Origin of the sequence: Halomonas maura, from assembly GCF_030409305.1 — a bacterium.
Taxonomy (GTDB): domain Bacteria; phylum Pseudomonadota; class Gammaproteobacteria; order Pseudomonadales; family Halomonadaceae; genus Halomonas; species Halomonas maura.
In genome coordinates, this window is sequence record NZ_JAUFPQ010000021.1 from 1 (window position 1) to 56119 (window position 56119).

Here is a 56119-nt window from a genome sequence, read left to right on the forward strand (position 1 = left end):
CAACGTTGCCCGTCGCCGGCAGCGGATGCGTACTTTACGGATTATCCCGGACCCACGCAAGCCCTGCGGGGAAAAAGTTTCAGGGGCGTGTCGCGGCCATGACGCCACGATGACACTCACCCCGCCCGCCAGACTATCCACAACCCGTTTCGCCAGGCACCCGCTGTGGATATGTGGTCGCTGCCGCCACAGACACGAACGCCCGCACGGGGCGGGCGTCGCGGATCTCGGCGAAGCGTCTGCTCAGGGTGTCTTGCGCAACTTGCGCAACGCCGCCAGCACCGGCCCGGAGGCCACGTAGGTACCGAACAACAACAGCAGCATGACCGAGGGCTCGATGGAGATGACCACGAAGCCGAGCACGATGGCCAGCAGCATGACGAAGGGGACCGGCCCCTTGAGGTCGACGTCCTTGAAGCTGTAGTAGCGGATGTTGCTGACCATCAGGATGCCCGCGGCCCCCACCACGAACAGCATCAGCAACTTGAAGCCGAAGGCCTCGGCATCGAAGCTGTGGAAGGTCCAGACGCTGGCGGCCACCACCGCCGCCGCCGAGGGGCTGGGCAGGCCGATGAACCACTTCTTGTCGACGCTGCCCAGCTGGACGTTGAAGCGGGCCAGGCGCAGGGCGGCACAGGCCACGTACAGGAAGGCCACCACCCAGCCGGTCTTGCCGACATCCTGGAGGATCCAGGTGAAGGCCACGAGCCCCGGCGCCACGCCGAAGGACAACATGTCGGAGAGGCTGTCGTACTCGGCGCCGAAGGCACTCTGGGTGTTGGTCAGGCGGGCCACGCGACCGTCCAGGCCATCGAGCACCATGGCGATGAAGATGGCGATCGAGGCGGCGGTGAAGTCGCCGTTGATGGCGGCAACCACGGCGAAGAACCCGGAGAACAGCGCCGAGGTCGTGAACAGGTTGGGCAACAGGTAGATGCCCTTGCGACGCACCTTCTTGCCGTCCTCCAGGGCCTCCTCGACCACCTCCGATTCGCGGACGAACGTCGCGGCCAGGTCGTCGTCACTTGCCTTGGGCGTCTCGTGCTCGCTATTGCGGGGGTCCTGGCTCATCGGTCACATCCGTTGCGGCTTGGGGGTCTCCCCATTCTACACACTCGGGCGGCGATGGCTCATCGGCCATCGCGCTGGCCGAACGCAACGAGGGCGCGGATTGCCGCGCCCTCGTCGGTGCTACCTGTCAGTCGATCAGTTCTTGGACTTGTCGACCAGCTGGTTGGCGGCGATCCACGGCATCATGCCGCGGAGCTTCTCGCCGACCTGCTCGATGGGATGCTCGGCATTGAGGCGGCGACGCGCGGTCATCGACGGGTAATTGCTGTTGCCCTCGTTGATGAACATCTTGGCGTATTCGCCGGTCTGGATGCGCTTGAGCGCGTTGCGCATGGCCTCGCGGGACTGGTCGTTGATGACCTCGCCACCGGTCACGTACTCGCCATACTCCGCGTTGTTGGAGATGGAGTAGTTCATGTTGGCGATGCCGCCCTCGTACATCAGGTCGACGATCAGCTTGAGCTCGTGCAGGCACTCGAAGTAGGCCATCTCCGGCTCATAGCCGGCCTCGGTCAGGGTCTCGAAGCCGGCCTTGACCAGCTCGACCGCACCACCGCACAGCACCGCCTGCTCGCCGAACAGGTCGGTCTCGGTCTCGTCCTTGAAGGTGGTCTCGATGATGCCGCTGCGACCACCGCCGATGGCGGCCGCGTAGGACAGGGCCAGCTCCTTGGCACCGCCGGAAGCGTCCTGGTGGATGGCGATCAGGTCCGGGATGCCGCCGCCACGCACGAACTCGGAGCGCACGGTGTGGCCCGGCGCCTTGGGGGCGATCATGATCACGTCCAGGTCGGCACGCGGCTCGACCTGGTTGTAGTGGATGTTGAAGCCGTGGGCGAAGGCCAGGGTGGCACCCTGCTTCAGGTTCGGCGCGATCTGCTGCTCGTAGATGGCCTTCTGATTCTCGTCCGGCGCCAGCAGCATCAGCACGTCGGCCGCCTTGGCGGCGTCTTCCACGGAGGCGACCTTGAGGCCGGCGGCCTCGGCCTTGGCCGCGGAGGAGGAGCCCGGGCGCAGCGCGACGGTGACGTCGACGCCGGATTCCTTCAGGTTGTTGGCATGGGCGTGGCCCTGGGAGCCATAGCCCACGATGGCCACCTGCTTGCCCTGGATGAGGGAGAGATCGCAGTCCTTATCATAGTAAACGCGCATGAGGGGTGCTCCTGTAGAGAAAAGGGAAGATCGGTGTCAGCGTCGATGGCCACCCGCGCCGTCTGTCGCGGCGCTGGGCGTCTGCCTCGGGTGTGTCTCACCCGGCGATGACTCGACTCTACGCCAGGCCCCGCATTGCGTAAAACGCTATATTTGCAACACCACATCCCGACATGTGAAATAATCCCGCCATGGACATGCGCCCCCTCAAGCACTTCCTGACCCTGGCCGACACCCTGCACTTCGGCCGTGCCAGCGAGGCCTGCCACGTCAGCCCCTCGACCCTCTCCCGCTCGATCCGCCAGTTGGAAGAGAGCCTCGGCGTGCGGCTCTTCGAGCGCGACAACCGGCATGTGCTGCTGACCCGCCAGGGGCAGAGCTTTCACGCCTATGCCCGGGACGCCCTGGAGCAGTGGGAGCAGATGCGCCAGTCGTTGATGAGCGAGGCGCTGACCCTCACCGGCGAGATCAGCATCTACTGCTCGGTCACCGCCAGCTACAGCTTCCTCTATGACCTGCTCAGCGAGTTCCGCACCCGCTACCCCGGCATCGAGCTCAAGCTGCACACCGGCGACCCGGCCCAGTCGATGCCCCGGGTACTGGGCGGCGAGGAGGACATGGCGATCACCTCCCGCCCCCGCCAGCTGCCCGAGGCCCTGGCCTTCAAGTCGCTGACCCGCTCGCCGCTGGTGTTCATCGCCCCGCGGGACGGCGCCCCCTGGGTGCCGCCCGACCCGCGGAGTCCCAGCGCCGACCAGTGGCGGGACGTGCCCATGGTGCTCTCCGAGGCGGGGCTCTCCCGGGAGGTCAGCGACACCTGGTTCAAGGCCCTCGGGGTGACGCCACGGATCTATGCCCAGGTCGCCGGGCACGAGGCCATCGTCAGCATGGTGGGCCTGGGGTTCGGGGTCGGCGTGGTGCCGCGCCTCGTGCTGGAAGCGAGCCCGCTCGTGGAGCGCGTGCGCATCCTGCCGGTCAAGCCCGAGCTGCCCCACTACGACGTGGGCCTGTGCGTGCTCAACCGTCGCCTGAAGAGCCCGCTGATCAGCGCGCTGTGGGACGAGGTCGAGGAGCGCGGCTGAGCGGCCACGAAAAAGCCGCCCCGTAGGGCGGCTTGGGCATCAACGAACCAGGTATCGGCTCAGAGGGACAACACCTTGTCCCCCCGGGCGATCCCCGACACCCCGGTCCGCGCCACTTCCAGGATGCCCACCGGCGCCATGGCCTGGAGGAAGGCATCGAGCTTCTCGGCATCGCCGGTGATCTGCACCGTGTAGAGGCTCGGCGTCACGTCGACGACCTGCGCGCGGAAGATGTCCACCGTGCGCTTGACCTCGTCGCGGGCCGCGCCCAGGGCCTTGACCTTCACCAGCATCAGTTCGCGCTCGATGTGGCTGCCCTCGGTGAGGTCCACCAGCTTGACCACGTCGATCAGCTTGTTGAGGTGCTTGGTGATCTGCTCGATCACCCGGTCGTCGCCCACGGTGGTCACGGTCAGCCGCGACAGCGTCTCGTCCTCGGTGGGCGCCACGTTGAGGGTTTCGATATTGAAGTTGCGCTGGGAAAACAGCCCCACCACGCGTGACAGAGCGCCCGGTTCGTTTTCCATCAGAATCGAGATGATATGGCGCATCAGGTCCGCTCCGTCTTGGAAAGCAGCATGTCACGCATGGAGCCCAGGGGCACCTGCATCGGATAGACGTGCTCGTGCGGGTCCACGGCGACGTCGAGGAACACCAGCTCGTCCTTGTCGGCAAAGGTGCGTTCCAGTGCCGGCTCGAGCTCCTCCATCGTCTGCACCCTCAGCGCGGTGAAGCCATACGACTCGATGAGTTTCTGGAAGTCGGGCAGCGACTCCATGTAGGAATGCGCATGCCGCGACTTGTAGTTGAGGTCCTGCCACTGGCGCACCATGCCCAGCGAGGCGTTGTTCAGGTTGACGATCTTCACACCGCCGCCGAACTGCTTACAGGTCGACAGCTCCTGCATCATCATCTGGAAGCTGCCCTCGCCGGTCACGCAGACCACCTGCTCGTCCGGGAAGTTCTGCTTGATGCCCATGGCCGCCGGGAAGCCGAAGCCCATGGTGCCGAGGCCGCCGGAGGTGATGAAGCGGTTGGGCTTGTCGAACTTGTAGTACTGGGCCGCGAACATCTGGTGCTGACCCACGTCGGTGGTCACGTAGGCCTCGCCGCGGGTCTGGCGGCAGATCGCCTCGATGACTTCCTGGGGCTTGATCGTCTCGCCGGACTTCGATGGTTCGTAGAGCTTGCCGCGGCGCTCCTCGCGCCAGCCCTCGATGGTCTGCCACCACTCCTCGAGCGCGTCGGGATTGGCGATCTCCTTGCCCTGCAGCAGGCTGATCATCTCGTTGATCACGCTCTGGGCGGGACCGACGATGGGCACGTCGGCGCGCACGGTCTTGGAGACCGAGCTGGGATCGATGTCGACGTGGATGATCTTGGCCGTGGGGCAGAACTTGGAGGTGTTGTTGGTCACCCGGTCGTCGAAGCGCGCGCCGATGGCGATGATCAGGTCGGCATGGTGCATCGCCATGTTCGACTCGTAGGAGCCGTGCATGCCGAGCCAGCCGAGGCACTGCCGGTCGCTCTGCGGATAGGCGCCGATGCCCATCAGGGTGGTGGTGATCGGGTAGCCCAGGCGCTTGACCATATCGGTCAGCCCCTCGCAGGCCCGCCCGGTCACCACGCCACCGCCGGTATAGAACACCGGACGCCGAGCCTTGAGCATCAGCTCCACGGCCTTCTTGATCTGACCGGTATGGCCGCGGGCAACCGGGTTGTAGGAGCGCAGCCTGACCTTCTTCGGATAGACGTACTCGTAGCGCTCGGTGGGCGCGGTCATGTCCTTGGGAATGTCCACCACCACCGGGCCCGGACGCCCGGTCGAGGCCAGGTAGTAGGCCTTCTTGAGGACTTCCGGAATCTCGGTCGGGTGCCGGATCGAGAAGCTGTGCTTCACGATGGGGCGGGTCACGCCGATGATGTCGGTTTCCTGGAAGGCATCGTCGCCGATCAGGTGGCTCATCACCTGGCCACACAGCACCACCATGGGAATCGAGTCCATGTAGGCGGTGGCGATACCGGTGACGGCATTGGTGGCCCCGGGACCGGAGGTCACCAGCACCGTGCCGGGCTTGCCGGAGGCCCGGGCGTAGCCGTCGGCCGCGTGGGTGGCCGCCTGTTCGTGGCGCACCAGGATGTGCTTGACCTTGTCCTGACGGAACAGGGCGTCATAGATGTGCAGCGCCGCCCCGCCTGGATAGCCATAGATGTATTCGACGCCCTCATCCTGAAGGAAGCGGGCGATCATGTCCGCGCCAGAAAGCAATTCCACAGATGTTTCTCCCCTGGAGGTCTCGAGTGCGATCCGCATCCCCTCTCGGGACACGGGGTCGAGTGCGGCGGTATGCCGCTGCCGGTCTCGCCGGCACCTGATGCCAAACCCTGGCGTTTTGAGGCCCGGTTAGGGCCAGCACTCTCGTCGGGAACGCCGATTCACTGCTGCGCTCGATAGCGTGACCGCCGGCGGTACACGCAGCCTCGTTCACGGACTCGTAAACTCCGGCTGCTGCGTTCCGGCGACGCTCAATCCCTCGTCACTCGCGACATGAACCCGCGGTTCCCTCTCACGGCGGATCACCGCGTCGGGGCGTTGGCCAGGCCGGGCGGTTGGCCCGGACCCGGAAGTCCTACGGCGGGTAGAGGCTCACGGCCTACCCTTCGCGCGGTATTGGGGGATCGCCCGCTTGCGTCCGCGCCCGTCAGTCAGGAAACGTCAAGATTCCAATAGCCCCCGAAGAGTGTCAACCACCCCCCACCTCGAGACGCCGATTTGCCGGGGGGCATGGCCGTCCCGCCCCGCTGACCACGACCAAAGTCTACCATCCTCGGCTCGCGGCCTGGACGCGATGCTGCTTTAATGTCGCCAGGTGACACGATTCAGCCTGCTGGTGATATCCCTTGTGGGGCCGAACTCGCCGATCAGGCCCAAGCGGCGATCTCTTTCGACCACAGGGTGAATCGATTCACTTCCAATAACCAGACAACGCCTCACCGGAGGAGACGCACCATGTCACGCATCGTGCAATGGTCCATCACCGTGGCCCTGGCCGGCTTCCTGTTCGGCTTCGATACCGCGGTCATCTCGGGCGCCGACAAGCCCATCCAGACGCTGTGGGGACTGAGCGATCTGCAGCATGGCCTGCTGATCATGTCCATGGCCCTGTGGGGCACCGTGATCGGCGCGATCTTCGGCAACTGGCCGACAGACCGACTCGGCCGGCGCGCCACCCTGCTGATGATCGGCGTGCTCTACCTGGTCTCCGCCGTCGGCTCGGCGCTGGTCACCGACCCCACGCTGTTCGCCCTCTTCCGCCTGATCGGCGGCATCGGCGTGGGCATCTCCTCGGTCGCCGCCCCCACCTACATCTCCGAGATCGCCCCGCCCCGCTATCGCGGCCTGCTGGTCGCCATGTACCAGTTCAACATCGTCTTCGGCATCCTGATGGCGTTCGTATCGAACTACCTCATCGACAGCCTCATCCTCGACGAGACCGCCTGGCGCTGGATGCTCGGCATCGAGGCCGTGCCGGCGTTGCTCTACACCCTGATGATCACCCGGGTGCCCCGCAGCCCGCGCTGGCTGATCCTCAAGCGCAATGACATCGCGGAGGCCAGCCGGGTGCTGCGACTGATCAAGCCCGACGCCGACATCGACGCCGAAATCGCCACCATCCGCGCCGCCGAGGACGAGGAGCGCAATGCCCACGCGCCCTTCTTCTCGCGCCGCTACCGCCTGCCGATCCTGCTGGCCTTCCTGATCGCCTTCTTCAACCAGCTCTCCGGCATCAACTTCATCATCTACTACGCGCCACGCGTGCTCGAGGCCGCCGAGCTCGGCAGCCAGGTGGCGCTGCTCTCCACCGCCGGCATCGGGGTGGTCAACCTGATATTCACCATGCTCGGCATGGCGCTGATCGATCGTCTGGGCCGCCGCACCCTGCTGTACATCGGCTCGGCCGGCTACCTGGTGTCGCTGGTGCTGATCTCGCGGGCCTTCTTCCATGGCGAGCTCGGTGGGCTCGAGGTGCCGCTGCTGCTGGGGCTGTTCATCGCCGCCCACGCGATCAGCCAGGGCGCGGTGATCTGGGTGTTCATCGCCGAGGTGTTCCCCAACCACGTGCGCGCCCGCGGCCAGTCCTTCGGCAGCTCGATCCACTGGATCTGCGCCGCGCTGATCACCCTGGTGATGCCCTGGGTGCTGGGGACCTTCAGCGGCGGCCCGGTGTTCGCCTTCTTCGCGGTGATGATGCTGCTGCAGCTGGTCTTCGTGATGTTCCTGATGCCCGAGACCAAGGGCGTCTCCCTCGAGGACCTGCAGCACCATCTGGTCGGGGACAAGGTCAGCCTGCGTCGGGTCCACCTGTCGCGGGTTCGCGCCCGGGGCTGACCGGCCGACACGAAAAGGCCCGCCGGGAGGCTCCCGGCGGGCCAGGGCCATCACCGGCCCGGTTCACCTCGCCCGCGCCGCGCTCCTGCCGGCGCGGGCGAGTGGTTTCAGCTGCGGAAGATCAGGTGGTCCTCCTCGACCTCGACGCGGATGACGTCGCCGGGCGAGAAGCGGCCGGCCAGCAGGTCCTGGGCCAGCGGGTTCTCGAGGCGGCTCTGGATCGCCCGCTTGAGCGGCCGGGCGCCGAACACCGGATCGAAGCCCACCACCGCCAGCTGGGCCATGGCCTCGCTGGAGACCTCGAGGCCCAGGTCGTGCTCGGCCAGGCGACCGCGCAGGCGATCGAGCTGGATATCGGCGATGGCCTGGATCTGCTCCTGTCCCAGGGCGTGGAACACCACCACCTCGTCGATGCGGTTGATCAGCTCGGGGCGGAAGTGGCTGCCCACCACCTCCATCACCATGTCCTTCATCTGCTGATAGTCGCTGTCGTCGCCGCCCATGCGCTGGATGATGTCCGAGCCCATGTTGGAGGTCATCACGATGACGGTGTTGCGGAAGTCGACCGTGCGTCCCTGGCCGTCGGTGAGGCGACCGTCCTCGAGCACCTGCAGCAGGATGTTGAAGACATCGTGGTGAGCCTTCTCCACCTCGTCGAGCAGCAGCACCGAGTAGGGCTTGCGGCGCACGGCCTCGGTCAGGTAGCCGCCCTCCTCGTAGCCGACATAGCCGGGGGGCGCCCCGATCAACCGGGCCACCGAGTGCTTCTCCATGAACTCGGACATGTCGATGCGCACCATGGCCTCTTCGGTGTCGAACAGGAAGTTGGCCAGCGACTTGCAGAGCTCGGTCTTGCCCACCCCGGTCGGGCCGAGGAACAGGAAGGAGCCGTTGGGCCGGTGGGGGTCGGCGAGCCCGGCCCGGGAGCGGCGCACGGCGTTCGACACGGCGGTGACCGCCTCGTCCTGGCCGATCACCCGCTCGTGCAGGGCCTCCTCCATGCGCAGCAGCTTGTCGCGCTCGCCCTCGAGCATCTTGGAGACCGGGATGCCGGTCCAGCGCGACACCACCTCGGCGATCTCCTCCTCGGTGACGTTGGAACGCAGCAGCTTGTGGCTGGCGGTATCGGCCTCGGCCTCGCTCGACTCGGCGATCTTCTTCTCCAGCGCCGGGATCACCCCGTACTGCAGCTCGGACATGCGTCCCAGGTCGCCCTGCCGGCGCGCCTGCTCGAGGTCGATCCGCGCCTTGTCGAGTTCGTCCTTGAACTGGGCCGCCCCCTGGATGCTGGCCTTCTCGGCCTTCCAGATCTCGTCGAGGTCGGCGTACTCCCGCTCGAGCTCGCCGATCTGTTCCTCGAGGCTCTCCAGGCGCTTGCGGGAGGCCTCGTCGGTCTCCTTCTTGAGGTGCTCACGCTCCATCTTCAGCTGGATCAGCCGGCGGTCGAGGCGATCCATCTCCTCCGGCTTGGAGTCCAGCTCCATGCGGATCCGCGAGCAGGCCTCGTCGATCAGGTCGATGGCCTTGTCGGGCAGCTGGCGGTCGGTGATGTAGCGGGTCGACAGCTTGGCGGCGGCGATGATCGCCCCGTCGGTGATATCGACGCCGTGGTGCACCTCGTAGCGCTCCTTGAGGCCGCGCAGGATGGCCACGGTGTCCTCCTCGCTCGGCTCGTCGACCAGCACTTTCTGGAAGCGGCGCTCGAGGGCCGCGTCCTTCTCGATGTACTTGCGGTATTCGTCCAGGGTGGTGGCGCCCACGCAGTGCAACTCGCCGCGGGCCAGGGCCGGCTTGAGCATGTTGCCGGCGTCCATGGCGCCCTCGGCCTTGCCAGCGCCGACCATGGTGTGCAGCTCGTCGATGAACAGGATGACCCGCCCCTCTTCCTGAGACAGCTCCTTGAGCACCGCCTTGAGGCGCTCCTCGAACTCGCCGCGGAACTTGGCCCCGGCCAGCAGCGCGCCCATGTCGAGCGACAGCACGCGCTTGTCCTTCAGCCCCTCCGGCACCTCGCCGTCGACGATGCGCTGGGCCAGGCCCTCGACGATGGCGGTCTTGCCCACGCCGGGCTCGCCGATCAGCACCGGGTTGTTCTTGGTGCGCCGCTGCAGCACCTGGATGGTGCGGCGGATCTCGTCGTCGCGGCCGATCACCGGGTCGAGCTTGCCGCTGGTGGCCCGCTCGGTGAGGTCCAGAGTGTACTTGTCCAGCGCCTCGCGCTGCTCCTCGGCGTTAGGGTCATCGACCTTCTCGCCGCCACGCACGCTGTCGATGGTGGTCTCCAGGGCCTGGCGCGTCAGTCCGGCCTGGCCGAGCAGCTTGCTCACCGCATGGCGCATCTCCTGCGCGGCCAGCAGTACCAGTTCGCTGGCGATGAACTGGTCGCCGCGCTTCTGGGCCTCGCGGTCGGTGAGGTTGAACAGCATCACGAGGTCGCGGGAGGGCTGCACCTCGCCGTCGAAGTCGGCCACCCTGGGCAGCTCGTCCAGGTGGCCCACCAGGGCATCACGCAGCCTGGCCGCGTCACCGCCCGCCTTCTGCACCAGCGCCTTGACGCCGGTATCGGTGGCATCCAGCAACGCCAGCAGCAGGTGGCCGGGCTCGAGCTGGTTGTGTCCGTGCCCCACCGCCAGGGACTGGGCATCGGCCACGGCGTTCTGCAGCTTGGCGGTGAACTTGTCGAATCGCATGCGCTTTCCTCCGTCGGGGTAGCGGCGCGTTCGGACGCACCGCCTGGCCCGGTGTCATGGGTCTTGACATCTTAGGTGGCGTCAGGATGGCCGGCTTTCAAGTCATGGGCCATCGGAAAGCGAAGGGGATTGATGTGGGTCAAGCGACAGCGGAAAGCTGGAAGCTGGAAGCTGGAAGCTGGAAGCTGGAAGCTGGAAGCTGGAAGCTGGAAGCTGGAAGCTGGAAGCTGGAAGCTGGAAGCTGGAAGCTGGAAGCTGGAAGCTGGAAGCTGGAAGCTGGAAGGCAGCCTGTTGCCTCCAAAATCCGGGGCAAGGGTTTTTCTTCAAGCTTCTTAGGCGCGAAGCGCCGCTCTTCCCTCTTCAAGCGGCCCCGCCGCGTCTTATCTGAGCCAGATCATGCTGGCCATGCGGCCGGTCACGCCATCGTCGCGGCGGTGCGAGTAGAAGCGCGGCTCGCAGGCGGTGCAGAAGTGGCCGCCGCTGATATGCGCCAGGCCGAGTCGCTCGAGACGCAGGCGCGCCAGCTTGTAGAGGTCGGCCATGTAGTGACCGAGCCGGTAGGGACTGGGGTCGAAGGCCTCCAGGGCCTCGGGGTGCACGGCCACGAAGGCCTGGCGCACCTCCGGGCCCACCTCGAACTGGGCATTGGAGATGGCCGGTCCGAGCCAGGCCATCTGGGCCTCGGCCGGGACGCCCATGGCCGCCACCGTGGCCTCGAGCACCCCGCCGGCGAGGCCGCGCCAGCCGGCATGGGCCAGCCCGACGCGCTGGCCGGCCCGGTCGCAGAAGAACACCGGCAGGCAGTCGGCGGTCAGCACCACGCAGGCGTGGCCGCGGTCCAGGGCCACCGAGGCATCGGCCTCGGGCAGCTCCCCCGAATAGACCTGCTGGACCCGGGCGCCATGCACCTGGTCGAGCCACACCAGCGGGCGGTCGTCGCCGACCTCCTTGTGCAGCTGGCGCCGACACAGCGCCACATGGGCCGGGTTGTCCCCCACGTGCAGGGCCGGATTGAAGGCGGCGAAGTCGCCCTGGCTGGGGCCGGTCTCCCGCGTGGTGACGAAGGCCGCCACCGAGGGCGGCGCCGGCCAGTCGGGGCGGATCAGTGTCGGGCGCAGGTCGAGGGCATCGCTCATCGCATCGTCTCGCAGTCGTCGCGCAGGAAATCCAGCAGCATCAGCAGGTCATCGGGCAGGGGCGCGCGGAAGGTCAGGGTCTCGCCACTGCCGGGGTGCACGAAGGCCAGCTTGCGGGCGTGCAGCGCCTGGCGGGGAAACTCGCGCAGCACCTCCTTGAGGGTCTCCCCCGCCCCGGCGGGCAGCTTCAGGCGACCACCGTAGACCGGGTCGCCGATCAGCGGATAGCGCAGGTGTGCCAGGTGCACGCGGATCTGGTGGGTGCGACCGGTCTCCAGGCGGCAACGCACATGGCTATGGGCGCGGAAACGCTCGACCACCCGGTAGTGGGTCACCGCCGGCTTGCCGGAGGCGTTCACCGCCTGGCGCTTGCGGTCCCGGGGGTGGCGGCCGATGGGCGCATCCACGGTGCCGCCGGCGGTCATCACCCCGACCACCACGGCGTCGTACTCCCGGGACACGGTGCGCGCCTGCAGCTGCTCCACCAGCGCGGTCTGGGCGGGCAGCGTCTTGGCCACCACCATCAGGCCGCTGGTGTCCTTGTCCAGGCGGTGGACAATGCCGGCCCGGGGGATGGCCGCCAGCTCGGGACAGTGGTGCAGCAAGCCGTTGAGCAGCGTGCCGTCGGGGTTGCCAGCGGCCGGATGCACCACCAGGCCGGGCGGCTTGTTGACCACCAGCACCTGGTCGTCCTCGAAGACCACCTCCAGGGGGATCTCCTCGGGCTCGAAGCGGGCGTCGTCCTCGATCTCGGCGGCGAGCGCCAGAGCCTCGCCCCCGTAGACCTTGTCCTTGGGCTTGGCGGGATTGCCGTCGACGGTCAAGGCACCGTCCTTGATCCATCCCTTGAGACGTTCCCGGGAGAAGTCGGCGAAGAGTTCGGCGGCGGCCTGGTCGAGGCGCAGGCCTGCCATGCGCTCGGGAACGCGGTGCTGGGCTTCGAGGGTCTGGGACATGGGCTCGTCGATGGGTCCGTCTGGAGGGTGGCGACGCCCCTGAGCGCTCTGTCATCACGGCCGGCGCGATGACTGCGTTTTACCGCAAGGTGCTTTATAGTGGGCGATTCCTGGCCGATTCTAGCACGGCCGCCCAGGGTTGTTTGACACGAGGATCACGATGCGCGTTATCACGACCGGGACTCGCCTGGCCGCCATGCTGCTGGCGACCACCCTGCTGGCCGGCTGTGCCAGCACCGGTGACGAGGAGGCCCCCGACCTGCAGGAGCGACAGCTCTACGAGGAAGGCCGCGCCGCGCTGGAAAGCGGCCGCTATACCACTGCCATCAACCGGCTCGAGGCCATCGACACCCGCTTCCCCTTCGGCGACACCGCGGAGCAGGCCCAGCTGGAACTGATCTACGCCTACTACGAGACCGATGACTGGGAGAGCGCGCGGGCCGCGGCCAGCCGCTTCATTCGCCTGCATCCGGACCACCCCCAGGTCGACTATGCCTACTACATGCGTGGCCTGGCGGCCTGGCAGGCCGGTCGCTTCAGTCTCGAGGCCCTGCGCCTGATCGATATCTCCAAGCGCGACCTGGGCGCGAGCCGCGACGCCTATTCCGACTTCCGCGAGCTGGTCCAGCGCTTCCCCGACAGCCAGTATGCCGCGGATGCCCGCCAGCGCATCGTCTACCTGCGCAACCTGCTGGCCCGCCACGAGCTGCAGGTCGCCGACTTCTACCTGCGCAAGGGCGCCTACCTGGCCGCCGTCGAGCGCGGCCGCTGGGTCATCGAGAACTACCCGCAGGCCGACAGCACCCGGGACGCCCTGGCGGTGATGGTCGAGGGCTACCTGGGCCTGAAGATGACCGACCGCGCCCGGGAGACCCTGAAGGTTCTGATCGAGAACGCACCGGACCACGAGCGGCTGAACGGCCGCAGCTTCGATCCCCGCTACGTGGACGCACCGGCCCTCTCGGCCTGACCCGCGCCAAGCGCCAGGTCTCCGGAAAAGCGGGGCAATCACCAACACCGAACACCCCATCAGCGTCGCTGATGGGGTGTGTTCTTATGGCTTGCGGCGTGCTATTCCCCCGGCTGCCAGCCATTGACGATGGGATAGCGGCGGTCGCGGCCGAAGCCGCGCCGGGTGACCCGCACGCCCACCGGGGCCTGGCGGCGCTTGTACTCGCAGCGATCGACCAGCCGTACCACCTTGTAGACGTCGTCGCGGTCGAAGCCCGCGGCGATGATCGCCTCGGCGCTCATGTCGCCCTCGATGTAGCGCACCAGGATGGCATCCAGGGTGTCATAGTCGGGCAGCGAGTCGCTGTCCTGCTGGTCCGGGGCCAGCTCGGCGGAGGGCGGCCGCTCGATCACCCGCTCGGGGATCGCCGGCGACTGGGTGTTGCGCCACCGGGCCAGGCGATAGACCCAGGTCTTGTAGACGTCCTTGATGGCGTTGTAGCCGCCCACCATGTCGCCATAGAGCGTGGCGTAGCCGACCGCCATCTCGCTCTTGTTGCCGGTGGTCAGCACCATCAGGCCCTTCTTGTTGGAGATCGCCATCAGCAGCACCCCGCGACAGCGCGACTGCAGGTTCTCCTCGGTGGTATCGCGCTCGGTGCCGGCGAAGCTGTCGGCCAGGGTCTCCATGAAGGCCTCGACCATCGTCTCGATGGGCATCACCTCGTAGCCGACGCCCAGCAGCCTGGCCTGTTCGGCGGCATCCTGCCGGGAGATGTCGGCGGTGTAGTGATAGGGCATCATCACCGCATGGACGCGCTGCGGACCCAGGGCGTCCACGGCGATGGCCAGCGACAGGGCCGAATCGATGCCCCCGGACAGCCCCAGCACCACACCCTCGAAGCCGCTCTTGTTGACGTAGTCGCGAAGCCCGGTCACCAGCGCGCAATAGAGGTTCTCCTCCGGCGCCACCTCGGGGTCGGTCTCCCCGGCCTGGGGAATCCAGAGGCCCTGCTCGCGGACGAACTGCACCGGCATCAGGCCCACTGCCCAGTGAGGCGCCTGCACCCGCAGTTCGCCCCGGGCGTCGACACAGGCCGAGCCGCCGTCGAACACCAGTTCGTCCTGACCCCCGATCTGGTTGACGTAGACGATCGGCCGCGCCACCTCGGAGGCCCGCTGCTTGAGCAGCGCCAGGCGCTCGGCCGGCTTGTCCTGGTGAAAGGGTGAGGCATTGAGGGTGACGAGGATCTCGGCACCGGCCTCCCGGGCCTGACGCACCGGGGCCTCGGCCCAGATGTCCTCGCAGATCAGGACGCCCAGCCTGGCCCCCTTGTGCTCGACCACCAGCGGCTCGCTGCCGACGGCGAAGTAGCGCTGCTCGTCGAAGACCTCATAGTTGGGCAAGGCCTGCTTGGCGTACTCGTCGAGCCACTCGCCATTGTAGAGCACCCCGGCGAGGTTCCAGTTGCGTCCCTCGCGACGCCCCGGGTAGCCGACGATCACCATGACGTCGCGCACCATCTTCTCGGCCATGCGGGCACGAGCTTGGCGCAGGCGGGTCTCCATGGAGGGACGCAGCAGCAGGTCCTCCGGCGGGTAGCCGGTGAGGAAGAGCTCCGGCAGCACCACGATGTCGGCACCATGCTCGATGCGCGCCTCGCGTACCGTCTCGATGGCTCGGTCGGTGTTGCCGGGAATATCCCCGACCAGCGGGTCCAGCTGAGCCATCACCAGCGTCAGGTCTTGCATGGGCGTAGAAATCTCTCGAGAATCCGTTGATACGTGCATTGTCCCGCAAGGGCGGTCGAGTGGCAAAGGCGGCCGGCCCCACCCAGGGAGTCACCGAAGGATGAACCTGTTGCTGATCCGCCTGATCATCTTCGCCGTGCTGTTCTTCGCCGGCCTCAAGCTGTATCGCATGTATCGCGAGTGGAAGCTCGACCGCGAGGAGGCCGCGCAAGGCAGCCTCCAGGGGAACCAGATGGTGCGCTGCGCCTGGTGCCAGGTGCACCTCCCGGAGGACGAGGCCCTGCGCGAGAAGGGCGAGTGGTTCTGCTCTCCCGACCACCGCAACAAGTACCTCGAAGAGCAGCATCACGGGGATTGAGCCCCACCTTCCCCCGCCGGAGTGTCAGGCTGCGAGTCGCCCCGCCAGCCGGTAGGGCGCCGGATCGACGATCGGCTCGCGTCCCAGCAGCTCGTCGACCAGCAGATGCGTCGAGGCCGGTGCCAGCACCAGGCCGTTACGATAGTGGCCGGCATTGACGTAGAGCCCCTCCACGCCGGGCACCGCGCCGATGAACGGCACGCCATCCGGCGAGCCCGGACGCAGTCCCGCCCAGTGGTGCTCCACCTCGCAGTCGGCCAGCGCCGGGACGATCCGCGTCGCCGAGTGCCAGAGGGACTCTCGGGCCTCAGCGGAAACGGACGTGTCGAACCCCGCCTCCTCCAGGGTCGAGCCGGCCAGCACCCGGCCGTCGGCCCGGGGTATCACGTAGCGCCCGTCCATCAGCACCACCCGGCTGACCAGCCCCGGCGGCGCCTTGAAGAGGATCATCTGCCCCTTCACCGGCCGCACCGGCAGCGACACGCCCAGCGGCGCCAGCAGGCCGGCCGCCCAGGCACCGCCGCAGACGATGACCTGCTCCCCGCCGACGGTCCCCTCCGTGGTCGCCACCCCCGAGACGCGTCCCGCCGCGAGGCGCAGCCCCGTGACTTCACGGCCTTCCCGCAGCGACACGCGGTCCATCTCGACCAGGCGGCGGCGCAGCGCCCGGGTCAGCCGTGGATTGCGGATGCTGCCCAGGGTCGGCATCCACAGCGCCTCGCGGCAGCCGGGCGCCGCCTCGGGCTCCTTGGCATAGAGGAAGTCGGCGGAGACCCGCTCCAGGGGCTTGCCGACCTCGCGGGCCCAGTGCATGGCCCGCGCCTCGTCGTCGACCCTCAGGTAGAGCAAGCCCTTCTGGCGATATTCGGGGTCGATGCCGGTTTCCTCCAGCAGCCGCAGGGCCAGCTCCGGATAGAAGCCCTCCGACCAGGTGGAGAGGCGCGAGATGGGCGCGCTGTGGCGCCAGGGATAGAGCGGCGAGACGATGCCGCCGCCGGCCCAGGAGGCCTCGCGGCCGCACTGGCCGCGCTCGAGAAGGGTCACCGAATGGCCGGCATCGGCCAGTTGCAGCGTCGTCATCATGCCGATGACGCCACCGCCCACAACGAGAAAATCACTCACGAGGCGTGTCCGCTATCGCTTACGGAGAGGGCGCGGCACCTGTCTAGCTTGAAGGAACACCCACGACAAGGGGCACTCCAGGGAGACTCGGCATGGGACAGGACACCGCCGAAGGCCATCAGCTTACCGGCAGGCCACCGGGCCTGGCAAAGCCAGCCCAGCGGGGCCTGACCCTGATCGAGTTGCTGGTGGCGCTGGCCGTGATGATCCTCATGGCCACCTGGGGCGTCCCCAGCTTCCAGCAGTTCGCCGCCCGCAACGAGGTGACGACGGATGTCCAGCGAGTCGTGAGAGCCCTATCCTTGGCGAGGAATACAGCCATCATGACGCGGAACACCATCTCGGTGTGTTCGAGTCAAGGGCCCATCTATACCAATTGTAATTTCAATGACTGGTCGCTAGATTGGGTCATTATTGAGGGAGAAGCGGCGGGCGGCAGCTTGACTGGACACCCCATCCTCAAGGTGCTTGAGCCTTTAAATGGTGTCTCTGTCACATTCAATCGAGATGACCGGCCGATTCGCTTTTCGGCGATCGGCTGGTCTCAAGGATATAACGGCACTTTCGTTCTCTGTGGGCGCAATGGCGAAAGCGCAACGGCCATTCTGGGAAACAACGGGCGTGTGCGCACGGAGTCCTCATCCAACGATGACTGCTGAACTGCAGGCTCATGGTTTATTAGACAGCTGACCGGGCTCAAAGAATTTCTTGCCAACTTGTGACTTCAGTTTCCGCATAGGTGCTTACGTTAGTGGACATCCACTCCTGCTGTAGCGACTCTGGCAAGAGATTGAAGGCCGCCGTCAAAGCATCTGCGTCATAGGAGTAGGTGGCGTTGCCGCCACCATTGGTCACGACATCGGTATACGAGTACTCTGCCTGTGTATTACCGTCCGCATCCGTAGTCGTAACAAGCGGCATCGGGGCCATAACCAAGGCTCCATTCATGCCGCCATGCCCCCCCCCGGATATGCCAAAGGTTCCACCTTGAATGATAATCAAGCCATCAAACTGTGGGGTCCCCGAGGTACCATAGTCACCCTCAACGATCAGGATTCCCGAGCCACTGGCGCTACCACTAAGGACCAGATCCCCCTCCACGACTGTAATCTTATTATCAAGGTCTGTCTTGTCGTTTCCGTTAGTATCAATCTCGGAGATTACCTGGCCATGTTGGCTGGATTGAGCGTAAGCCTTAATGTCGGCCACGAACTGAGCGAACGCGGCAGGATTGGTCAGCAGGCTCTCACTGACTTCAGTGGAGATCCCGCCCTCATAGTTATCCTCTCGACCCACCCCATTGATTGCATTCACGATAGTATCATAATCGGAATCAGTGGAGTTACTGGGATCATCATCAGGAGAGTGGGTAGAGATCGCGGGGCGCTGGCCGCCACTGACACTTTCATCAACAGCTCCCTCGACGATGAAAGAACCAGAGTTCGGGGCATCGAAGGAATTAATGTGACCTGGAAAAGTTATAGCGGAAAGCCCAAGGAAGGTGGAGTCCGCTTGAGTGTAACCCACCTGTATGGTGCGACTCATCTGTCCAGCCTCACCCTGGACTGTGATCCGAATGGCATCCACCCCGGAGCGACAGGTCTCCACTTTATAGCCAGCTGAGGTATCCTGGCTATTTGATACTGTCTGCAGGCTACCAAAAGATGGTGTCCCGACACAGTCTGAAAAGTCTGAGGGCCCCTGCCCCGTACTTTTCAGAGTATCCAGTTGCTCAGAAGCCCCATACTCCGCAGCCATCAAGGCACTGGCACTGGCTCGACTATTTCCGGTCGAGACCTCTCCAAGCTGAGCGGTCTGCATGCCTCCAACCGCCACCACCAGGGCACCCACAAGAAGGACTAAGCTGACCGTCAAGGCAATTCCCTGTTGTTTATCTCTCATGAGACCTCCCATGAACCCAGGCAATTAGTCAAAAATAGAGACTGAATGACTCACCAGCCGCAACTTTAATGTATTTTTTGCCTCCGTCGCACTCGAGAAGGTGTTGTCAGAATTGGAAAGCGTCAAGGAGACATCGACAAAGCGATCATTTGCACTACGTTCAAACACCAACCCATTGACTCCAGACAAAACTCGTTGAGCACCTATATTCCCACTCACAGAGCAGAATGGCACAACGACCAGGAAGCTTTCCCCGAGCCCTGCATCGGTCTCAGTATAATACTCCAACGCTTCGAGAGCTTCCGTCCCCGGGCAATACAGGTCACTGAAAGGCGGATCTGCAGCATCACCCGTAAAGTTAATCTGCAGATTACCTGCGCTATCCGTCGCGCCCCCGCCACTGACCGGGTAAGCAGTTAAAGAGGCTCTTACCTCGTTACCCACCACATGGCTGAAATAACTGACCACCTCCTGCCTAGCCGCTACATCGGTAATCGCACGGGAAGACTGCAGTGTCGACAAATAAATCTGTGACACACCCAGAACGACCAGGAGGCCGAGGACCAAGGCGACCATAAGTTCCACCAAGGTGAAGCCCCGCTGCGACTTCGGACGATCAGATTTCATGGAGCCACCCCTCCTGGCAGCTTCGCCCGGTAGACGAGTCTCGCTGTGTCCGTCTCATCAGAGAACCGCCCCTCGCTCCACTGCACGATAACCTGATAAAGACACGGATTAGAGGCGGCATCAGGCTGCTCAATTACAGAACCACTATCTTCCATGTCTTCAAGGATGTCGTTCCAGGCGGCGTACCAGTCACCAGTAACATCGGATGGAGCAGGGCAAATTGTGTTATCGCTCCAGAGTTCAGCCCACAGTCGTTCCACACCATCCTGAGCGGCGGCCGTCGCCAAGGTGCGCTGGTAAGCTACACCTGAGGATTGCAATCCCTTCAGTTCCATGGCAGCCAAGCCCAGCACTCCCACGGCCACTACCAATACGGCGATCAACACCTCGATGAGGGTGAACCCAAGCTGCGGTAGCTTGCAGAAAGATTTACGCACAACTACGCCCCACTACGTTTCCCGAGATTTCGACACAGACTTGCTGTGTATCGCTATCATGGGTGATATCCATCTGGATGCTTGCCCCGGCCGTCAGCCTTCCCAGAGCATTGTATGTCACGCTCGAGTTGGTGATGGACAAGGCCGGCAAGGAGTCGTCATGATCACGAACCATTAGGCAATTTGCATCTGCAGTACTGGTACAGTCGATAGCTCCCAGATTTGTTCCATCATCCAGCTTGACTTCGAGCCTCCATCCTGCACCATCATCATCAGGGGTAATGATGGCCGTCACTGGCTCTCTTCGTTTCAAGGCCTCAGTACGAGCATAGCGTAAGCCCCCCAGAACCTGGTAATAGTCTGCCTCTAGCCGATTTTGTGCGATCAGGCTTTGAAAGTTTGGCACAGCAACAGTAGCCAGCACTACCACAACAGCGATAGCTACCAGCAACTCGATTAATGTGAACCCTCGGCTTATTTTATTCCCAGCATTCATCAGGCTCTCTTTCACCCAAGTTATTTAGTGTCATACTATTACAGCCAGTATCGGAAGCTTGAGACTTCCCACTCTGAGGTGTCGCGGTCAAGGTATAGCTTGCTGTGGAGGCTGAAATATTAATAGAATAATACGCCTCTTCAGAATCAACACTCGTTCCACTTGGACAATTTGCCGCTTGATAGTCACTACTCACTGTGTAACATCTCTCGAGCTGACTAGCGATATCGGTTAGTGATGACATTGCATCAACTCTTCTAGCCTTCTGGACATACTGCGTATAGCTGGGATAGGCGATGGCGGCGAGGATCCCGATCACCGCCACCACGATCATCAGCTCGATCAGCGTGAAGCCGGCCTGGCGCCGGGCATGGTCTTCAGGGCCCTTGGGACGGGGTCGTGTGCGGGTCATGGTCACGCGGCGCATCTCCCCTGCTTACGTCACGGTTTGTTTCAGTATGTATCAGCATCGTCGTTTGCGACAGCCAATGGTCACAAAAAAACCGGGCGTCTGCCCGGTTTTTTCGCTCCTACGAAAGGCTGAGGTGCCCGCTGAGCGCCACGGCCGCAGTAGCACAGGGCTAGTCGCTGGCGATCACCCGCTCGCGGAGTTCGCGCGGCATGGAGAAGGTGATGGTTTCCTCGCGGCCGGCGAGCTCCTCCGGCGCACTGGCGCCGAGCGCCTGCAGCCGCTCGATCACCCCCTTGACCAGCACCTCGGGGGCGCTGGCGCCGGCGGTGACCCCCACCGCGTTCACGCCCTCCAGCCAGGTCGGATCGACCTGCTCGGCACTGTCGATCAGGTGGGCCGGCGTGCCGACGCGCTCGGAGAGCTCGCGCAGGCGGTTGGAGTTGGAGCTGTTGGGGCTGCCCACCACCAGCACCAGGTCACAGTCGGCCGCGAGTTCGCGCACGGCGTCCTGGCGGTTCTGGGTCGCGTAGCAGATGTCGTCCTTGCGCGGCCCCGCGATCTCGGGGAAGCGCTCGCGCAGGGCATCGATCACCCTGGCGGTATCATCCATGGAGAGCGTGGTCTGGGTCACGAAGGCCAGGCGGCTCGGATCCTTGACCTTGAGGCGCGCCACGTCGTCCTCGTCCTCGACCAGGTAGATCTGGCCCCCATGGGAGGTGTCGTAGCGTCCCATGGTGCCTTCCACCTCCGGGTGGCCCTCGTGGCCGATGAGGATGCATTCCTGGCCACGCCGCGCATAGCGCAGCACCTCCATATGGACCTTGGTGACCAGCGGGCAGGTGGCGTCGAAGACCTTCAGGCCACGCCGCTCGGCCTCTTCCTGAACGGCCCGGGAGACGCCATGGGCCGAGAAGATGACGATGACGTCATCCGGCACCTCGTGCAGCTCCTCGACGAACACCGCGCCACGCTCGCGCAGGCTGTCGACCACGAAGCGGTTGTGCACCACCTCGTGGCGCACGTAGATGGGCGGGTCGAAGACGTCCAGCGCGCTGTTGACGATATCGATGGCGCGATCGACGCCGGCGCAGAAGCCACGGGGATTGGCCAGCTTGATTTGCATGATTGCCTTGCCTTGATGCTCGAGCATCTGCCTGTGAAAAGCTGGAAAGCGCTGAGTTCCGTCGCGAGCGAAGATAGGCTGGCCGCCGCCGGAACGGAGAATCCGGAGTTTACACGGCAGTAAATGAGGATTTCGAGTACCGCCGGCGGCCAGGATATCGAGCGCAGCAGGAAGTCGGTGTTTTCCTAGTGGGTCGTGGCGGGCTTCACGTCGATCACCTCGACCTCGAAGGTCAGGGTACGCCCGGCCAGGGGATGATTGAAGTCCACCTCGACCTGCTCGTCGTCGACGCTCTTGATCACCCCGGGCAGCTCGCCGCCGGCGGCATCGGCGAAGGACATCACCATGCCCACCTCGGGAGTGTCGCTGTCGAACTCCTCACGCTTGAGCATCTGGATGTTCTGGGGGTTGTGCTGGCCGAAGCCATGCTCGGGGGTGATCTCGAAGCTGCCGGACTCGCCGGCGCCCATGCCCTTGAGCGGCTGCTCGAAGCCCGGCGGCAGGTTGCCGTCGCCGAGCTGGAAGGTGGCCGGCGCCTTGTCGCGGGTGGAGTCCACCTCGGTGCCATCCTCCAGCCTGAGGGTGAAGTGCAGGGTGACTTCCATGCCCTCGTCGATGCGATGGCCTTGCGCGTGTTGGTCGCTCATGTGCTCTCTCGAAGCTGTGGTGAAGGTCGCGTGGGGCTGGTGGCTTGGATGACGCGGTGCGCCTCGGGTTCCTCAGTGGCCGCGCCGGGCCCGGCGACGCTCGCCGAACACCGACTCCCAGATCAGCCCGATGGCGCCCAGGGTGATGCCGATGTCCGCCACGTTGAAGGCCGGGTAGTACCAGCCGGCGACATGAAAGGACAGGAAGTCCACCACATAGCCGTGCACCAGCCGGTCGTAGAGGTTGCCCAGGGCACCGCCGATGATCAGCGCCAGGGCGCCGCCGAGGAGCTTCTCGTCGGCCCTCAGGCGGCGCATCCACACCGTCAGCCCCACGCTGGCCCCCACCGCGATTGCGGCGAAGAACCAGCGCTGCCAGCCGGGGTGGTCGGCCAGGAAGCTGAAGGCCGCGCCGGTGTTGTGCAGCAGGGTCAGGTTGAAGAATGGCAGCACCACCACCGGCTGGGCGTAGGCCAGCAGGCTCGAGGCCAGGGCCTTGGTGCCCAGGTCCAGGGCCACCACGGCCACGGCGAGCCACAGCCAGCGCAGCGGCTTGTGCATGGGCGCCGCCTTGGCGGCGCCCTTCGGGGTCTGCGACATGCTGCCTACCTCACGCATAGTGACGGCTCTCGCCGGGGCCGTCCGGCAGGTTGCTCACGCAACGGCCACACAGGTCGTCATGGCCGGCATGGCGGCCCACGTCCTCGCGGTGGTGCCAGCAGCGCTCGCACTTCGCGTGGGCGCTGGCCGCCACGGCGACCCTCAGGCCCTCGAGCTCGGTCGCCTCGGCGTCTCCGCCCTCGGCCAGCGGCGCCAGGTGGACCTCGCTGGTCAGCATCACGAAGCGCAGCTCGTCGCCGAGCTTGGCCAGCGTCGCCTGCAGGGCCTCGTCGACGTAGAGGGTCACCTCGGCGGCCAGGCTGCCCTTGATGATCTTGGCATTGCGGGCATCTTCCAGGCACTTGTTGACGGCCTGCTTGACCTCCAGCACCTGCTCCCAGAAGTCGCGGCCCAGGTCGGCGTCCGCGGCCAGGGTGCCGAGCCCCGCGTAGTACTCCTCGAGCAGCACGCTGTCGCCGCGGCGGCCGGGGATATGCTCGAAGATCTCCTCGGCGGTGAAGGAGAGGATCGGCGCCACCCAGCGCACCAGGGCCTGGATGACGTGATAGAGCGCGGTCTGGGCGCTGCGCCGGGCCACGGAATCGGCCTGGGTGGTGTACTGGCGATCCTTGATGACGTCCAGGTAGAAGCCGCCGAGCTCCCGGGCACAGAAGCCGTGCACCTGCTGGTAGACGTCGAGGAAGCGGTACTCCGCATAGGCCGTCTCGATGCGCGCCTGCAGCTGGGCGGCCCGGTCGACCACCCACTGGTCCAGGGCCAGCAGGTCGTCGAAGGCCAGGCCGTCACGCGCCGGGTCAAAGCCGTTGAGGTTGGCCAGCAGGAACCGCGAGGTATTGCGGATCCGCCGGTAGACGTCGGCGGTGCGCTTGAGGATCTCGTCGGAGACCGCCATCTCGCCGCCGTAGTCGGTGGAGGCCACCCACAGGCGCAGGATGTCGGCGCCAAGCTTGTCCATGACCTCCTGGGGCGCCACCACGTTGCCCATGGATTTGGACATCTTGCGGCCGTGGGCGTCCACGGTGAAGCCGTGGGTCAGCAGGCCGCGGTACGGGGGATGCCCGTCCATGGCGCTGCCGGTGAGCAGCGAGGAGTGGAACCAGCCGCGGTGCTGGTCGGAGCCCTCCAGATAGAGGTCCGCCCGTGGGCCCTGCTCATGGCCATGGGGATGCGAGCCGCGCAGCACGTGGCGATGGGTGGTGCCGGAGTCGAACCAGACGTCCAGGGTATCGGTGACCTTGTCGTAGTCGGCGGCCTCCTCGCCCAGCAGCTCGGCGGGGTCGAGGCGGAACCAGGCGTCGATGCCCTCGCGATCGACGCGGCTTGCGACCTCTTCCATCAGCGCCACGGTGCGCGGGTGCAGCTCGCCGGTGGCCTTGTGCAGGAAGAAGGGGATCGGCACGCCCCAGTTGCGCTGGCGGGAGATGCACCAGTCGGGGCGGTTGGCGATCATCGCGTGCAGCCGCGCCTTGCCCCAGGCCGGGGTGAAGGTGGTGGCCTCGATGCCATCGAGGGCCTTGTCGCGCAGCGTCCGGCCGTCACTGCCGGCCAGGTCCATGCCCACGAACCACTGGGCGGTGGCCCGGTAGATCACCGGTGTCTTGTGCCGCCAGCAGTGCATGTAGCTGTGGGTGATGGTCTTGTGGGCCATCAGGGCGCCGACCTCGTCGAGCTTGGCGACGATCTGCAGGTTGGCCTTCCAGATCAGCTGGCCGCCGAAGAACGGCAGGTCGTCCACGTAGACGCCGTCGCCCTTGACCACGCTGATGAAGTCGCTGAACTCCACGCCGTAACGACGGCAGGACTCGAAGTCGTCCACGCCATGCACCGGGGCCGAGTGGACGATACCGGTGCTGCCCTCGTCGACCGCGACATAGTCGGCCAGGTAGATCGGCGCGCGACGCTCGTAGAAGGGGTGATCGAACGCGATCAGCTCCAGGCGCTGGCCGGTGGCGGTGGCGATGATCTCGCCTTCCAGGTTGAAGCGCGCGAGGCACGACTCGACCAGCTCCTCGGCCAGCAGCAGCAGGCGCTCGCCGGTATCCACCAGGGCATAGGTGAACTCGGGATGGACGTTGAGCGCCTGGTTGGCCGGGATGGTCCAGGGGGTGGTGGTCCAGATGACCACGGCGGCGGGCTTGGCCAGCGCCTCGAGGCCGAAGGCGGCGGCCAGCTTGTCGCTCTCGGCACAGCAGAAGGCCACGTCGATGGCGTCGGACTGCTTGTCGGCATACTCCACTTCGGCCTCGGCCAGGGCCGAGCCGCAGTCGAAGCACCAGTTCACCGGCTTGAGCCCCTTGAAGACGTAGCCCCCCTCGACCATCTCCGCCAGGGCGCGGATCTCGCCGGCCTCGTTGGCGTAGTCCATGGAGCGATAGGGGTTGTCCCAGTCGCCGATCACCCCCAGGCGCACGAAATCGGACAGCTGCCCCTGGATCTGCTCGGCGGCGTACTCGCGGCACAGTTCGCGCGCCTTCGCCGGCTCCAGATGCTTGCCGTGGGTGATCTCCACCTTGTGCTCGATGGGCAGCCCGTGGCAGTCCCAGCCCGGCACATAGGGCGCGTCGAAGCCCGCCAGGTTCTTCGACTTGACGATGATGTCCTTGAGGATCTTGTTGACGGCGTGACCGATGTGAATGCTGCCGTTGGCGTAGGGAGGGCCATCGTGGAGCACGAACAGCTCGCGGCCTCGACGCGTTTCGCGCAGGCGATGGTAGAGGTCCATCTGCTGCCACTGCGCCACCCGGGCGGGCTCACGCTTGGGCAGCATGCCGCGCATCGGGAACTCGGTTTCTGGCAGATTCAGAGTGTGCTTGTAGTCGCTCATATCCTGGGGGTCAGCCGTCGTCGTGGTCGGCGGGAAACCCCGCCGAGGAATCGGAAGTCACGGTCTCGCGCGCCAGCGGCGCCGATGCCAGAGGAAGGGGGGCGCCGGCGGCGTCGGCGAAGAAGCGTCGGGCACGCGCCTGGTCGGCATGGATCTGCGCCTTCAGCTCGTCGAGGTTCTCGAACTTCACCTCGCCACGCAGCTTGGCACAGGGCAGCACCGAGAGGCGCTGGCCGTAGAGGTCGCCGTCGAAGTCGAACAGGTGGACCTCGAGCACCGGGCGATGGCTGCCGACCGTGGGGCGCCAGCCGATATTGGCCACGCCCTCGACACAGCGCCCGTCGGGCAGCGCGGCGGTGACCGCGTAGACGCCCTGCAGGGCCAGCGAGCGCGCGGGCTGGGGCAGGTTGGCGGTGGGCACGCCGATGGTGCGGCCGAGCTGGCGGTCGCGCACCACCCGCCCCCCTAGGCGGTAGGGGCGGCCCAGCATGCGCGCGGCCTGGGCGAAGTTGCCGCTGGCCAGCAGGGTGCGCACCCGGGAGCTGGAGACCCGCTCGTCATCCATCAGGAAGGTCCGGGTGTGCTCGACCCCGAAGCCCTGCTCGGCACCCACCGCCTCCAGCAGCGCGAAGTCCCCGAGGCGGTCGCAGCCGAAGCGGAAGTCGTCGCCCACCACCAGGTGACGCACGCCGAGCCCGCGGACCAGCACCAGCTCGATGAACTCCCGGGCGGTGAGGCCGCGCAGGCCGTCGTTGAACGGCAGGCAGAGCACCCGGTCGGCGCCGAGTTCGGCCAGCAGCTCGACCTTGTCGCGCAGCCGCGTCAGCCGCGGCGGTGCCTGGTCGCCGGCGAAGAACTCGCGGGGCTGGGGCTCGAAGACCACCACGGTAACCGGCAGCGACAGCGAGCGGGCCCGCTCGCGCAGCTGATCGAGGATCGCCTGGTGGCCACGATGGACGCCATCGAAGTTGCCGATGGTCGCCACGCAGCCCCGATGCTCGTCGCGCAGGTTGTGCAGTCCTCGAATCACTTGCATGGGCGTCATCGCGAGTGGGTAAAGGGATCGATTATAACGGACCGGCGGCCCCTTGACAGCCGACGCGCCCTGGACATCGGCATGCATCTGCCTACGGCGTCCGCGGAAAGCCCCGGGAGTCGAAGCGGATCCCGGCGAATCCGAAGCCATAGGGGCCGAGTGCCTCGTGCTCCAGCCGCCAGCTGTTGTCGCGGCCGAAGCGCACGGCCCGCATCATGGCCACCAGATCGAGGCGCCAGGTGTCCGCCTCGCGGACCAGGAAGTAGGGCGGGCACTGGCGCTCGGCCAGGGGCGCCAGCAGCACGGCACGCCGTTCCCCGGCATCGGTCAGCTCACGCGCCACGGGGCAGCCGGCCAGGCTGCGCGCCATGGTGTCCATCTGCGCCGGGGTCATCACCCAGTCCGCCAGCATATCGCGCGTCGCACGGCTGTAGATCGCGAGTTTTGGGTTGTCGTTGCGCGCCGCCATGGCGCGCCGATAGGCCGCCAGCACGTCACGGGGCAAGCCCCGCTCGTCGACCGTCACCCGAGCATCGCGGGGCACCGCTCGCCCCTCGCCGAGACGCGCCGGCAGCCGCGCCCCGGCACCGCCACTGCCGGCGATGGCCGGCACCGGCTCGCCCTCGGCCTGCTGGGCCTGGGCCACGATCAGCTCGGTGCTGGCCAGGATACCATCGGCGACCCGCCCCACGGCGAAGAACTCGGTCATCTGGCGCGCCTCCAGATAGGCGACGAAGGCATCGACGAACTGCCCCTCCAGGCCATGCCCCACCTCCAGGCGCACCTGGTCGGCCGATACGTCCAGCACCAGCAGCAGACCCCGGCCCTGATCCCCCCCGACGCCATGACGACGCACATAGTCGACGGCGAAGCGATCGAGATCGCCCAGCTCGCGGTCGATCACCACCCGGTAGTCGATAGCGTGGTCGGCCGCCAGCAGGGCGTGATATTCCGCCAGGCGTTGGCGCTCCGCCTCGTCAAGCAGGTCGACCCTGTCTTCGACTCGCGCCAGGTCGTCCGCTGCCCGCTCGGGGCCACCGGCCCACCAGAGACCGCCCACCACCAGCACACCGGCCAGCACCGCCAGCCATCCGGGCAGCTGGAGCCCCGACCGGGCCAGCCGCCAGCTCAGCAGCAGCAGGCCGAGCCCGACCAGCAGGCCATTCGCCCCGGGAAGGTCGATCATGCCCGGCGCCTCCTATTCGAACGCCACGGGGACCGGCTCCTCCGCCCCGGGCCGCGCCTCGAAGTAGTCACGGGGGGCCAGCCCCAGCGAGCCCGCCACCCAGCGCCCGATGAAGCCGCGCAGGGCGCCGTTGTAGTCGCGCACCGCCGCGTTATAGCGCAGGCGGGCCACATTGATGCGGTTCTCGCTACCTTCCAGTTGGGCCTGCAAGCGCAGGAACTGATCGCCGCTGCGCAGCGCGGGATGCTCGCCGGCCTGGCGCATCAGGCGGGCCAGCTCCCGGGAGAGCGCCGCTTCCAGTCCGGCGAACCGCGCAGGGTCCGCCTCATCCCGGGCGGTCGCCAGGGCGGCGCTCAGGGCGGCGGCGCGTTCGCGAACCAGCCGCACCAGCGTCTCGCTCTCGTAGGTCATGTGCTGCTGGACGCTGCGTACCAGGTTCGGCACCAGGTCGGCGCGACGCTGCAGGGTACTCTCGACGTCTGCCCAGGCCGCCGCCACACGTTCCTCGCTGCCCACCAGGCGGTTATGGGTCAACCAGGGAACGGCGATCAGCAGCGCCCCCAGCAGCACGATGATCAGCAGGCGGACGGTGCCACCATCGATACGACGACTGCCCTGGGTTTCCTCCATGCCGCGTCCTCCGCTGTCATTACTTCAGCCAGCATAGACGCTCCCGGCAGGCCTGAAAGGCGAGCGCAGTGGCTAGCCTCGCAGCCGGAAGTGACGCAGACGGACGCCGCAGGCGGCCAGCCAGGCGAAGTAGGCCAGTGCGCCGGCCGCCACCAGCAGCGCCAGCCAGCCGATCCGCTGCCACAGCGACCAGTCGAGCCAGGCCTGCCAGCCGGGCGACAGCCAGGCCAGCCCTAGCCCCATCACCGCGCAGCCGCCGACGAGCTGCACCCCATAGCGCCCCCAGCCTGGCTGGAAGACCAGCACCCCCTGCTTGCGCAGCAGGTAGCCCAGCAGGCCGGCGTTGAGGAAGGCCGAGAGTGCGGTGGCCAGCGCCAGGCCGGCATGGGCCAATGGCCAGATCAGGATCAGGTTGAAGACCATGTTGGCGACCATGGCGATGATGCCGACCTTCACCGGCGTCTTGGTGTCCTGGCGGGCGAAGAACCCCGGGGCCAGCACCTTGATCAGCATGAAGGCGACCAGCCCCAGCGCATAGGCGCGCAGGCTCATCGCCGCCATGGCGATGTCATGGTCGGTCATGGCGCCGTAGTGGAACAGGGTGATCAGCAGCGGCTCGGCCAGCACCGCCAGCGCCAGCGCCGCCGGCAAGCCCAGCAGCAGTACCGCACGCAGCGCCCAGTCGAGCATGGCGGCGAAGTGCTCGCCGGACTGCTCGGCGTGGCGTTTGGACAGCGCCGGCAAAATCACCGTGCCGATGGCGATGCCGAACACCCCCAGCGGCAATTCCACCAGGCGGTCCGAGTAGTACAGCCAGGACACGCTGCCCGCCGCCAGCAGCGAGGCCAGCACGGTGTCCAGCAGCAGGTTGATCTGCGACACCGAGACCCCGAACAGGGCCGGCGCCATCAGCCGCAGGATGCGCCGCACCCCCTCATGGGCGAAGCGCGGCCAGGGGCGCGGCAACAGTCCCAGCCGGGCCAGGAAGGGCACCTGGAAGAGCAGTTGTGCCGCGCCGGCGATCAGCACGCCCCAGGCCAGTGCCAGGGCCGGCTCGCTCATCAGCGGCGTCAACAACAGGGCCGCGCCGATCAGCGAGAGGTTGAGCAGCACCGGGGTGAAGGCCGGCACGGCGAAGCGGTTCCAGGTGTTGAGCACGCTGCCGGCGAAGGCCGTCAGCGAGATCAGCAGCAGGTAGGGGAAGGTCAGGCGCAGCATGTCGGCGGTGAGCGCCAGCTTCTCGGGGTCGCGTCCGAAGCCCGGCGCGAATGCCCACACCAGCCAGGGGGCCGCCAGCATGGCCAGTGCCGTGATCAGCAGCAGCACGGCGGCGAGGCTGCCGGCCACGGCGTCGAGTAGCTCGCGCACCTCCTCCCGGGTGCGCCGGGTGGCATACTCCGAGAGCACCGGCACGAAGGCCTGGTTGAAGGCGCCCTCGGCGAACAGCCGGCGCAGGAAGTTGGGCACCTTGAAGGCGACGAAGAAGGCATCCGCGCCCTGGCCGGCCCCCAGCAGCGCGGCGATCACCACATCGCGGGCCAGGCCCATCACCCGGGAGAGCATGGTCATGGCGCTGACGATCATCCCCGAGCGCATCAGCCCGCCGCCGCGGGGGGCGACCGCGCGGGTCGACTCGTCGGACGTCGCCGGGGGGCGGTCGGAGGCTTGCTGGGGATTGGGATCGGTCACCGCGCTCTTCCTTGCCAGACCTGTGGGGATATCATCGGGCACAAAAAAACCGGCCGCAGCCGGTTTTTCGATGGTGTGCCCCCGTCAGGCGCGGGCACCCATTAGGCGTCCGGCGCGCTTACGCAGCCAGGGCCTTGATGCGCTTGTTCAGGCGGCTCTTCAGGCGTGCGGCCTTCTTCTTGGACAGCACGTCCTTGTCGGCGATACGGTCGATGACCGGCTGCGCCGCCTTGAAGGCATCCATGGCCTGGGCGTGGTCACCGCCGTTGATGGCCTTGATGACGCGCTTGATGTAGGTGCGGACCATGCTGCGCTGGCTCGCCTTCAGGACACGACGGCCTTCTGCCTGACGGGCGCGCTTGCGGGCTTGCTTGCTGTTAGCCACTGACTGTCTCCTTGGAGAAAGTTGTCACCGCCGACTCGGGCGGCTTTTGATATCGGTTTGATCCAACAGGGAAATCGAGAAATCCCCGTCGGCTTGGCCATCCGGCCGACTGCGGCTCGGGGACGCAGTCGCTACGGGCCGTGTCTGAGAGGATGGCGTATCCTATCACGCGACCCGGCGGCTTGCCAGCCTCGCCGTGGGGCCAGGCCGCGTCATGACTGGCCTAGAGCACCACCAGGTTGTCGCGATGGATCAGCTCCGGCGCCTCCATGTAGCCGAGGATGGCCTCGATGCGATGGCTGGGCTGGCCCAGCAATCGCTGCGCCTCGTCGGCCCCATAGTTGACCAGCCCCTTGGCCACCCGCTGCCCGGCCTCGTCGACGCAGAGCACCATGTCACCGCGCACGAAGTCGCCGGACAACGCCTTGACCCCCACCGGCAGCAGGCTGGAGCCGCTGCCGCGCAGCACCTTCACCGCCCCGGCATCCAGGGTCAGGCTGCCGCGCACCTGGAGCTGCCCCGCCAGCCAGCGCTTGCGCGCCGCCATGGGCGCCCGTTCGGGGGTCAGCAGCGTGCCCAGCCGCTCGCCGTCGGCCAGCCGCTGCAGCACGGCCGACTGGCGGCCACTGGCGATGACGGTGACCGCGCCGGAGCGGGCCGCCAGCCGGGCAGCGCGCACCTTGGTCGCCATGCCACCGCGCCCCAGCGCCCCGCCGCCGCCGGCCACCGCGGCCAGCCGGGCGTCGTCGGCACGTCCCTCGGCGATCAGCCGGGCATGCGGGTCGTGACGCGGATCGGCATCGAAGAGCCCTTCCTGGTCGGTGAGGATGACCAGGGCGTCGGCCTCCAGCAGGTTGGCCACCAGGGCGCCGAGGGTGTCGTTGTCGCCGAAGCGGATCTCGTCGGTGACCACGGTGTCGTTCTCGTTGACCACCGGCACCACCCGCATGTCCACCAGGGTGCGCAGCGCCGAGCGGGCATTGAGGTAGCGCTTGCGATTCGAGAGGTCGTCATGGGTCAGCAGGACCTGGGCGGTGATCAGGCCGTGGCGGGCGAAGTGGCCCTCGTAGCATTCGGTGAGGCCGTTCTGGCCCACCGCGGCGGCGGCCTGCAGGGCATGCACCGCCGAGGGACGCAGCTGCCAGCCCAGCCGCACCATGCCCGCGGCCACGGCGCCGGACGATACCAGCACCACCTCCACGCCGCGCCGATGCAGCTCGGCGATCTGGTCGACCCAGCCGCCGATGGCGGCCTCGTCGAGACCCCGGCCATCGTTGGTCAGCAGGGCACTGCCGATCTTCACCACCACGCGCCGCATGGCCTTCAGGGCCTCGCGACCGGGTACCTGCTCGTTGCTCACTATCCTTCCCTCGACTCGACCGTGGCTACCGCTTCCCTTCGACCCTCACGGGGCGTACTCGATCTCGACATCGTAATCATCGCCGTCGAAGTCGTCGTCATCCTCGTCGTCCCGCTTGCGCTTGCGGCCCAGCCGCGCCTCGGTGCGCGCCACCGCCTCGTCCTCCATGCGACGGCGCATCTCGCGCTCGCGCTCGGCGGCCTCCTCGTCCTCGTTCTCCAGTTGGCGCTGCTCGGTCAGCCAGCGATGGGCCGCCTGCACCAGGGCCTCGGTGCCCTCGCCGCTGATCGCCGAGACACGGAACACCGGCCCTTCCCAGCCCAGGCGCCGCACGATCTCGTCGGCCGCCGCCTCGCGCTCCTCCGCCGGCAGCAGGTCGAGCTTGTTGAGCACCAGCCAGCGTGGGCGTTCGGCCAGCGTCGGCGAGAACTGGCCCAATTCGTGGACGATGGCCTCGGCGGCCTGCACCGGATCGGACTCGTCGAAGGGTGCCACGTCGACGACGTGAAACAGCAGCCGAGTGCGGGTCAGGTGCTTGAGGAAGCGCAGCCCCAGGCCCGCGCCATCGGAGGCGCCCTCGATCAGCCCGGGAATGTCGGCCATCACGAAGTGCTCGTGCTGGCCGATCTTCACCACGCCGAGGTTCGGCACCAGGGTGGTGAAGGGGTAGTTGGCCACCTTGGGCTTGGCCGCCGAGACCGAGCGGATCAGCGTCGACTTGCCGGCGTTGGGCAGCCCCAGCAGGCCGACATCGGCCATCACCTTCATCTCGAAGCGCAGGTTGCGCCGCTCCCCCTCGGTGCCCGGCGTGGTACGACGCGGCGCCCGGTTGGTGGAGGACTTGAAGTGGATGTTGCCGAGCCCCCGGCGACCGCCCTGAGCCACCAGCACGACCTGGCCGATCTCGGTGACGTCGGCGATCACCTCTAGGGTGTCCTCGTCGATCACCGTGGTGCCGACGGGCACCTTGACGTGCAGGTCGTCGCCGGCCCGCCCGCTCATCTGCCGCCCCTGACCGGGCTGACCGTTCTGCGCCTTGTAGAAGCGCTGGTACTTGAAGTCGATGAGGGTGTTGAGGGCATCGTCACCGATCAGGTAGACGCTGCCACCGTGGCCGCCATCCCCGCCATCGGGACCGCCCTTGGGCACGTACTTCTCGCGGCGGAAGCTCAGGCAGCCATTGCCGCCCTTGCCGGCTTCCACGATGATCGAGGCTTCGTCGACGAACTGCATCTGTCATTCTCCTGGCGGTGCATACCGCCATGATACAAGAAGGCCCCGCCATGGCGGGGCCTTCTCGCGACAAATTCGGGCGGTCTCAGGCGGAGACGACGCTCACGAACTTGCGGTTTTTCGGGCCCTTGGTCTCGAACTTGACCACGCCTTCGTCCAGGGCGAACAGGGTGTGGTCCTTGCCGATACCAACGCCGGTGCCGGCGTGGAACTTGGTGCCACGCTGACGGACGATGATGTTGCCCGGGGTCACGGCCTGACCGCCGAACAGCTTCACGCCAAGGCGCTTGGATTCGGAATCGCGACCGTTACGTGTGGAGCCCGCTGCCTTCTTATGAGCCATTGCAAATACCTCGCTCGTTCAGGGGAACTGACGCTTACGCGGAGATCCCGGTGATCTTGACTTCAGTGAACCACTGACGGTGGCCCTGACGCTTCATGCTGTGCTTGCGACGACGGAACTTGATGATGGTCACCTTGTCGCCACGGCCGTGGGAAACGACCTCGGCCGCCACCTTGGCACCGTCGACGGTCGGGGCGCCGACCTTGACGTCGTCATCGCTGCCCACCAGCAGGACCTCATCGAACTCGATGGTGTCGCCGGTCGGCACTTCCAGCTTCTCGAGCTTGAGAGTCTGGCCTTCCTGAACGCGGTACTGCTTGCCACCGCTCTTGATAACTGCGTACATGCTTGTCTCTCCGGTACTCATCGGGGTTGGCTCTTCATCGACCTGCTTCGAGTGGCGCCCCTTCCGGCAACCATCTGACAGGGAGCGAGATGAGTGGGTCGCGGATTATAACCGCGCCGCCATCGCCACACAACCCGCAATCCGCCCCGCTCGCCGACAGACCGGCCGGGGCCGAAGCCCGGACGGCGCCTGCCTTGACGCCCCCCCGGGGTGCCCATAGCATGACCGGCAACCCCAGGCCGGCGCAGACACGCGAAGACGCCCCGTTCCGGCCCCCACCTTCTTGTCGATGCCACCTCCATGCCAGCCACCCCTTCGTCGCCACAGCTAGACGCCGCCATCCCCGCCACGCCCATCCATGCGGTGGTTGCCGAGGACTTCGCCGCGGTCAACCGAACCATCCTGACACAGCTGGCCTCGCGGGTACCCCTGGTGGAGACCATCGGGCAATACATCATCGGGAGTGGCGGCAAGCGGTTGCGTCCGCTGCTGGTCCTGCTGGCCGCCCGTTCGCTGGGTTACCAGGGCGACCGCCACGTCACGCTCGCCACCCTTATCGAGTTCATGCACACCTCGACCCTGCTGCATGACGACGTGGTGGACGAGTCCCACATGCGCCGTGGCAAGGCCACCGCCAACAACGCCTGGGGCAATGCCCCCTCGGTGCTGGTCGGCGACTTCCTCTACTCCCGCTCCTTCCAGATGATGGTGGACGTGGGCTCGATGAAGATCATGGAGGTGCTCTCGGCGGCCACCTGCACCATCGCCGAGGGCGAGGTGCGGCAACTGACCAACGTCGGCAACCCCGACGTCGACGAGGCCGCCTACTTCGAGACCATCCAGGGCAAGACCGCCATGCTCTTCGAGGCGGCCTCCCACAGCGGCGCGATCATCGCCGACGCCACGCCGGAGCAGGAGGCCGCCCTGCAGGCCTATGGCCGCTACCTGGGCCTGGCCTTCCAGCTGATCGACGACCTGCTCGACTACCAGGGCGACGCCGAGGCCATGGGCAAGAACGTCGGCGATGACCTGGCCGAGGGCAAGCCGACCCTGCCGCTGATCCAGGCCATGGCCGTGGGCACGCCCGAGCAGGCCAAGGTGGTACGCCGCGCCATCCGCCAGGGCGGCCTGGAACAACTCGACGCGGTGCTGGCCATCATCAACGACACCGGCGCGCTCGACTACACCCGCGCCCGGGCCGAGGAGATGTCGGCCAAGGCCCTGGCCCAGCTCGACCTCCTGCCCGACTCCGTCTTCCGCGAGAGCATGGCCGAGCTGGCCCGTCTCGCCGTGGATCGCCGCAACTGAGGATTCGCTGCGCGCCCCAATCGGGGCTTGCAACACCATGACGAATCCGTATAATGCGTCTCCGTTGAGGCGACAGCCCAACGCATCGGAGTATAGCTCAGCTTGGTAGAGCGCTGCCTTCGGGAGGCAGAGGTCGTAGGTTCGAATCCTGCTACTCCGACCACCGGATACCCAGGGCCCCGCGAGAGATCGCGGGGCCCTTTTCGTTGCCTACCCCCTCGCTCAGCCTCTTGCCACCTTCACGGCCGTGCCCGTGGCCACCAGGAAGAGCATCGACTTGCCGCCGCCGGAGATCTCGCTGTAATCGAGATCCACCGCAATCACCGCATTGGCGCCCAGCCTCTCGGCCTCGCGACGCAGCTCGTCCAGACAGGCGATGCGGGCGTCACGCAGGGCATCCTGGGAGGACTTGTTGCGACCGCCGAAGAAGTCGCGCAGGCCGGCGAACATGTCCTTGAACACGTTCATGCCGAACACGCACTCGGCCGAGACGATATCGAGGTGCTCGGTGACGCGATAGCCCTCGAGATGGGACGAGGTGGTCAGCAGCAGGCGATCGGACATCGGCGGTTCCCTCTTCTCAAGATGACCGGGGCCGGCCCCACGGCGGTTCCGGCGGACCTCTTCACATTAGGCGGTTTGCGCGGTGCTGCGCAACGCGACCCTAGTCGTCTGGCGATGCGCCTCGCGCGATCCGCAAGCCATGCTGCCTGAGCTTGCGCACCACGCTGGGCTGGCTGATGCCCAGTCGCTCGGCGATCGCGTAGGTGGAGGTCCGCTCGCCGCACAGTTCGGCCAGGATGGCCCGCTCGGTGCGCGCCAGGGCCGCCTTGAGCGTTTCCCCGCCGCGCAAATCCTCGCCGCCGGGCGCCGTGGTCAGCAGGCCGCTCGCGCCCACGCTGGGCGCTCCGCCCGGCGCGGCACGCGGATGCCCGGTGCCGTCCTGGCCATCGGGGCGGATGACATCATCCGCCGCCGACAGCCAGGCCCGCTCGAGCCAGTTCTCCAGCTCGCGTACGTTGCCGGGCCAGTCCCGGCCCATCAGTTGCTGCCAGACATCCCGGGCCATGATCTTGTCGCGACCGTAGCGGTCATTGAGGCGCCTGAGCTGGCGTTCGACCAGCCCGGGGATATCCTCGCGGCGCTCGCGCAGCGGTGGCAGCGTCACGGGAATGACATTGAGGCGATAGTAGAGGTCCAGGCGGAACTGGCCGGCCTCCACGAGACGCGCCAGGTCCTGATTGGTCGCCACCACCAGGCGGAAGTCGACGCGCCGCGGCCGGGTATCGCCCAGCCGTGTGACGCTGCTGTCCTGGATGACCTTGAGCAGCTTGGTCTGCATCGCCAGGGGCAGCTCGCCGATCTCGTCGAGGAACAGCGTGCCGCCCTCGGCCTGCTCCATCAGGCCCGCCTTGCCTCCCGGCGCGGCGCCGCTGAAGGCCCCGTGCCGGTAGCCGAACATCTCCGACTCGAACAGGCTCTCCGGGATCGCCCCGCAGTTGACGTCGATGAAGGGACCGGCCTGGCGCCGGCTCCAGCGATGCAGCTGCCGCGCGAAGGCGGTCTTGCCGACGCCGGACTCGCCGAGCATCAGCACCGTGGCGTCCGTGGGCGCCACCCGCTTGAGCAGCAGCGCGACCTCGCGCATCACCCCGCTGCGCACTTCCAGGTCGTCCAGCTCGGCCTCGAGCCCCGGCTCGTCGGCGACGCCGCTGCGCCGCAGGTGATCGCTGAAGCGCCGCTGCAGCAGGGCGTATTCCTCCTGCAGCAGCTGCAGGTCGGTGAGGTCCATGGAGCGGCTGACCACGGCGGCCAGCCTGCCGTCCCGGAACACCGGGTGGGCCTGGGCGATGACCCGGCGCCCGGTGCCCGTCACCTGCATCAGCTGGGCCGGCTTGCCGGTGCGCATCACCTCGAGGCTCACCGAGGGCTTGAGCACGCCCTGGGCCTCCAGGGCCTGGACGGTGGTCCGGCAGAGCGCCTCCCGGGACATGCCGTAGACCGCCGCCGCCGCCGGACTCACGTCGAGGACGCGGCCGTCGGCATCGACCACGAAGAAGTGATCATGGGCGGTGTCGATGATGGTGCGCAGGATATCGCTGTCGATGTCGATGTCGCCCATGGGCCCTACCGATACAGAAGTGGATCGTTGATGCAGGAGTGTATCATCCCGGGCGAGGCAACGATCCATTTCTGCATCACTCAGACACAAACCCTTTCTATATCAGCATGTTAAAAGCTGGCACGTTTCCTGCTTCGAAATGCAGGACACCCATAGCGAGACGGAGCCTTACGTGAGCGACTTCAATCAGCCCCTGGGCGGCAACGAGATGCCGCGCTTCGGCGGGCCGGCCACCATGATGCGCCTGCCCACCCAGACCAGTGCCGCCGGCCTGGATGCCGCCTTCATCGGCGTGCCCATGGACATCGGCACCTCGAATCGCCCCGGCACCCGCCTCGGGCCGCGCCAGATCCGCGACGAGTCGCGCATGCTGCGTCCCTACAACATGGCCACCCGCGCCGCGCCCTTCGACAGTCTGCAGGTCGCCGATATCGGCGATGTGCCGATCAACACCTTCAACCTGCCCAAGAACCTCGACATCATCTCCCGCTACTACGACGAGGTGCTGTCCCACGGCTGCGTGCCGCTGACGCTGGGCGGCGATCACACCCTGACCTGGCCGCTGCTGCGGGCCATCGCCAGGAAGCACGGCCCGGTCGGGCTGATCCACATCGACGCCCACGCCGACGTCAACGAGCACATGTTCGGCGAGGAGGTCGCCCACGGCTGCCCCTTCCGCCGCGCCCAGGAGGAAGGGCTGCTGGACAGCAAACGGGTGGTGCAGATCGGCCTGCGCGGCACCGGCTACGCCGCCGACGACTTCGACTGGTGCCGCGACCAGGGCTTCCGGGTGGTGACCGCCGAGCAGTGCTGGTACAAGTCGCTCGAACCGCTGATGGCCGAGGTGCGTGAGCAGATGGGCGATGCGCCGGTCTACATCTCCTTCGACATCGATGGCCTGGACCCCTCGGTGGCGCCCGGCACCGGCACCGTCGAGATGGGCGGCCTCACCGGCCAGCAGGGCCTGGAGATCGTGCGCGGTGCCTGGGGCCTCAACGTGGTCGGCGGCGACCTGGTGGAAGTCGCCCCGCCCTACGATCCCAGCGGCAACACCGCGCTGATGGGCGCCACCCTGCTCTACGAGATGCTCTGCGTCCTGCCCGGCGTCCGGCGCCGCGACTGACGCCCTCTGGGCATCGTCACAAGCGCCCGGTCACGGGCGCCCACCGCTGACCACTACTACAACATCAACGAGTGAGACCCCCATGTCCTCCCATCTGGATTCTGCCGACAACATCAACACCGAGGGGGCGCCTCTCAGCCCCCACGGGCTGATCAAGTTCCTCGTTCCGTCCCTGCTGGGCGTGCTGCTGTTTCTGGTGCCCTTCTCCACGGGCGACACCATCAATATCGGCATGGGCCTGATGGCCGATGGTCTCAAGGCCCTGCTCGGCGAGGCGCTGCCGGCCATCGCCACTCTGCTGCTGTGCCTGTCGGTGCTGCTGACCGGCATCGTCAAGCTCACCCGGCCCGGCTGGGCCCGGGAGGGCATGCTGCGAGAGCTGTTCGACGTGGCCCCCCTGTGGGTGGTCATGCGCTCGCTCGGCGCCCTCTTCGCGCTGATGACCTACTTCCAGGTCGGCCCGGAGATCATCACCGCCTCCTTCACCGGCGGCGTGATGCTCAACGACCTGGCGCCGGTGCTGCTGACCTTCTTCTTCTTCGCCGCCATTCTGCTGCCCTTCCTGGTCGACTTCGGCTTCATGGAGTTCATCGGTAGCCTGGTGCGCACGCCCTTTCGCATCATTTTCGGCCTGCCGGGCCGCAGCGCCATCGACGCCACGGCCTCCTGGATGGGCTCCGGCACCGTCGGCGTGCTGATCACCACCCAGCAGTACGAGCAGGGCTTCTACAATCGCCGCGAGGCCTCGGCGATCGCCACCAACTTCTCGATCGTCTCCATCGCCTTCGCGCTGCTGGTGACCAGCTTCATCGGCATCAATCACCTGTTCGTGCCCTTCTACCTCACCGTGGTCGTCGCCGGCCTCATCGCCGCCGTCATCGTGCCGCGGCTGCCGCCGCTGTCACGCAAACCGAACAGCTACTACGAGCCGGTCGGCTGCCAGATCCAGGAAGAGAACACCGGCAACCAGAACCTGCTGCGCTACAGCCTGGGCGTCGCGGTGGCTCGCGCCGAGAAGGCCCCTGGGCCGGTCAGGCTCGCCAAGCTCTCGCTGTTCAACGTCGCCGACATCTTCTTCGGCCTGCTGCCGCTGGTGATCGCCATCGGCACCGTGGCCCTGGTGCTGGCCGAGTTCACGCCGCTGTTCACCTGGCTGTCCTATCCCATGGTGCCGGTGCTGGAGTGGATGCAGGTGCCCGAGGCCGAGGCGGCCGCCCCGGCGACCCTGGTCGGCTTCGCCGACATGTTCCTCCCGGCGGTGCTGGCCAGCGACATCGAGAGCGAGCTGACGCGTTTCGTGATCGCCTGCCTGTCGCTGACCCAGCTGATCTACATGTCGGAGATCGGCGCCCTGCTGCTCAAGTCCAAGATCCCGCTCAAGCTCTGGGAGCTGGTGGCCATCTTCCTGCTGCGCACCGCCATCACCCTGCCGATCATCGTGGTCATGGGCCACTGGCTGGTGGGCTGAGGACACCCCCATGCCCCTGAATGGAGAGACACCGATGACCTGCGCCGAACTGCTGATCCGCCTGCTGCGCGACACCTACGGCACCGATACCGTGTTCGGCATCCCCGGCGTGCACACCGTGGAACTCTACCGCGGCCTGGCGGGCGGTGAGGCGAGCGGCCTGCGCCACGTGACACCCCGCCACGAACAGGGCGCCGGCTTCATGGCCGATGGCTACGCCCGGGCCACCGGCCGGCCCGGGGTCTGCTTCATCATCACCGGTCCCGGCATGACCAACATCGCCACCGCCATGGGCCAGGCGCTCGCCGACTCGGTGCCGATGCTGGTGATCTCCAGCGTCAGCCGTCGCGACACCCTGGGCCGTGGCCAGGGACGGCTGCACGAACTGCCGAGCCAGCAGCAGCTGGTCGCCGGGGTCGCCCGCTTCAGCCAGACGCTGCTCGACCCGGATACCCTGCCGGAGACCCTGGCCCGGGCCTTCGCGGTGTTCGAGGGCGCCCGCCCGGGGCCGGTGCATATCGAGATCCCCATCGACCTGTTCGCGGCCCCGGTGCGCGCGCCCCGCGCCTGGCACCGCCGCGCCCTGGCGCCGGCCGCGCCGGCCGAGGCGGCGCTGGCCCAGGCCGTCGACTGGCTGGGCCGCGCCGAGCGTCCGCTGGTACTGCTCGGCGGCGGCTGCGTGGACGCCCCCGAGGCCGCGAGATCCCTGGTCGAGGCCCTGGATGCGCCCACCGTCACCACCATCAACGCCAAGGGCCTGCTCGGCCGCGACCACCCCCTGGACCTGGGCGCCAATGCCTCGCTGCCCGCGGTGCGTGCGCTGGCCCGGGAGGCCGACGTGGTGCTGGCCATCGGTACCGAGCTCGGCGAGACCGACTACGATGTGGTGTTCGACGACGGCTTCCGCCTGGACGGCCGGCTGATCCGGGTGGATGTCGACCCCCAGCAGCTCGCCCGCAACCAGGCCGCCGACCTGGCCCTGGTGGCGGACGCCGGCCAGGCCCTGGAGGCCCTGGCGGCGCGCTTCGCCGGCGTGCGCCTGTCCCGCGACGGGGTCGCCCGCACCCGCGCCACCCACGCGACCCTGGACCTGGCCCGGGACCCGGCCTTCGCCGTCTATATGCCATTGTTCGCGACCCTGCGCGAGGCCCTGCCCGAGGCCATCCTGGTCGGCGATTCCTGCGCCACCACCTACGCCGCCAACCACCTGGTCGCCCAGCCGGCCCCGCGGCGTTTCTTCAACGCCTCCACCGGCTACGGCACCCTCGGCTACGGCCTGCCGGCGGCCTTGGGCGCCAGCCTCGCCCGGCCCGACCTGCCGGTGGTCGCGCTGGTCGGCGACGGCGGCATCATGTTCACCCTCAGCGAGCTGGCCTGCGCGGTGGAGGAACGGCTGCCGGTGGTGATCCTGCTCTGGCACAACCAGGGCTACGAGGAGATCCGCCGCTTCATGGACGACGCCGGCGTCACCCGCCTGGGCGTCGACATCCGGGCCCCGGACTTCCTGAGCGTGGCCCATGGCTTCGGCTGCCTGGCCACCCGCGTCGGCGCGCCCGCCGAGCTGGCCCATGCCCTGGCCACCCGGCCCACCGACGGCCCCCTGCTGATCGAGATCGATGCCGACGCCTGGCTGGCCGTCGTCGACTGACTTCTCCCCTTTCCCCGAGGCCGGCCCCGCCGCCGGCCCAACCGGAGCCTTGCCGTGCAACGACTGACCAAACAGTTCATCGATAACCACTGGGTCGAGAGCCAGGCCACGCGCCGCCTGGCGGTGACCGATCCCTATCGCCAGGTGCCGATCGCCGAGCTCACCGCCGGCGAGGCGGCCGACGTCGACGCCGCGGTGGCTGCCGCCCGCCGCGCCCTGCCCGCCTGGCAGGCCCTGGGCGGCGGGCGCCGGGCCGACTACCTCGACGCCTTCGCCGACGCCCTCACCGAGCGCCGCGAGGCGCTGATGCGCGTGTCGGCGACCAACAACGGCAAGGCACTGGCCGAGGCCGGCATCGACCTGGACGATGCCATCGCCTGCTACCGTTACTATGCCGGCCAGGCCCGGGCGCTCGAGGCACGCCAGGGCCGCCTCGTCGAGCACGGCCTGGACGGTATCGAGGCCCGCAGCTACGAGGACCCCGTGGGGGTCGCGGGCCTGATCACCCCCTGGAACTTCCCGCTGGTGACCAGCGCCTGGAAGATCGCCCCGGCGCTGGCCGCCGGCTGCACGGTGGTGTTCAAGCCCTCCGAGGTGACGCCGCTGCCCGAGCAGGCGGTGGCGGAGATCGCCCTCGAGATCGGCCTGCCCCCGGGAGTGCTCAACCTGGTGCACGGCGACGGCGAGGGCATCGGCGCGCCGCTCACCGCCCATCCCGGCGTCGACAAGCTGTCCTTCACCGGCAGCAATGCCGTGGGCGAGAAGGTCATGCGTGCCGCTGCCGAGGGCGTGCGCGGGATTTCGCTGGAACTCGGCGGCAAGTCGCCGATCCTGGTGCTCGAGGATGCCGACGTCGAGGCGGCCGCCGACTGGGTAATGGCCGGCATCTACTTCAACTCCGGCCAGATCTGTTCGGCCACCTCGCGGCTGATCGTCCATGCGTCGCAGGCCGAGGCGCTCTATGCCGCGCTCGCCACACGCATCGACACCATCCGCCTGGGCGATCCCCTGAACGAGGCCACCGACATGGGGCCCATGACCAGCGCCCGACAGCGCCAGACCGTGGAGGGCTACCTGACCATCGCCGCCGAGGAAGGCCTCGTCGCGGTGCGCGACGCCCGCCATCGCGGGCTGCCCTCCCAGGGCGAGTTCGTCGCCCCGACGCTGTACCGCGACGTGCCCACCGACAGCCGCCTGTGGTGCGAGGAGATCTTCGGCCCGGTGCTCTGCGCGCGCAGCGTCGAGAGCGATGCCGAGGCCATCGCGCTGGCCAACGACTCGGCCTTCGGTCTCGCCGCCACGGTGATCTCGGGCGATGCCGAGCGTGCCAGGCGGGTGGGTCGCGCCCTGCGCGCCGGCAGCATCTGGTACAACAGCGAGCAACTGGTGATGCCGGAGGCCAGCTGGGGAGGCTTCGGGATCAGCGGCATCGGCCGCGAACTCGGCCCCCGGGGACTCTCCGCCTATCTCGAGGTCAAGCACCTGATCGGTCCGGCGGACTAGGCGCCCCCTGACGCGAAGACCCGCGGCGCCCCGCCTGGGCAGGGGGCCGTCCCGCGGGCGATGAGCGCAACCGACTAGGCAAGCTCCGCCGGCAGCGCCCGGGCCCGCTGGATCTCGATCAGGCGCGCCTGACCGGCATCGAGCGACGACCAGGGCCCGTCGAGCGTCAGGCGGGCGAGACTGGCGGTGGGCAGCAGCTTGCCGTCGTCGGGCACGGGGGGCGGTTCGGGCAGCAGCCAGACCAGGAAGGCCTCGAGGCCGGGATTGTGGCCGACCACCATCAGTCGCGAGACCCTGGCGGGGCAACGCGACACCGCCTGCGCCAGCGCCTCGGGACCGGCCGCGTAGAGGCGCGCCTCGATCGTCACGGCGTCGCGGGCCAGTCCCATGGCCTTGGCACAGGTCTCGGCGGTGGCCCGGGCACGCACGGCGGGCGAGGCCAGGATCCGCTCCGGCACCCGCCCCTCCCGGGCGAGCCAGGTCCCCATGCGCCGGGCGCCGCGCTTGCCGCGTTTGTTTAGCGGCCGCGCCAGGTCGCCCACCGGTGTCGACCAGTCGGACTTGCCGTGGCGCAGCAGTAGCAGTTCCCGGGGCATAACGTGCCTCCTTGGCGATGACGAGGCCCCCGATGGGGCGGAAGCCTTGCATCACCGCGGAACGATCCCTCCTCCGGCGACGCTAGACCGGCCGCCTCGCCGTCGGCCGGGCATCATGGGCAGGTGATCTCAGGATAGCCACCCGCCGCTCCACAGGCGCGCCCCTCGGGCCCAGGGCGCCTCATCGCCACGGCATCCCCGCGACAGCCAGCAATCTCCCGCGCATTTTCCCGCCTGGCCTGCCCCCCCTTCCCGTAGAATCCGCCTGTTCGGTGCCGGGCTGCCGTCACCGCGGGTCGGCCCTGGCACAGGGGTGCCACTTCTTGCCATCTTCGCGGTCCAACCCGGCCACAACGGCATCACCTGTGCGCATGCGGCGGGCCACCCCGGCAGCAATAGGCGACAATCTCGAGACAACGAGATAACGTCGCCAGGTAGGCACCCAAGCCGAAGGAAAGGATGCATGATGGATATCCGGCCGCCCCGCACCGACCCGGTGCCCGATCCGCTGCGGGTCCGACGCTATCGGCAGGCCCCGGAGCGGGGCCCCAGGCTGCTGTTCTTCAGCGGTGGTTCGGCGCTCGAGGGCCTCTCGCGCCGACTGCAGCGCTACAGCCACAACACCATCCACCTGGTGACCCCCTTCGATTCCGGCGGCAGCTCGGCCACGCTGCGCGACGCCTTCGGCATGCCGGCCCTCGGCGACCTGCGCAGCCGCCTGATGGCCCTGGCGGACGAGGCCGTCCCGGACCATCCGCGCATCTGCCGCCTCTTCAGCCATCGCCTGCCGATGGAGGCAGCGCCGGAAGAGCTGCGGGCCACCCTCGAGGCGCTCGTCAGCGGCCGACATGCCCTGGTCGCCGATCTCACCCCCGCCCTGCGCCGGCCGCTCTGCCGCCAGCTCGGCGCCTTCCGGGCGGCGATGCCTGCGACCTTCGACCTGCGCGGGGCCTGCATCGGCAACCTGATCCTGGCCGGCGGCTACCTGGCCAACCACCAGCAACTCGATCCCATGGTCCGGCAGGCCGCCGAGCTGGTGCGGGTGCGCGGCACCGTCCGCGCGGTGGTCGACCATGACTACCACCTGGCGGCCACCCTGGCGGATGGCCGTCGGGTGCTCGGCCAGCACCGCATCACCGGCAAGGAAGTCCCGCCCCTGGACACCCCCATCGCGCGGATCGACCTCTCCGCCAGCGGCGAGGCGCATGTCCCGGTCACGGCGGCGCTGCCCGAGGACAGCCGCCGGCTCATCGCCACCGCCGACCTGATCTGCTACCCCCCCGGCAGTTTCTATTCCAGCGTGCTCGCCAACCTCCTGCCCGCCGGGGTCGGCCGGGCCATCCGCGACACCCCCTGCCCGAAGGTGTTCATCCCCAACCCGGGCCATGATCCCGAACAGCTCGGCCAGGACCTGCCCGGTCTGGTCTCGGCCCTGCTCGAGACCCTGCGCCGGGACACCGGCGAGGACTGTCCCACCGCCGCCCTGCTCGACGTCATCCTCATCGACAGCCGGCACGGCGACTATGTCGGCCAGCTCGACGCCGACAGCCTGGCCGAGCTGGGCGTGACGCTGCTCGACATCCCCCTGGTCAGCGAGCGCAGCGCCCCCCACTTCGACGATGACCTGCTGGTGGCCGCCCTGATGTCGCTCGCCTGACTCGGCGCCCGACGCTGTCGTCTGGCCGCAGCGACGCGATGACGAAGGCCTCCATGGCCTGGGCCGCCGGAGACAGGCTGCGCTGCCCGGCCCTCAACAGGCCCAGCTCGCGCTCGACCAGGGAATGGTCATCCCGGCACACCACGTCGATGGCACCGCGCATCGATGGCGTGAAGGCCAGGCCGTCGTCCTGCTGCCACAGGCTGGTGATCCCCGCTTCGACCTCAGCGCCGGCCACCAGGCGCCTGACGAAGTCCGCATTGCCGTCCTGAAGACTGCCCCGCGGCTCGGGGTAGCGGTGGATGAAGTCACTGAACAAGGCCGGCATCGAGGCCCAGACCCGCCAGCCCCTGGACAACCTCGTCCATACCCTGGAGATGGCCGGCGCCGGCATGCAGGCCCTGACCCAGCTGCTGATCCATGTCACCGCCCGGGAGGACCTGGCCACGGTCAACCGCGTCTACGCCGAGTACGTGAGCGAGCCCTACCCCAACCGGGCCGCCATCATCGTCTCCGGCTTCGCCCGCGAGGCGATGCGCCTGGAGATGGTGGCCTATGCCGCGGTGCCGCCCGGCACGGCCTGAAGCCCCCCATCCCTGAACGGGGGCGGCGCGTCGCGCCCCGCGGCACACGACTAGCTCACCACCAGGCTGGCCTCGCGGCTCCTGAGGCCGAATGCCTCCGCCACCGCCGCATGGGTGATCCGGCCATCGTGGACATTGAGCCCCGCCAGGAAGTGGGGATCATCGGCCAGCGCCTGCCGCCAGCCCTTGTCGGCGAGCGCGATGATGTAGGGCAAGGTGGCATTGGTCAGCGCCTGGGTGGAGGTCCGGGCGACGGCGCCGGGCATGTTCGCCACGCAGTAGTGCACCACGCCATCGACCAGGTAGGTCGGCTGGGCATGGGTGGTCGCCTGGCTGGTCGCGAAACAGCCGCCCTGATCGATGGCCACGTCCACCAGCACGCTCCCCGGTTTCAAGTCGGCCAGCATCTCGCGGGTGATCAGCTTGGGCGCCGCCGCCCCCGGCACCAGCACGGCACCGATGACCAGGTCGGACTCCCTCACCACCTGCTCCAGCGCATCGGCGGTGGAATACACCGTCTTCATGCGTCCCTGATAGCGGTCATCGAGCTGCTCGAGACGCGCGATGGACCTGTCCAGCACGCTGACCTCCGCGCCGAGTCCCAGGGCCATTCGCGCGGCGTTCTCGCCCACCACGCCCCCTCCGATCACCGCCACCTTCGCCGGCGCGACCCCCGGCACCCCGGGCAGCAGGATGCCGGCGCCGCCCTGGGCCTTCTCCAGGCTGTGGGCCCCGGCCTGCACCGCCATGCGGCCGGCCACGGTGCTCATCGGCGCCAGCAGGGGCAGCCCGCCCTGGCGATCGGTGATGGTCTCGTAGGCGATGCAGGTGGCGCCGCTCTCCATCAGTCCCTGGGTGAGGTCCTCCTCGGCCGCCAGGTGCAGGTAGGTGAAGAGCGTCTGGCCGGCGGTCAGGCGCGCCACCTCCTCGCGCAGGGGTTCCTTGACCTTGAGGATCAGCTCGGCGTCATGCCATAGGGCCGCCACATCGCGCTCGATCCGCGCCCCGGCCGCCTCGAAGGCCGCATCCGCAAAGCCGGCCCCGTCTCCCGCCCCGGCCTGGAGCGTCACACGATGGCCACGACCGACCAGTTCACGGGCCCCGGAGGGGGTCAGGGCCACACGGTACTCATGATTCTTGATTTCCCTCGGGACGGCGATGTGCATGGGCGCTCCTCGTTGTCGTCATTGGCGGGTGGTTTGACGCCCTCAGCCTGAGCCGGCACACCCCGGGATTAAACCCATGAATCGTTAAGCTCATGACAGCAAACGCTTACCTTTCCACCGGCCACCTCCCGCAAGACCCACCGCCGGTCGATCACGAAGAGCGTCGTCGAAAAAGTTTGACCAACTGGAAAAAAATGCTCTAGATTGAAATTTACCAGTTGGTAAAAACTCGCTTCACGAGGAGCCAACCGGAACACGGCACAAGCGCACAACAACAACAGGAGGCGCTGCTTATCATGCTGACCCGTCGGCAGGCGCTGGCGCTGGAAACGGCGCCGGATAGCGAATTCCAGGCTCTCTCCGCTCGCGCGGCCCAGCTGCGTGACAGGCACTGGGGCCAGACCCTCACCTACTCCCGCAAGGTCTTCGTGCCACTGACCAACATGTGTCGTGACGACTGTGGCTACTGCACCTTCGTGCAGAAGCCGGGCTCGGCCGCGGCCCGGGTGATGAATCCCGAGGAGGTCATGGCGGTGGTGCGCGAGGGAGAGCGCCTGGGCTGCAAGGAAGTGCTGTTCAGCCTCGGCGAGAAGCCGGAGCGACGCTATCCGGAGGCCCGGGAGGCCCTGGCGGCACTGGGGCACGGCAGCATGATCGACTACCTCGCCGAGATGTGTGCCCGGGTGCTGGACGAGAGCTCGCTGTTGCCCCATGTCAATGCCGGCACCCTGTCGGACGCGGACGTGGCGCGGCTCAAGCCGGTCAGCGTCAGCATGGGCATGATGCTCGAGAACGTCAGCCGGCGCCTGCTGCAGCGTGGCGAGGCTCACTTCGCCTGCCCGGACAAGGTGCCCGTGCAGCGCCTGCGGACCCTGGAGCGGGCGGGCCGCCAGGGCGTGCCCTTCACCACCGGCATCCTCATCGGCATCGGCGAGACCTGGGCCGAGCGGGTCGACAGCCTGCAGGCCATCAACGACCTGCATCGGCGCTACGGTCATATCCAGGAAGTCATCGTCCAGAACTTCCGGGCCAAGCCCGGCACGGCCATGGCGGGCCACCCGGAACCCAGCCTCGACGACATGGTGCGCACCCTGGTGCTGGCCCGCCTGCTGCTGGATCCCTCGATCAGCCTCCAGGCCCCGCCCAATCTCGCCGAACGCTTCGCGGCCTATATCGGCGCCGGCATCAACGACTGGGGAGGCATCTCGCCGGTCACCATCGATCACATCAATCCCGAGCGCGCCTGGCCCCAGATCGCGTCCCTGCGCCAGGCCACGGCCCGTTGCGGCTTTGGGCTGGAGGAGCGACTGGCGGTCTATCCCCGCTATCTGAGGGAGGTGCCGGAGCGGTTCTTCACGCCCTCCATCGCCTCCCGGCTATCCGGCATCGCCCGCGCGGATGGCCTGGCACGACAGCAGTGCCTCTGACCACATGCCCCTGAGCAGGAGTGCCTCCATGACCACCAGCACGACCCTGAATCTCCATCCCCCCTTCCCCGAGGAGCTGTATCGCCGCGGGGTGACAGCGCCCATCCGCGGCATCCTGGAAGGCGTCCTGGGCGGGCAGGAACTGAGTGAAGCCGACGCCATTCGCCTGTTCGGTGTCGAGGGCGCCGAACTCGACGCCCTGACCGCGACCGCCGACCGGCTGCGGGAACAGCGGGTCGGCGATGCCGCCACCTTCGTCATCACCCGCAACATCAACTACACCAACGTCTGCTACATGGGCTGCCGCTTCTGCAACTTCGCCAAGCGCAAGGACGATGCGGACGCCGAATTCTTCGACCTGAAGGAAATCACCCGACGGGCCCAGGAAGCCTGGGATCGCGGCGCCACCGAGGTCTGCATCCAGGGCGGACTGCACCCGGACATTCCGGGCCACTTCTACCGCGACATGCTCAAGGCCATCAAGGGCGCCCTGCCGGACATGCACATCCATGCCTTCTCGCCCTTCGAGATCTGGTTCGGTGCCCGCAAGAGCCGCCTCGGCTACGACGACTTCATCCGCGACCTGGTCGATCATGGCCTCGGCTCCATGCCCGGCACCGCCGCGGAGATCCTCGACTCCGAGATCCGCCAGCAGCTGACCCGCGACAAGCTGACCACCGCCGAGTGGGTCGAGATCATCAAGACGGCCCACCGCCAGGGCCTGCCCACCACCTCGACCATCATGTACGGGCATATCGACGGGCCGGAGCACTGGGCCGCCCACCTGGCCCTGCTCCGCGAGATCCAGAAGGAGACCGGCGGCTTCACCGAATTCGTGCCGCTGGGCTTCGTGCACTACAAGACCCCGCTGTTCCTGGAGCACGAGGGGGTCCGTCCGGGACCCAGTCGTCTCGAGCATATCCGCATGCATGCGGTGGCCCGGCTGATGCTGAACGGCTGGATCGACAACATCCAGGCCTCCTGGGTCAAGCTGGGGCCCGACCTGGCCCGCGAGATGCTGGCCGCCGGCGTGAACGATCTCGGCGGTACCCTGATGAACGAGAGCATCTCGCGGGCCGCCGGCGGCGATCATGGCCAGGAGATGTTGCCCGACGACCTGGCGCGCATGATCCGTCGGATGGGCCGCCAGCCGGTGCGCCGCAACACCCTCTACCGGCATCTCGAGGTCGTCGATGCTCCGGAATCGCACCTGCCCCGGGTGGCGGGAGGCCTGGAATGAGCGGGGGCCAGCCACGCATCACGCTGCTGGCCGGCGGCGTGGGGGGCGCCAAGCTCGCCGTCGGCCTGGCCGCCGTCTGTGCGCCGGACCAGCTGACGGTGATCGGCAACGTGGCCGACGACCAGGAGTTCCATGGCCTCTGGGTCTCGCCGGACATCGACACCCTGACCTACAGCCTGGCCGGGCTCATCGACCGCGAGAAGGGCTGGGGCCTGGCCAACGAGAGCCACCGCGTGCTCGATGGCCTCGCGCGGCTGGGCCGCGACACCTGGATGTACCTGGGCGACCAGGACCTCGCCACCCACATCTACCGCACCGAGCTGCGCCGCCAGGGCCTTCGGCCGAGCGCCATCGCCCAGAGCATCGCCCAGGGCCTGGGCGTGACGACGAACCTGCTGCTGCCCACCGATGACCGCCTGCAGACCCGGGTCAAGACGGAGGCCGGCTGGCTGGCCTTCCAGGAGTACTTCGTGCGCGAGCAGTGCCGCCCCGAGGTCCTCGATATCCGCATCGACGGCCTCGCCGAGGCCCGCCCGACGCCCGAGGCCCTGGCCGCCATCGAGCAGGCCGACCTGCTGCTGATCGCCCCGAGCAATCCCGTGGTCAGCATCGGCCCCATCCTGGACATCCCCGGCATGCGCCGGGCCGTGGAGCGCAGCCGCGCCCGACGCATCGCGGTCTCGCCGCTGATCGGCGGACGCACGGTCAAGGGCCCCGCCGACCGCATGCTGGTCGCCGCCGGCTTCGCCTGCAGCAACCTGGGGGTGGCCGACGGCTATGCCGGACTGATCGACGGCCTGGTGATCGATGCCCAGGACGACGATGACGCCACCGCCCTGGCCGAGCGGGGTCTCGCGGTGAAGACCACCCGGACCCTGATGCGCGATGCGGCCGACAAGGCCCGCCTGGCCCGGGAGGTCCTGGCGTTCGCCGGACAGCCGCAGCCGCAAGACGAGGCCCTGTCATGTCCCTAGATACCCTGATCGTCATCCCGGTCAAGGACTTCGGCGAGGCCAAGAGCCGCCTCGGCCAGGTCCTGGCCCCCGACCGCCGCTCGGCGCTGGCGCGACGGCTGTGCGAACGCACCCTGGCGTTCTTCCGCGAGCGACTGCCCGAGCACGACCTGCTGGTGGTCACCGCCTCGTCGGCCATCGCCGACCTGGCGCGCCGCTACGACGCCGATGTGCTGATGGAAACCCGACCGCGGGGGCTGTCCGCCGCGGCGTCCCTGGCCGCCGAGTGGAGCCGCCGGCAGGGCTATGCGGCCCAGCTGCTGATCCCGGCGGATATCGCCCATCTCGACGAGGCCGAACTGCGCCGGCTGCTGGCCGCTCCCCGTCCCGGCCCCTCGGTACTGATATGCCCGGCCAGCGACGGCGGCACCAACGCCCTGCTGACCACGCCCCCCGATGTGCTGCCGTTCCACTTCGGGGCGCACTCGAGCGAGGCGCATCGCGAAGCGGCTCACCGGCGGGGCCTGCCCTGCCGGATGCTGGACCTCGAGCACCTGCGCTTCGACCTCGATACCCCCGAGGACCTCGACACCCTGGACACTCTCGTTCGTCAACGCAGCGGCGACGCGCCGCAGGAGCTGGTGAAGTTATGGAATCTCTGCTCGACACGCCACCTGACCCCGTCACCGATGACGCCCTGGGCCGCGTGGCTGACGACCCCGTGACCCCGCCCCGCCACGGCGACATCGCCATGCAGACGGTGGCCGGCATCCCGGACATCGTACCGGGAGACGACCTGGCGCAGATCCTGGTCGAGACCCTGTCGCGTCGCGGCCAGCCGCTGCGGGACGGCGACATCCTGGTGATCGCCCACAAGGTCGTCTCCAAGGCGGAGGGCCGGGTGGTGGCCCTCGCCGACATCACCCCGAGCCAGGAGGCCCGCGAACTGGCCGCGCAGGTCAACAAGGACCCGCGCAAGGTCGAGGCCATCCTCGGGGAATCCCGCCGCGTGGTGCGCGCGGTGAAGCGCCCCCAGCAGACGGAAGGCACCCTGATCGCCGAACACCGCCTGGGCTTCATCTGCGCCAATGCGGCGGTGGACGAGTCCAACGTCGGCGCCGAGGACACCATCATCCTGCTGCCGGAGGACCCCGACCGCAGCGCCCGCCGCCTCTGCGAGCGCCTCGAGGCCGCCTTCGGCGTGCGCCTGGGCATCGTGATCACCGACACCTTCGGCCGCCCCTGGCGCATGGGCCTGGTCAACGTGGCCATCGGCCTGGCCCGCGTGCCCAGCCAGGTCGACCTGGTCGGCGAGCGGGACGCCTTCGGCCGGGTGCTGTCGGTGACCATGCCGGCCCTGGCCGACGAGCTCGCGGCAGCCTCGGGCCTGCTGATGGGCAAGAGCGACAAGACCCCGGTGGTGCTGTTCCGGGGCATCGATTGGCAATCCAGCAACAGCTCGGCACGTGACCTGATTCGCCCCCCACAAGAGGACCTGTTCCGATGAGTATTGCAATTCTTGGTGGTACCGGCCCCCAGGGCCGAGGCCTGGCCCTGCGCTTCGCCCGGGCCGGCATCCCGGTCGTGATCGGCTCGCGGGACGCCGGCCGCGCCCGGGCGGCCGCCGACGAGCTCCAGGCCCAGTTGGCCGGCGGGGCGGCGGCCATCGCCGGCGAGGACCTGCGCGGCGCGGTTTCCGCCGCCGACGAGCTGGTCATCCTGGCGGTGCCCTACGCGGCCCATGACGCCACCCTGGAGGCGATCCGCGACCGGCTGGAGGGCAAGACCCTGATCGACATCGTGGTGCCCCTGGCCGATGGCGATCCCAAGGCGGTGGACATGCCGGCCGCCGGTTCCGCCACCGAGGCCGCCCAGGCCCTGCTCGGCGACGGCGTCCCGGTGGTCGGCGCCCTGCACAACGTCTCCGCCACCACCCTCAACGACCTGGACCACGGCATCAACTGCGACGTGCTGGTCTGCGGCAACGACCTGGCGGCCAAGGAGCGCGTCATCGAGCTGATCCGCAAGCTGGATGTGCAGGCCTACAACGCCGGACCGGCCGTCAACGCCCGCTGCATCGAGGCCATCACCCCCATCCTGATCCGCCTCAATATCTCGAAGAAGGTGCCCTTTACCCATGCGGGAATCCGCATCTGGGCGCCCGGCGCCTGAGGTTCCCCGCGCCATGCTGAGCACGACCAACAATCACAACAGAAGGAACACGACGATGGAATTCGGTATCTGTTTCAAGGGCTTCGTCAGCCCCGACCGCGCCCGCAACCTGGTCAAGCAGGCCGAGGAGGCCGGTTTCGACTACTGCTGGTTCTATGACTCGCACATCCTGTGGCGCGAGTGCTATCCGGCCATCGCCATGTGCATGGAACACACCACCCGGATGCGCTTCGCCCCCTGCGTGACCAACCCCAATGCCCGCGACTGGTCGCTGGCGGCGAGCCTCTTCGCCAGCCTGGCCAAGCAGAGTGGCGGGCGCTTCGATATCGGCCTGGGTCGCGGTGACAGCTCGGTGCGCGTGATGGGCAAGAAGCCCGCGCCCCTGGCCCGGGTGGCCGAGTTCACCCACAAGGTGAAGGCCATGGTGCGCGGCGAGGAGGTGATCTACGGCGAGTGCCCGGAACCGGTCAAGTTCCCCTGGGCCGATGGCTACGAGCTGCCGGTCCACATCGGCGCCTATGGCCCCAAGGCGCTCAAGACCGCCGGTGAGGTCGGGGATGGCGTGATCCTGCAGATCGGCGACCCCTACCTGGTCGAATGGCTCGGCAACCAGGCCGTCAAGGCGGGCCAGGAAGCCGGTCGCGACATGACCGACTACAAGGTCATCGTCGCCGCCCCCGCCTATTTCGGCGACAAGGCCAGCTGCATCGAGTCCACCAAGTGGTTCCCGGCCATGGTCGGCAACCATGTGGCCGATATCGTCGAGAAATACGGCACCGACAGCGGCCTGGTGCCCAAGAGCCTCACCGACTACATCGAGAAGCGCAAGGGCTATGACTACTCCAAGCATGGCCAGAGCGACAACCCCTACCTCGACTTCATCACCCCGGAGATCGTCGAGAGCTTCTGCGTGCTGGGCCAGCCCGACGACCATGTCACCAAGCTGCAGCACCTCCAGGAAGCGGGCATGACCCACTTCAACATCTACCTGGACAACGGCGACGAGGAAAACATCATCGCCCAGTACGGCGAGCACATCATCCCGCGCTTCCGCGACTGATCCAGGCGGCCGGTGGCCTCGCCACCGGCCCCTCCTCCACCCCAAGACGCGACAGGGCCAAGCCTCTCACCGGGCCTGGCACGCCCTGGAAAAAAATCGGCCCCTGCGCCCTGTTCACGAAGCCACGGTATTCGGACAACGTTTCGCGAGGCACATCATGCAAGACATCCGCACCAACAAGCAGCGCCTGTGGGACAGCCTGATGGAGATGGGCGAGATCGGCGGCACCGAGAAGGGCGGCTGCTGTCGCCTGGCGCTGACCGACCTCGACAAGCAGGGGCGCGACCTCTTCGTGCGCTGGTGCGAGGACGCCGGCTGCACGATCAGCGTCGACAAGATGGGCAATATCTTCGCGCGCCGGGCCGGCCAGGACGACGCGCTGCCGCCGGTGGTGATGGGCAGCCACCTGGACACCCAGCCCACCGGCGGCAAGTTCGACGGCGTCTATGGCGTGCTCGCCGGCCTCGAGGTGATCCGCACCCTCAACGACAACGGCATCGAGACCCGGGCGCCCATCGAGGCCTCGGTATGGACCAACGAGGAAGGCTCCCGCTTCCCGCCGGCCATGGTGTCGTCCGGCGTCTTTGCCGGCGCCTTCGACCTGGAGTATGGCCTCAGCCGCGCCGACCTGGACGGCAAGACCATGGGCGAGGAGCTGGCCCGCATCGGCTATGCCGGCAGCGCCGAGGTCGGCGGCCGCCCCTTCAAGGCCTTCTTCGAGGCCCATATCGAACAGGGCCCGATCCTCGAGGCGGAGGGCAAGCGGATCGGCGTCGTGACCGATGCCCAGGGCCAGCGCTGGTACGAGATCACGCTGACCGGCCAGGAGTCCCATGCCGGCCCGACCCCCATGCCGACCCGTCGCGATGCCCTGGTGGGCGCCGCGCGAATCGTCGACATGGTCAACCGCATCGGCATGGAACACCAGCCCAATGCCTGCGCCACCATCGGCCTGATGCAGGTGTTCCCCAACTCGCGCAACGTCATTCCCGGCCAGGTGTTCTTCACCGTGGACTTCCGTCACCCGGATGCCGGCGTGCTCGAGCGGATGGACCAGGCGCTGCGGGAAGGCGCCCGGCGCATCGTCGACGACCTCCGGCTGGAGATGGACTTCGAGCAGATCTGGTACTCGCCGCCGGTGCCCTTCGACCGCGACTGCGTGGCCTCGGTCCGCAAGGCCACCGAGTCCCTCGGCCTCAGCCATCGGGAGATGGTCAGCGGCGCCGGCCACGACGCCTGCTACATCTCGCGGGTCGCGCCCACCTCGATGATCTTCGTGCCCTGCGAGGACGGGATCAGTCACAACGAGGCCGAGCGAGCCGCCCCGGATGACCTGGCGGCGGGCTGCGACGTGCTGCTCAAGGCGGTGCTGGAGCGCGCCAACCACTGATGACGAGTCCCACCGGACCCAGGAGAACCACAATGCGCATATCGGTCATGCGGGAGCGTCACCCCGGCGAAGCCAGGGTGGCCCTGGTCCCCGCGAATGTCTCGACCCTGGTCGGCCTCGGCTGCCAGATCTTCGTGGAGACCGGCGCCGGCGACGCCGCCGGCTTCAGCAACGCCAGCTATCGCGAGGCGGGCGCCGAGATCCTCGAGACGCGTGCCCAGCTAGTGGAGAGAAGCGAGATCATCCTCTGCGTCGATGCCTCCCGCGAAGAAGGCCTCGCCGACCTGCAGGACGGCCAGGTCTGTATCGGCCTGATGGATCCGCTCAGCCATTGCGACCGCTTCAGCGATCTCGCCAAGCGCGGTATCACGACCCTCGCGCTGGAGCTGGTGCCCCGCATCAGCCGCGCCCAGAGCATGGATGCCCTGTCCTCCATCGCCACCTTGGCCGGCTACAAGGCCGTCTTGCTGGCCGCCGCCCAGGCGCCGCGCATCTTCCCGATGATGATGACCGCGGCCGGCACCCTGAATCCCTCCCGGGTCTTCATCATGGGCGCCGGGGTCGCCGGCCTCCAGGCCGCCGCGACGGCCAAGCGGCTGGGCGCCGTGGTGGAAGCCTATGACGTCCGCCCGGCGGCACGGGAACAGATCCTCTCGGTGGGCGCCAAGCCGGTCGAACTGGACCTGGACACCTCGGCCGCCGAGGGACAGGGCGGCTACGCCAGCCAGCAGGATGACGACTTCCT

At 67.6% G+C, this 56119-nt stretch carries 54 protein-coding genes and 1 tRNA gene (1 of these 55 cut by a window edge); 23 read left to right on the forward strand and 32 right to left on the reverse strand.

The genetic code is table 11. The annotated features are described in order from the left end of the window. Positions 1–243: 243 nt before the first annotated feature. Together pssA and ilvC are read right to left on the reverse strand one after the other, a co-directional pair. A complete protein-coding gene (gene pssA, locus QWY76_RS14080; protein ID WP_290311932.1) occupies positions 244–1071 on the reverse strand; it encodes a CDP-diacylglycerol--serine O-phosphatidyltransferase in 828 nt (275 codons plus the stop codon). Between the two features lie 135 nt (positions 1072–1206). After that, entirely contained in the window at positions 1207–2223 is a 1017-nt protein-coding gene (ilvC, locus tag QWY76_RS14085; RefSeq protein ID WP_290311933.1) for a ketol-acid reductoisomerase, read from the reverse strand. 191 nt (positions 2224–2414) lie between these two features. Here ilvC and ilvY point away from each other — a divergent pair, with 191 nt between their 5' ends. Continuing rightward, positions 2415–3305, forward strand: coding sequence for an HTH-type transcriptional activator IlvY (gene ilvY, locus QWY76_RS14090; RefSeq protein ID WP_290311934.1), 891 nt, complete (start codon positions 2415–2417; stop codon positions 3303–3305). Positions 3306–3364: 59 nt separating this feature from the next. Here the strand turns inward: ilvY and ilvN are convergent, their stop codons facing one another. Together ilvN and QWY76_RS14100 are read right to left on the reverse strand one after the other, a co-directional pair. After that, positions 3365–3856 carry an acetolactate synthase small subunit gene (gene ilvN, locus QWY76_RS14095; RefSeq protein WP_126485044.1) on the reverse strand — a complete coding sequence of 164 codons (492 nt, stop codon included), beginning with the start codon at positions 3854–3856 and terminating at the stop codon, positions 3365–3367. Continuing rightward, complete coding sequence (locus QWY76_RS14100) at positions 3856–5580, reverse strand: acetolactate synthase 3 large subunit (protein ID WP_290311936.1); 1725 nt, start codon at positions 5578–5580, stop codon at positions 3856–3858. Before QWY76_RS14100 ends, ilvN begins: the two co-directional genes overlap by 1 nt. Before the next feature lie 585 nt (positions 5581–6165). On the opposite strand from QWY76_RS14100, the gene QWY76_RS14105 reads away from it, so the two are divergent. Beyond that, positions 6166–7695: a sugar porter family MFS transporter gene (locus QWY76_RS14105; RefSeq protein ID WP_290311937.1), complete on the forward strand. Its 1530-nt coding sequence runs from the start codon at positions 6166–6168 to the stop codon at positions 7693–7695. Positions 7696–7802: 107 nt separating this feature from the next. Here the strand turns inward: QWY76_RS14105 and clpB are convergent, their stop codons facing one another. After that, complete coding sequence (gene clpB / locus QWY76_RS14110; RefSeq protein ID WP_290311938.1) at positions 7803–10385, reverse strand: ATP-dependent chaperone ClpB; 2583 nt, start codon at positions 10383–10385, stop codon at positions 7803–7805. A gap of 132 nt (positions 10386–10517) precedes the next feature. Here clpB and QWY76_RS14115 point away from each other — a divergent pair, with 132 nt between their 5' ends. Continuing rightward, positions 10518–10721, forward strand: coding sequence for a hypothetical protein (locus QWY76_RS14115; protein ID WP_290311939.1), 204 nt, complete (start codon positions 10518–10520; stop codon positions 10719–10721). 44 nt (positions 10722–10765) lie between these two features. Here QWY76_RS14115 and pgeF read toward each other — a convergent pair whose 3' ends face one another. Together pgeF and rluD are read right to left on the reverse strand one after the other, a co-directional pair. Then, positions 10766–11521 (reverse strand): peptidoglycan editing factor PgeF, encoded by a 756-nt coding sequence (gene pgeF, locus QWY76_RS14120; RefSeq protein ID WP_290311941.1) that lies wholly within the window; start codon positions 11519–11521, stop codon positions 10766–10768. Next, a complete protein-coding gene (rluD, locus tag QWY76_RS14125; RefSeq protein WP_290311942.1) occupies positions 11518–12477 on the reverse strand; it encodes a 23S rRNA pseudouridine(1911/1915/1917) synthase RluD in 960 nt (319 codons plus the stop codon). Before rluD ends, pgeF begins: the two co-directional genes overlap by 4 nt. A gap of 160 nt (positions 12478–12637) precedes the next feature. Here rluD and QWY76_RS14130 point away from each other — a divergent pair, with 160 nt between their 5' ends. Beyond that, complete coding sequence (locus QWY76_RS14130; protein WP_290311943.1) at positions 12638–13447, forward strand: outer membrane protein assembly factor BamD; 810 nt, start codon at positions 12638–12640, stop codon at positions 13445–13447. 101 nt (positions 13448–13548) lie between these two features. On the opposite strand, the gene QWY76_RS14135 is transcribed toward QWY76_RS14130, so the two are convergent. Continuing rightward, positions 13549–15180: an NAD+ synthase gene (locus QWY76_RS14135; protein ID WP_290311944.1), complete on the reverse strand. Its 1632-nt coding sequence runs from the start codon at positions 15178–15180 to the stop codon at positions 13549–13551. A 100-nt stretch (positions 15181–15280) separates the two neighbouring features. Here QWY76_RS14135 and QWY76_RS14140 point away from each other — a divergent pair, with 100 nt between their 5' ends. Continuing rightward, positions 15281–15538 (forward strand): PP0621 family protein, encoded by a 258-nt coding sequence (locus QWY76_RS14140; RefSeq protein ID WP_290311945.1) that lies wholly within the window; start codon positions 15281–15283, stop codon positions 15536–15538. 24 nt (positions 15539–15562) lie between these two features. On the opposite strand, the gene thiO is transcribed toward QWY76_RS14140, so the two are convergent. Next, positions 15563–16660 carry a glycine oxidase ThiO gene (gene thiO, locus QWY76_RS14145; protein WP_290311946.1) on the reverse strand — a complete coding sequence of 366 codons (1098 nt, stop codon included), beginning with the start codon at positions 16658–16660 and terminating at the stop codon, positions 15563–15565. Positions 16661–16752: 92 nt separating this feature from the next. Here thiO and QWY76_RS14150 point away from each other — a divergent pair, with 92 nt between their 5' ends. Then, complete coding sequence (locus QWY76_RS14150) at positions 16753–17319, forward strand: GspH/FimT family pseudopilin (RefSeq protein ID WP_290311947.1); 567 nt, start codon at positions 16753–16755, stop codon at positions 17317–17319. Positions 17320–17356: 37 nt separating this feature from the next. Here the strand turns inward: QWY76_RS14150 and QWY76_RS14155 are convergent, their stop codons facing one another. From QWY76_RS14155 to rplU, 18 genes are all read right to left on the reverse strand, one after another. Beyond that, a complete protein-coding gene (locus QWY76_RS14155; RefSeq protein WP_290311948.1) occupies positions 17357–18562 on the reverse strand; it encodes a hypothetical protein in 1206 nt (401 codons plus the stop codon). A gap of 24 nt (positions 18563–18586) precedes the next feature. Then, on the reverse strand, positions 18587–19189 hold the full coding sequence (locus tag QWY76_RS14160; protein ID WP_290311949.1) for a prepilin-type N-terminal cleavage/methylation domain-containing protein: 603 nt from the start codon (positions 19187–19189) through the stop codon (positions 18587–18589). Next, complete coding sequence (gene pilV / locus QWY76_RS14165) at positions 19186–19626, reverse strand: type IV pilus modification protein PilV (protein WP_290311950.1); 441 nt, start codon at positions 19624–19626, stop codon at positions 19186–19188. The genes QWY76_RS14160 and pilV overlap by 4 nt, the downstream gene beginning before the upstream one ends. Further along, positions 19619–20122 carry a GspH/FimT family pseudopilin gene (locus QWY76_RS14170; protein WP_290311951.1) on the reverse strand — a complete coding sequence of 168 codons (504 nt, stop codon included), beginning with the start codon at positions 20120–20122 and terminating at the stop codon, positions 19619–19621. Before QWY76_RS14170 ends, pilV begins: the two co-directional genes overlap by 8 nt. After that, the gene (locus tag QWY76_RS14175; RefSeq protein ID WP_290312053.1) at positions 20106–20534 is read right to left on the reverse strand and encodes a type IV pilin protein; all 429 of its coding nucleotides are present in this window, start codon (positions 20532–20534) and stop codon (positions 20106–20108) included. Before QWY76_RS14175 ends, QWY76_RS14170 begins: the two co-directional genes overlap by 17 nt. A gap of 169 nt (positions 20535–20703) precedes the next feature. Further along, a complete protein-coding gene (gene ispH / locus QWY76_RS14180) occupies positions 20704–21657 on the reverse strand; it encodes a 4-hydroxy-3-methylbut-2-enyl diphosphate reductase (protein ID WP_290311952.1) in 954 nt (317 codons plus the stop codon). 185 nt (positions 21658–21842) lie between these two features. Beyond that, positions 21843–22304, reverse strand: coding sequence for an FKBP-type peptidyl-prolyl cis-trans isomerase (gene fkpB / locus QWY76_RS14185; protein WP_290311953.1), 462 nt, complete (start codon positions 22302–22304; stop codon positions 21843–21845). Positions 22305–22376: 72 nt separating this feature from the next. Then, complete coding sequence (gene lspA / locus QWY76_RS14190) at positions 22377–22904, reverse strand: signal peptidase II (RefSeq protein WP_290311954.1); 528 nt, start codon at positions 22902–22904, stop codon at positions 22377–22379. Positions 22905–22914: 10 nt separating this feature from the next. Next, a complete protein-coding gene (gene ileS, locus QWY76_RS14195; protein WP_290311955.1) occupies positions 22915–25749 on the reverse strand; it encodes an isoleucine--tRNA ligase in 2835 nt (944 codons plus the stop codon). A gap of 10 nt (positions 25750–25759) precedes the next feature. Continuing rightward, positions 25760–26785, reverse strand: coding sequence for a bifunctional riboflavin kinase/FAD synthetase (gene ribF, locus QWY76_RS14200; protein ID WP_290311957.1), 1026 nt, complete (start codon positions 26783–26785; stop codon positions 25760–25762). Between the two features lie 91 nt (positions 26786–26876). Further along, a complete protein-coding gene (locus QWY76_RS14205) occupies positions 26877–27971 on the reverse strand; it encodes a TPM domain-containing protein (RefSeq protein ID WP_290311958.1) in 1095 nt (364 codons plus the stop codon). 12 nt (positions 27972–27983) lie between these two features. Continuing rightward, positions 27984–28601, reverse strand: coding sequence for a LemA family protein (locus QWY76_RS14210; RefSeq protein ID WP_290311959.1), 618 nt, complete (start codon positions 28599–28601; stop codon positions 27984–27986). 72 nt (positions 28602–28673) lie between these two features. Then, a complete protein-coding gene (murJ, locus tag QWY76_RS14215; protein WP_290312054.1) occupies positions 28674–30197 on the reverse strand; it encodes a murein biosynthesis integral membrane protein MurJ in 1524 nt (507 codons plus the stop codon). A 211-nt stretch (positions 30198–30408) separates the two neighbouring features. Then, positions 30409–30675 carry a 30S ribosomal protein S20 gene (gene rpsT / locus QWY76_RS14220; protein WP_126485083.1) on the reverse strand — a complete coding sequence of 89 codons (267 nt, stop codon included), beginning with the start codon at positions 30673–30675 and terminating at the stop codon, positions 30409–30411. A gap of 223 nt (positions 30676–30898) precedes the next feature. Continuing rightward, positions 30899–31993 carry a glutamate 5-kinase gene (proB, locus tag QWY76_RS14225; RefSeq protein WP_290312055.1) on the reverse strand — a complete coding sequence of 365 codons (1095 nt, stop codon included), beginning with the start codon at positions 31991–31993 and terminating at the stop codon, positions 30899–30901. Between the two features lie 87 nt (positions 31994–32080). Next, a complete protein-coding gene (gene cgtA / locus QWY76_RS14230; protein WP_290311960.1) occupies positions 32081–33268 on the reverse strand; it encodes an Obg family GTPase CgtA in 1188 nt (395 codons plus the stop codon). 85 nt (positions 33269–33353) lie between these two features. Further along, positions 33354–33611, reverse strand: coding sequence for a 50S ribosomal protein L27 (rpmA, locus tag QWY76_RS14235; RefSeq protein ID WP_097790539.1), 258 nt, complete (start codon positions 33609–33611; stop codon positions 33354–33356). A gap of 34 nt (positions 33612–33645) precedes the next feature. Continuing rightward, positions 33646–33957, reverse strand: coding sequence for a 50S ribosomal protein L21 (rplU, locus tag QWY76_RS14240; RefSeq protein ID WP_183384360.1), 312 nt, complete (start codon positions 33955–33957; stop codon positions 33646–33648). Positions 33958–34257: 300 nt separating this feature from the next. Between rplU and ispB the strand changes: the two genes are divergently transcribed. Both ispB and QWY76_RS14250 read left to right on the forward strand, forming a co-directional pair. Beyond that, positions 34258–35265: an octaprenyl diphosphate synthase gene (ispB, locus tag QWY76_RS14245; RefSeq protein WP_290311961.1), complete on the forward strand. Its 1008-nt coding sequence runs from the start codon at positions 34258–34260 to the stop codon at positions 35263–35265. 86 nt (positions 35266–35351) lie between these two features. Next, positions 35352–35428: transfer RNA gene (locus QWY76_RS14250), tRNA-Pro, on the forward strand. A 59-nt stretch (positions 35429–35487) separates the two neighbouring features. Here QWY76_RS14250 and QWY76_RS14255 read toward each other — a convergent pair. After that, positions 35488–35829 carry a YbjQ family protein gene (locus QWY76_RS14255; protein WP_290311962.1) on the reverse strand — a complete coding sequence of 114 codons (342 nt, stop codon included), beginning with the start codon at positions 35827–35829 and terminating at the stop codon, positions 35488–35490. Between the two features lie 100 nt (positions 35830–35929). Beyond that, a complete protein-coding gene (locus QWY76_RS14260) occupies positions 35930–37387 on the reverse strand; it encodes a sigma-54 interaction domain-containing protein (protein ID WP_290311963.1) in 1458 nt (485 codons plus the stop codon). Positions 37388–37559: 172 nt separating this feature from the next. On the opposite strand from QWY76_RS14260, the gene speB reads away from it, so the two are divergent. The 4 genes from speB to QWY76_RS14280 all read left to right on the forward strand — a co-directional run bounded on the left by speB (position 37560) and on the right by QWY76_RS14280 (position 43129). Continuing rightward, positions 37560–38510: an agmatinase gene (speB, locus tag QWY76_RS14265; RefSeq protein ID WP_290311964.1), complete on the forward strand. Its 951-nt coding sequence runs from the start codon at positions 37560–37562 to the stop codon at positions 38508–38510. Between the two features lie 82 nt (positions 38511–38592). Next, the gene (locus QWY76_RS14270) at positions 38593–39978 is read left to right on the forward strand and encodes a YjiH family protein (RefSeq protein ID WP_290311965.1); all 1386 of its coding nucleotides are present in this window, start codon (positions 38593–38595) and stop codon (positions 39976–39978) included. Between the two features lie 10 nt (positions 39979–39988). Continuing rightward, a complete protein-coding gene (locus tag QWY76_RS14275) occupies positions 39989–41626 on the forward strand; it encodes a 5-guanidino-2-oxopentanoate decarboxylase (RefSeq protein WP_290311966.1) in 1638 nt (545 codons plus the stop codon). 54 nt (positions 41627–41680) lie between these two features. Continuing rightward, positions 41681–43129 (forward strand): aldehyde dehydrogenase family protein, encoded by a 1449-nt coding sequence (locus QWY76_RS14280; protein ID WP_290311967.1) that lies wholly within the window; start codon positions 41681–41683, stop codon positions 43127–43129. 74 nt (positions 43130–43203) lie between these two features. On the opposite strand, the gene QWY76_RS14285 is transcribed toward QWY76_RS14280, so the two are convergent. Continuing rightward, entirely contained in the window at positions 43204–43725 is a 522-nt protein-coding gene (locus QWY76_RS14285; RefSeq protein WP_290311968.1) for a SixA phosphatase family protein, read from the reverse strand. 463 nt (positions 43726–44188) lie between these two features. On the opposite strand from QWY76_RS14285, the gene QWY76_RS14290 reads away from it, so the two are divergent. After that, positions 44189–45382, forward strand: a complete 1194-nt coding sequence (locus tag QWY76_RS14290; protein ID WP_290311969.1) for a GAK system CofD-like protein — start codon at positions 44189–44191, stop codon at positions 45380–45382. On the opposite strand, the gene QWY76_RS14295 is transcribed toward QWY76_RS14290, so the two are convergent. After that, positions 45315–45701: a LysR substrate-binding domain-containing protein gene (locus tag QWY76_RS14295; protein ID WP_290311970.1), complete on the reverse strand. Its 387-nt coding sequence runs from the start codon at positions 45699–45701 to the stop codon at positions 45315–45317. The two genes, QWY76_RS14290 and QWY76_RS14295, sit on opposite strands and share 68 nt — an antisense overlap. Here QWY76_RS14295 and QWY76_RS14300 point away from each other — a divergent pair. Then, entirely contained in the window at positions 45685–45966 is a 282-nt protein-coding gene (locus tag QWY76_RS14300) for a RidA family protein (protein WP_290311971.1), read from the forward strand. The genes QWY76_RS14295 and QWY76_RS14300 overlap by 17 nt on opposite strands. A 50-nt stretch (positions 45967–46016) precedes the next feature. Here QWY76_RS14300 and ald read toward each other — a convergent pair whose 3' ends face one another. Next, entirely contained in the window at positions 46017–47132 is a 1116-nt protein-coding gene (ald, locus tag QWY76_RS14305) for an alanine dehydrogenase (RefSeq protein WP_290311972.1), read from the reverse strand. A gap of 296 nt (positions 47133–47428) precedes the next feature. Between ald and cofG the strand changes: the two genes are divergently transcribed. The 9 genes from cofG to QWY76_RS14350 form a co-directional block, all read left to right on the forward strand. Continuing rightward, positions 47429–48559, forward strand: coding sequence for a 7,8-didemethyl-8-hydroxy-5-deazariboflavin synthase CofG (gene cofG / locus QWY76_RS14310; protein WP_290311973.1), 1131 nt, complete (start codon positions 47429–47431; stop codon positions 48557–48559). Between the two features lie 28 nt (positions 48560–48587). Next, entirely contained in the window at positions 48588–49799 is a 1212-nt protein-coding gene (cofH, locus tag QWY76_RS14315) for a 5-amino-6-(D-ribitylamino)uracil--L-tyrosine 4-hydroxyphenyl transferase CofH (RefSeq protein ID WP_290311975.1), read from the forward strand. Further along, the gene (gene cofD / locus QWY76_RS14320) at positions 49796–50773 is read left to right on the forward strand and encodes a 2-phospho-L-lactate transferase (RefSeq protein WP_290311976.1); all 978 of its coding nucleotides are present in this window, start codon (positions 49796–49798) and stop codon (positions 50771–50773) included. The genes cofH and cofD overlap by 4 nt, the downstream gene beginning before the upstream one ends. After that, positions 50764–51477 carry a 2-phospho-L-lactate guanylyltransferase gene (cofC, locus tag QWY76_RS14325; RefSeq protein ID WP_290311977.1) on the forward strand — a complete coding sequence of 238 codons (714 nt, stop codon included), beginning with the start codon at positions 50764–50766 and terminating at the stop codon, positions 51475–51477. The genes cofD and cofC overlap by 10 nt, the downstream gene beginning before the upstream one ends. Further along, on the forward strand, positions 51402–52259 hold the full coding sequence (gene cofE, locus QWY76_RS14330) for a coenzyme F420-0:L-glutamate ligase (RefSeq protein ID WP_290311978.1): 858 nt from the start codon (positions 51402–51404) through the stop codon (positions 52257–52259). The genes cofC and cofE overlap by 76 nt, the downstream gene beginning before the upstream one ends. After that, positions 52256–52924: an NADPH-dependent F420 reductase gene (npdG, locus tag QWY76_RS14335; RefSeq protein ID WP_290311979.1), complete on the forward strand. Its 669-nt coding sequence runs from the start codon at positions 52256–52258 to the stop codon at positions 52922–52924. Before cofE ends, npdG begins: the two co-directional genes overlap by 4 nt. Positions 52925–52979: 55 nt before the next feature. Then, the gene (locus tag QWY76_RS14340) at positions 52980–53984 is read left to right on the forward strand and encodes a TIGR03842 family LLM class F420-dependent oxidoreductase (RefSeq protein WP_290311980.1); all 1005 of its coding nucleotides are present in this window, start codon (positions 52980–52982) and stop codon (positions 53982–53984) included. Positions 53985–54141: 157 nt separating this feature from the next. Continuing rightward, entirely contained in the window at positions 54142–55374 is a 1233-nt protein-coding gene (locus tag QWY76_RS14345) for a Zn-dependent hydrolase (protein WP_290311981.1), read from the forward strand. A gap of 32 nt (positions 55375–55406) precedes the next feature. After that, positions 55407–56119 carry the 5' portion of a Re/Si-specific NAD(P)(+) transhydrogenase subunit alpha gene (locus QWY76_RS14350; RefSeq protein ID WP_290311982.1) on the forward strand. 451 nt of this gene lie beyond the right edge of the window, so 713 of the gene's 1164 nt are visible here — the first part of the coding sequence; the start codon lies at positions 55407–55409; its stop codon lies off the right edge, out of view.

Bases quoted from the DNA above. Each gene is read 5' to 3' on its own strand.
- QWY76_RS14135 (WP_290311944.1), bottom strand. From the start codon at position 15,180: ATGCAAGACCTGACGCTGGTGATGGCTCAGCTGGACCCGCTGGTCGGG.
- QWY76_RS14160 (WP_290311949.1), bottom strand. From the start codon at position 19,189: ATGAAATCTGATCGTCCGAAGTCGCAGCGGGGCTTCACCTTGGTGGAA.
- rluD (WP_290311942.1), bottom strand. From the start codon at position 12,477: ATGTCCCAGACCCTCGAAGCCCAGCACCGCGTTCCCGAGCGCATGGCA.
- QWY76_RS14130 (WP_290311943.1), top strand. From the start codon at position 12,638: ATGCGCGTTATCACGACCGGGACTCGCCTGGCCGCCATGCTGCTGGCG.
- QWY76_RS14150 (WP_290311947.1), top strand. From the start codon at position 16,753: ATGGGACAGGACACCGCCGAAGGCCATCAGCTTACCGGCAGGCCACCG.
- cofH (WP_290311975.1), top strand. From the start codon at position 48,588: ATGACCACCAGCACGACCCTGAATCTCCATCCCCCCTTCCCCGAGGAG.
- proB (WP_290312055.1), bottom strand. From the start codon at position 31,993: ATGCGGCGCGTGGTGGTGAAGATCGGCAGTGCCCTGCTGACCAACGAT.
- ilvC (WP_290311933.1), bottom strand. From the start codon at position 2,223: ATGCGCGTTTACTATGATAAGGACTGCGATCTCTCCCTCATCCAGGGC.
- cgtA (WP_290311960.1), bottom strand. From the start codon at position 33,268: ATGCAGTTCGTCGACGAAGCCTCGATCATCGTGGAAGCCGGCAAGGGC.
- QWY76_RS14255 (WP_290311962.1), bottom strand. From the start codon at position 35,829: ATGTCCGATCGCCTGCTGCTGACCACCTCGTCCCATCTCGAGGGCTAT.
- QWY76_RS14155 (WP_290311948.1), bottom strand. From the start codon at position 18,562: ATGAGAGATAAACAACAGGGAATTGCCTTGACGGTCAGCTTAGTCCTT.
- QWY76_RS14270 (WP_290311965.1), top strand. From the start codon at position 38,593: ATGTCCTCCCATCTGGATTCTGCCGACAACATCAACACCGAGGGGGCG.
- rplU (WP_183384360.1), bottom strand. From the start codon at position 33,957: ATGTACGCAGTTATCAAGAGCGGTGGCAAGCAGTACCGCGTTCAGGAA.
- ald (WP_290311972.1), bottom strand. From the start codon at position 47,132: ATGCACATCGCCGTCCCGAGGGAAATCAAGAATCATGAGTACCGTGTG.
- QWY76_RS14175 (WP_290312053.1), bottom strand. From the start codon at position 20,534: ATGACCCGCACACGACCCCGTCCCAAGGGCCCTGAAGACCATGCCCGG.
- QWY76_RS14140 (WP_290311945.1), top strand. From the start codon at position 15,281: ATGAACCTGTTGCTGATCCGCCTGATCATCTTCGCCGTGCTGTTCTTC.
- QWY76_RS14260 (WP_290311963.1), bottom strand. From the start codon at position 37,387: ATGGGCGACATCGACATCGACAGCGATATCCTGCGCACCATCATCGAC.
- cofG (WP_290311973.1), top strand. From the start codon at position 47,429: ATGCTGACCCGTCGGCAGGCGCTGGCGCTGGAAACGGCGCCGGATAGC.
- QWY76_RS14170 (WP_290311951.1), bottom strand. From the start codon at position 20,122: ATGAATGCTGGGAATAAAATAAGCCGAGGGTTCACATTAATCGAGTTG.
- QWY76_RS14345 (WP_290311981.1), top strand. From the start codon at position 54,142: ATGCAAGACATCCGCACCAACAAGCAGCGCCTGTGGGACAGCCTGATG.
- clpB (WP_290311938.1), bottom strand. From the start codon at position 10,385: ATGCGATTCGACAAGTTCACCGCCAAGCTGCAGAACGCCGTGGCCGAT.
- QWY76_RS14340 (WP_290311980.1), top strand. From the start codon at position 52,980: ATGGAATTCGGTATCTGTTTCAAGGGCTTCGTCAGCCCCGACCGCGCC.
- npdG (WP_290311979.1), top strand. From the start codon at position 52,256: ATGAGTATTGCAATTCTTGGTGGTACCGGCCCCCAGGGCCGAGGCCTG.
- fkpB (WP_290311953.1), bottom strand. From the start codon at position 22,304: ATGAGCGACCAACACGCGCAAGGCCATCGCATCGACGAGGGCATGGAA.
- QWY76_RS14115 (WP_290311939.1), top strand. From the start codon at position 10,518: ATGTGGGTCAAGCGACAGCGGAAAGCTGGAAGCTGGAAGCTGGAAGCT.
- QWY76_RS14285 (WP_290311968.1), bottom strand. From the start codon at position 43,725: ATGCCCCGGGAACTGCTACTGCTGCGCCACGGCAAGTCCGACTGGTCG.
- ispH (WP_290311952.1), bottom strand. From the start codon at position 21,657: ATGCAAATCAAGCTGGCCAATCCCCGTGGCTTCTGCGCCGGCGTCGAT.
- QWY76_RS14300 (WP_290311971.1), top strand. From the start codon at position 45,685: ATGAAGTCACTGAACAAGGCCGGCATCGAGGCCCAGACCCGCCAGCCC.
- QWY76_RS14290 (WP_290311969.1), top strand. From the start codon at position 44,189: ATGATGGATATCCGGCCGCCCCGCACCGACCCGGTGCCCGATCCGCTG.
- rpmA (WP_097790539.1), bottom strand. From the start codon at position 33,611: ATGGCTCATAAGAAGGCAGCGGGCTCCACACGTAACGGTCGCGATTCC.
- pgeF (WP_290311941.1), bottom strand. From the start codon at position 11,521: ATGAGCGATGCCCTCGACCTGCGCCCGACACTGATCCGCCCCGACTGG.
- pssA (WP_290311932.1), bottom strand. From the start codon at position 1,071: ATGAGCCAGGACCCCCGCAATAGCGAGCACGAGACGCCCAAGGCAAGT.
- cofC (WP_290311977.1), top strand. From the start codon at position 50,764: ATGTCCCTAGATACCCTGATCGTCATCCCGGTCAAGGACTTCGGCGAG.
- ileS (WP_290311955.1), bottom strand. From the start codon at position 25,749: ATGAGCGACTACAAGCACACTCTGAATCTGCCAGAAACCGAGTTCCCG.
- lspA (WP_290311954.1), bottom strand. From the start codon at position 22,904: ATGTCGCAGACCCCGAAGGGCGCCGCCAAGGCGGCGCCCATGCACAAG.
- ispB (WP_290311961.1), top strand. From the start codon at position 34,258: ATGCCAGCCACCCCTTCGTCGCCACAGCTAGACGCCGCCATCCCCGCC.
- ilvY (WP_290311934.1), top strand. From the start codon at position 2,415: ATGGACATGCGCCCCCTCAAGCACTTCCTGACCCTGGCCGACACCCTG.
- ilvN (WP_126485044.1), bottom strand. From the start codon at position 3,856: ATGCGCCATATCATCTCGATTCTGATGGAAAACGAACCGGGCGCTCTG.
- cofE (WP_290311978.1), top strand. From the start codon at position 51,402: ATGGAATCTCTGCTCGACACGCCACCTGACCCCGTCACCGATGACGCC.
- QWY76_RS14205 (WP_290311958.1), bottom strand. From the start codon at position 27,971: ATGATCGACCTTCCCGGGGCGAATGGCCTGCTGGTCGGGCTCGGCCTG.
- QWY76_RS14275 (WP_290311966.1), top strand. From the start codon at position 39,989: ATGCCCCTGAATGGAGAGACACCGATGACCTGCGCCGAACTGCTGATC.
- QWY76_RS14105 (WP_290311937.1), top strand. From the start codon at position 6,166: ATGTCGCCAGGTGACACGATTCAGCCTGCTGGTGATATCCCTTGTGGG.
- murJ (WP_290312054.1), bottom strand. From the start codon at position 30,197: ATGCGCTCGGGGATGATCGTCAGCGCCATGACCATGCTCTCCCGGGTG.
- QWY76_RS14210 (WP_290311959.1), bottom strand. From the start codon at position 28,601: ATGGAGGAAACCCAGGGCAGTCGTCGTATCGATGGTGGCACCGTCCGC.
- ribF (WP_290311957.1), bottom strand. From the start codon at position 26,785: ATGCAAGTGATTCGAGGACTGCACAACCTGCGCGACGAGCATCGGGGC.
- cofD (WP_290311976.1), top strand. From the start codon at position 49,796: ATGAGCGGGGGCCAGCCACGCATCACGCTGCTGGCCGGCGGCGTGGGG.